Here is a 54,663-nt window from a genome sequence, read left to right on the forward strand (position 1 = left end):
GCGGTCGGTGAGCTGTCCCCGCGACAGGTTCTCGCCCTTACCTTCGAACTTCGCCGGCACGATGATGTCGGCACCGTACGGCTTGCCGCCGACCTGCTCATCGATCCAGGACAGCTCCTGGTCCAGCTGCTCGGGCGTGTAGGCGGTGGCGCCCAGCACGCCGAAACCGCCGGCGTTGGTCACCGCGGCCACCACGTCACGGCAGTGGCTGAAGGCGAAGAGCGGAAAGTCGATACCGAACTGCTCACAGATCGCGGGTTTCACCCCGTCAGTATTGGCACCTCGACTTGACGGGTGTCAAGAGGGGGCTCGATCGCGGGCCGTCACGGCAGTTCGAACGGCAACTTCACCCCATCGTGGGCCAGGCAGTGCGTGCAGGCGCGCTCGGTGGCCACAGCCGCCAGGGCCTCGTGCACGAGCTTCTTGAACGGCACCAGGTTGCGCTCGAACTCGACCATCACGTCCACCGTCGTCACCCCGGATCCGGTCTCAATGCCGGCGTCCAGGTCTGTCACCATAGCGATTGCGGCATAACACATCTCAAGCTCACGTGCCAGCACCGCCTCGGGGTAGCCAGTCATGTTGACCAGGGTGAAACCCTGATCGGCGAACCACCGGCTCTCCGCGCGCGTGGAAAACCGCGGACCCTGGATCACCACCATGGTGGCGCCGTCGACCACGCCGGGCAGCCCGGCGGCGACGGATCGCAGCGCCGGGCAGTACGGATCGGCGAAGCTGACATGGATGCCACCGGAATCGAAGTACGTGTCCGCGCGGCCCCGGGTGCGGTCAACCAGCTGATCGGGCACCACGATGGAACCCGGCCCCAGGTCGGTGGTCAGGCTGCCCACCGCACACGGCGCGAAGATCCGTCGCACCCCGAGCGAACGCAGTGCCCACATGTTGGCCCGGTACGGGACCGTGTGCGGGGAGTACTCGTGGCTCACCCCGTGCCGGGGCAGGAAGGCCACCTCGTGCCCGCCCACCGCGCCCACGGTGACGGGCGCGCTCGGTGACCCGTAGGGGGTGTCCACAGTGACGGTGCGGGCCTCGGGCCCGAAGAACGAATAGAAGCCGCTACCGCCGATGACGCCGAGCATGCAGCGCTATTCGGCCTCGTCGTGGGGCTTGACGGGATCCCCCGGGGCCTCGGCGACGTCTGTGTCGAGGTCATCGACGAAGTCGTCGTCGAAATCCTCGTTCGCCTTACGGGCGCCGTCGGCGATCTCGAAGACATCGGTGGCCAGGCCACCGATGGCGGTCGCGACATCCTTGACGGCCGTGGTGATGATCGAGGTGACCTGCCCGACCGTGGAGGCCACGGCCTCGACGGATTCCTGCAGCACGTCCTTGCCGATCTCGGTCTTGCTGAGCTGCTCCTTCATGAGGCTCAGTGTAAGAGTCCGCGCGGTGATGCACCCGGCCAGCTCATACGATGACCGTCGTGGCCAGTTTCGCGCAATGGATCGAAGGTGCCCGTCCGCGCACCCTGCCCAACGCCGTCGCCCCGGTGCTCGCCGGTACCGGCGCCGCCGCCTGGGTGGGGTCGGCGGTGTGGTGGAAAGCGTTGCTGGCATTGGCCGTATCGCTCGCTCTGATCATCGGGGTGAACTACGCCAACGACTACTCCGACGGCATCCGCGGCACCGATGACGTGCGGTCCGGCCCGTTGCGTCTGGTGGGCTCGAAGCTGGCCTCGCCGCGGGCCGTGCTGACCGCGGCGGTGGCCAGCTGATCCCGGTGCTGCGCGATACCGGGCTGACCATGCTGGTGTGGGCGATCGCGGTGTCGGTGGCGCTGTTCCTGGCCTAGCGTTCTCCCGCGAGCAGCCTCTCGCGCGAGCCCGGCTTATGCGGCCTCGTCCAGCAGTCCCACGATGCCGGTGCGCAGTTCGCCGGTTCCCACGTGCTCGGTGATCAGTCTGACGGCGCGGTCGTCTCCCGCGCGCAGGATTCCCAGCAGGATGTGCTCGCAACCGATGAAGCCGTCCTTGTGCGCCAACGACTCCCGCAGCGCCAGCTCGAGGACTTTCTTCGCAGCCTTGGTGAAGGGCAGGTGCCCACGGCGCCTGCGCCGCCGGCCGGTGCTGCGCAGCGCGTTGTCGAAGGCACCGTCGCCGAAGGTGCGGTCGACGTTGGCCCGCACCGCCCGCAGGTCGATTCCGATCGATTGCAGCGCCTCGGCGTCGTCGTCGAACGACTCGTCCCCGGGCGCATCGGCCGCCACCAACTCGGCACGGACCGCATCTGAGGTCAGGCCGAAACTCGCCAGCAGAGCGGACAATTCGCGTCCGGAACTCTGCAGCACGCCGACCAGGATGTGTTCGGGCCGAATGTCGTTGGCCTCCAGTTCGCGGGCCTCCTCCTGGGCCAGAACCACCGCGACGCGCGCGTGACGGCTGAACCGTTCGAACATGTCATCCCTTCCGATTGTGTTTCTGATGCACAGCCTGGCGACTGACCTCAAGTGCCTCGGCAATCGCCTGCCAACTCCAGCCCTGCTCCCTGGCATTGGCTACATGGATGGCCTCGAGCCGCTCCTGCAGCCGCTGCAAGGCCCGCACGGCACGCAGCCCCACCGCCGGGTCCGGGCTGCTGACACCTTCTGCGATCAGCTCATCGACTTCACTCACTCTGTCAAGATAACTTGACAAAGTGGAGGCGTCAAGAAAAGTTGACACGACGACGGCACGGTCGCGGCAACCCGCATCAGCCCACAGCACCAGCGGTATTGCACTAACGTGGCCTCGGCCTGCAACGCCGACCACCCGGGGGATGCGCATGACCACTTCGACCGAGGCGCATCAGCCCGCACCGTCGGGCCGCGCCGAAACCCGCCGCGCCATCTGGAACACCATCCGAGGCTCGTCGGGCAACCTCGTCGAGTGGTACGACGTCTACGTCTACACCGTGTTCGCCACATATTTCGAAGCGCAGTTCTTCGACAAGGCCGACAAGAACGCCACGGTCTACGTCTATGCGATCTTCGCCATCACCTTCCTCACCCGCCCGATCGGCTCGTGGTTCTTCGGCCGCTTCGCCGACCGCCGCGGCCGCCGCGCCGCACTGACCGTCAGCGTGTCCCTGATGGCGGCGTGTTCCTTGGTCATCGCGCTGGTCCCCTCGCGCGAAACCATCGGTGTCGCAGCGCCGATCATCCTCATCCTGTGCCGGCTGGTGCAGGGATTCGCCACCGGCGGCGAGTACGGCACGTCGGCCACCTACATGTCCGAAGCCGCCACCCGGGAACGGCGCGGCTTCTTCTCGTCCTTCCAGTACGTGACGCTGGTGGGCGGCCACGTGCTGGCGCAATTCACCCTGCTGCTCATCCTGACCGCATTCAGCACCGAGCAGGTGCACGAATTCGGTTGGCGCATCGGCTTCGCCATCGGTGGTGTGGCCGCGATCGTGGTGTTCTGGCTGCGCCGCACCATGGACGAATCGCTGTCCGAGGAACAACTCGCGGCGATCAAGGCCGGCAAGGACAAGAGCTCCGGCTCATTGAGCGAATTGCTGACCCGCTACGCCAAGCCCCTGCTGCTGTGCTTCCTGATCACCATGGGCGGCACCCTGGCCTTCTACGCCTACAGCGTCAACGCCCCGGCCATCGTCAAGACCACTTACAAGGACCAGGCGATGACGGCCACCTGGATCAACCTGATCGGGCTGATCTTCCTGATGGCGATCCAGCCGATCGGCGGGATGATCAGCGACAAGGTGGGCCGCAAACCGCTGCTGGTGTGGTTCGGCATCGGCGGGGTGCTCTACACCTATGTCCTGTTCACCTATCTGCCCCAGACACATTCGCCGATCCTGTCGTTCCTCCTGGTCGCCGTGGCGTACGTGATCCTGACCGGATACACCTCGATCAACGCACTGGTGAAATCCGAACTGTTCCCCTCACACGTACGCGCCCTCGGCGTGGGAATCGGCTACGCCCTGGCCAATTCGATGTTCGGCGGGACCGCGCCGGTGATCTACCAGGCGCTCAAGGAGCGCGACCTCGTGCCGTGGTTCATTGCCTACGTGACGGTGTGCATCGCGCTGTCGCTCTTCGTCTACGTGGTCTTCCTCAAGAACAAGGCCGAAACCTATCTGGACCAGGAGAAGGGTTCGGCTTTCATCCGGTAGCGACGTGAAAGTCGCTACGTCCGAAGGTGTTCCCGCCGACCGTCACTGCTCGGCCGGAGGCTCCTCGCCACGCAACCGTGCCTGCAGTTGCTCGCGGTCCTTACGCCGCCGCTCATCGACAAGCGCGATCGATGCCGTGGCCCGCTCCCGCAGCGGGCGGAACAGCCAGATGCCCAGCGGCAGCGCGATCACGATGGCGAACAACAGCGCCACGACAACCGGGAAATTCGCGACGACCAGACTCCCCACGCCGTAGATCGCCGCGGCCAGCACAGCGACCAGCACCAGCCGGGCGATGAGGTAAACCACGACGTCGGTGACCATGCGGGAGGTCGAACCACTTCCTGACACGCTCCGAGCCTACCGACGGCGCGTATATTCGGATCAAGGAGGTTTCGAGTGGCGTATCTACTCCTGCTCATTGCCGCAGCAAGCCTGGTGTACATCGGCTGGCGGCTGGCGCGGGTTTCCGGCAGTCAACAAAAGACCCGTGTGATCGGCCCCGATGACGACCCAGAATTCCTGCGTCGACTGGGGCACGGCGACAATCCCCGCAACTAGCCCGGGTCAGGTGCGCGGGTCCAGCGACCGGCGTGCCCCGGCGAAGTCGGATGCCACCACGGCGGCCAGCTCGATCAGTGCCTCGCGGGTGCCGGGCTTGAGCCGATCCAGGCTGATCTCCGCGCCCTCCTCCAGATGCGGATCGAACGGCACCAGCCGCACCGCACGGCAACGCCGCGAGAAGTGGTCCACCACCTTCGACAGATCGACCTTGCCCGAGCGTGGCCGCACCGCGTTGATCACCGCGATCGAATTGCGCACCAGATCCTGATGCCCGTGGGCGTCTAGCCAGTCCAGCGTCGCCGACGCGCTCCGCGCCCCATCGACCGAGCCCGAACTGATCACCACCAGCACATCGGCTTTGGACAACACCGCCGACATCGCCGAGTGCATCAACCCCGTACCGCAGTCGGTGAGCACCAGGCTGTAGAACCGCTCCAGCACCTCGAGGGCACGCAGGTAGTCGTCCGAGCTGAAGGCCTCCGACACCGCCGGGTCACTCTCGGAGGCCAGCACCTCCAGCCGGCTCGGGCCCTGTGAGGTGTAGGCCCGCACGTCGCTGTAGCGCTCGATACCCTCGGCGTCGCGCAGCAGGTGACGCACTGTCGCCGCGGTCTCCAGCGGCACCTTCTGGCTCAGCGTGCCGCGGTCGGGGTTGGCGTCCACGGCGACCACCCGGTCACCGCGGATCGAGGCGAACGTGGCACCCAACGTCGCGGTGATCGTGGTCTTGCCGACGCCGCCCTTCAGGGACATCAGCGCGATCCGGTAGCAGCCCTGCAGCGGCTGGCTGACCTCGGCGACCAGGTTGTTGCGGTGCGTGATCTTGGGGCTCTCGCCGACGTTGACCTGCTTGAACGACGCGACATAGAGGGCCTTGCGCCAGCCCGAGGTGGGCGGGTTCTTCCGTTGGCCCAGCAGAGCGGCGGTGGACAGGTCGCGGTAGGGCGTGGCGAAGTCGCCGGCCACCGGGGCGCCGGGCACAGGACGCTCGAAGGGCCCTGCGACGGGCCGCTCGAAGGCCCCTGGAACCGGTCCCGGAAAGTTCCCGGGCACCGGCGGAGCGGTGATCACCGGGGCACCATGCGGTGGTGTCGGGGCCGTCCACTCCGCGGGCAGCGGGGTGGAGACGCCAGGCTCGGCGGGATTGCTGAACCGCTGCTGACCGCGGAATCCGGGCACCGGGGCGAACACCGACGGGACGAGCGGCGGCTCGGCGACCGCGGGCGGCGCGACGGCCGCAGTTGGCGGTGGATCAGCGGCGGGCGGTGCCGCCTGGTGAACCAGCGGCGGCTCGGCGAGCGGGGCGTCCTTTACCGGTTCAATGCTGTCCTGCGCGGCAGGCTCCCGGGCCTCGGATGGCTCCGATTCCGGCTCAGGCAAGGCTTCGGACGTTGGCTCGGACACTGGCTCGGACACGAAATCCCCTCTTTCCCAAACACTCCCGACCAGACCGCAGCCGCGCCACCATCTCGGGGCGCGCGGTCAACTCACCAACCTGACGATGCCTAGCCGACTCCCGCGTACGAATGCAGGCCCACGGTCACCAGGTTGATGAAGAACAGGTTGAACACCATCGCGACGAATCCGACCACGTTGATCCAGGCCGCCTTGCGGTCCCGCCAACCCGCGGTCGAACGCGCATGCAGATATGCCGCGTACACCACCCACGCGATGAACGACACCGTCTCCTTGGGGTCCCAGCCCCAGTACCGGCCCCAGGCCTCCTCGGCCCAGATGGCGCCGAAGATCACGCCGAAACCGAAGATCGGGAACGCGAAGATCGTGGTGCGGTAGGCGATCCGGTCCAGGGTCTGCCCGTCGGGCAACCGCTGGATGATCCGCCCGAACGCGTTGTCCCGATCGGCCAGCGGCGACATCTTGAGCAGAAACAGGATGCTGGCCACACCGGCCACCAGGAACACCCCGGAACCGAGGCTGACCACCGACACGTGGATGGGCAGCCAGTAAGACTGCAGCGCGGGCATCACCGGGGCGGCGTTGGAGTACAGCCAGCGCCCCGACACCGTCAGCAGGATCAGCACCGGAACCAGTACGAACACCCACAGCGCGCGGTACTGCGGCTTACGCAGCACGACGGCGGCCGCGACCAGCCCGCAGAAGCTGGTCAGGTTGATGAACTCGTACATGTTGCCCCACGGCACCCGTGAGGTGGCCAGGCCGCGCAGCACGATGCAGATGAAGAGCATGCCGATGCCGACGTAGGTCAGCGCCAGGCCGGACTTGCCGACGCGCTCATCGAACGACCGCCGGGGCTCCTCGGCGACGACGCCGGGGGTGGCGCTGTCGGCGCCGACGGTGGCGCCGACCAATTGACGCGACGCTCCAGCCATTTGTTCTTCGCGCGAGCGCTCGTCGGCGCGGCGGCCGCGGCTCGACGCCAGCTCGACGGCGAGCAGGATCAGCGCGCCGACCAGAACCACCACCGACGACGTGAACGCCCAGTCGGAGTACCTGGCCAGCCCGATGTCGATGTGCTCGGTATTCACTGCTCCGCCTTCTCTTCTACCGCCGGCGCCTGGTCGTAGCCCTCCAACAGCCGCGCGGTCAGCTTCTCGAACTCATCGCCCCAACCGGAGTTGTCGGTACGGGCCAGCCCGCCCAGCTCGACGTTCACCGTACCCGCAGTCGCGGGTTGGATCCGAACCCAGATGCGGCGCCGACGCACCACCAACGACACCAGCAACCCGGCCATCATCGACATGGCGAACACCAGCACCCAGACCTGGGCCGGGTCGTGCGAGACCTGCAGGTTGACGAACGGCACCGCGCCGTCGAACCGGACCTTGGTGCCGTCGTCGAGCCTCGTCTCTTCACCTTGCACCAGGTTGACGCGGGCCGCCTTGGTCAGCTGCTTGCGATCGATCAGCCGGGGATCGAGCGAGAACAACGACTGCGGCCGGCCGGTGTCCAGCCCGGTGTCGCCGCGGTAGATGTCGATGGCCACGGCCGGGTCGTTGAGCGCGGGGAAGCTCGACGACAGCAGGGTGCCCTCGAGTTCCTTGGTCGGTGCGAACAGGCCCTGGATCGCGATCTGGTGCTTGCGGCGCTCGTCGGCGTCGGGGTAGGTGCCCGCGGGCGGGTCGATCCGGACGACGCCCGAGGACAGCAGCGTCGTCGCTTCGTCGGGCCGCCACTGGATGGTCTGGCTGCGCTGCTGACCGTCGGGGAAGGTCACCGTGAACGACGGCGCGTAGCCGTGCCCCTGCAGGTACACCCGGTCGCCGCCGATGCGCAGCGGGTGGTTGACCTCCAGACGGTAGGACCGCCAGGTCTCGGCGGCCAGATCCTCACCGGACTGGTAATCGATGTCGGCGGCGAACGACAGCGCCTGACCCGTGGGCAGATAATGCGCATCGAAGTTGTTGACGCGCAGGCAGATCGGGGTCAGCGAGGTGCCGTCGACGGTATTGCCGGCCCGGAACGAGTCGAAGGCCGCCGGGGAGGCGGTGCAGAATCCGGGGCCGCCGTCGGCGATGACGATGACGTTGCCCTCGTAGCCGAACAGCTTGCCCGCAGCCACCGCCGCCAGCAGACCGAGCAACGAGAAGTGGAAGACGATGTTGCCGAACTCGCGCAGATAGCCCTTCTCCGCCGAAATCTCGGTTACCTCGGCGCCTTGCTTGCGGGTGACCTTGCGCCAGCCCTTCAGCCGCTGCGTCACCTTCTCGGCGACCTCGTCGGCGTCGCCGGCCACCTGCTCGGCATGGTGTTTGGGCAGCCGGCCCAGATTGCGCGGCGCCGGTACCGGTACCGCCCGCAGGCTGCGGAAATGCTCGATCATCCGCGGCGTCAGGCAGCCCACCAGGGAGATGAACAGCAGCACGTAGATGGCGGTGAACCAGAAGCTGGAGAACACATCGAAGGCCTGCAGGCGGTCCAGCCACGGTCCCAAGGTGGGATGGGCGGCCAGGTACTCGTCGACCTTGGACTCGTTGAGGCTGCGTTGCGGCAACAAGGCACCCGGGATCGCCGCCAGCGCCAGCAGGAACAGCAGCACCAGCGCGGTGCCCATCGAGGTCAGGGTCCGCCAGGTGTTCCGCACCAGTGCGACCACACGAGAGAACACTCCAGGGCGCCGGGTTTCGGCGTCGGTCATATCGGCAGCCTCACATCACTGACGAACGCGTCGCGTACCCACGACACGAAGTCGTTCCACAGACCCGTCACGAGTGCGGCGCCGACCAGGATCAGCAGCACCCCGCCGAAGATCTGGATGGTCCGGGTGTGCCGACGCAACCAGCCCAGGCCGGTCACCGCCCGCGCCGAACCCAGGGCCAGCAGGACAAACGGGATGCCCAGCCCCAGGCAGTACGCCAGCACCAGCACCACCCCCCGGGCCACAGTGGCGCCGTCGGTCGCCGAGGCCACAGCGATCACCCCGGTCAGCGTCGGCCCCAGGCACGGGGTCCAGCCCAGCGCGAACACCGCGCCCAGCAGCGGGGCCCCCGCCATCGTCGACCACTGCCGCGGCGCGAACCGGGCCTGACGTTGCAGAGCCGGGATGAACCCGACGAACACCAGCCCCATCACGATCGTGACGACCCCGCCGATGCGTTGCAGCAGAAGCTGATTGGCGATCAGCGTCGTCGTCATCCCGAGAACCGCCACCGCACCGAGCAAAAACACCACGGTGAATCCGGCGACGAACAACGCGGCCGCGCCGGCCACCCGCCACCGCGCGGTCTTGACGCCGATCGCGCCCGACACGGCGTCGGACTCGTCGACCCCGACCACCGCGGCCAGGTAGGACAGATAGCCGGGCACCAGCGGCACCACGCACGGCGACGCGAACGACACCAGCCCGGCCAGCACACTGATCCCCAGCGCCAGCAGCACCGGCCCGGCCGCGGCGATCTCGGCGAATCCGGTCATGGTGTGCGCGCCCCCGGTACCGCGGTCGGCTCCGACGCCAAACGCTCCACGACCGGCTGCAGGTCCTCGGCGAGCAGCTCACGCAGGAACACCGCGGCCACCCGGTGCTGACGGTCCAGCACCACGGTCGACGGGATCACCGTGGTCGGATACTTGCCGCCGAACGCGATCATGGTGCGCATCGCCGGGTCGTAGATGGAGGGGAAGGTGACTTTGCGGTCAGTGACGAAATCGACTGCGGCGTCACGATTGTTGTCACGCACGTCGATGCCCAGGAACGCCACGCCCTTGTCACGGGTGGCGTCGTACACCTTCTGCAGCTGGCCGATCTCGGCCCGGCACGGCCCACACCACTGGCCCCACACGTTGATCACCACGACCTTGCCGGCGAAATCCTCCAGCGAGATGGTCGTGTTCGGATCGGTGAGCTCCGGCCCGCTCAGTTTTCCTGGGGTGCCACGTTTTTCGGGCGGGTCGTAAAAGATGTCCGTCTTGCCGCCCGGGGCGACGAACTCGAAGGTGCCGCCCTGGGCGACCGCGTCGTCACCGGTTGAGCATCCGGTGAGCAGCACCAGCCCTGCCAGCACCGCCGCACTCACCCGGGCGACCAACAACTTCATTCAGATTCCCCAGGGCTCCGTGTAACCCCATCGGACCAGCATGGCGTCATCGAAGGTGAACGACGTGATCGACGACAGGTCGCACAACCGGCTGTTCGGCAACGGCAGATGAGCCAGCTTGCGCCCGGTCATCGCCCGGCGCAGTGTCTCCACCGGCAGCTGGTGACTGACGCAGACCGCCTCGTGCCCGGCCGCCTTCTCCCGGGCGCGATGCATGGCGGCCATCATGCGCGGGGCGATCTCCGTGTACGGCTCGCCCCACGACGGCTTGGCGGGGTTGCGCAGCAACGGCCAGTTCCTCGGGTCGCGCAATGCGCCGTCGCCCGGGGCCACCCGCTTACCTTCGAACACGTTCCACGACTCGATGAGATCGTCGTCGGTGTCGATCGACAGGTTGTGAATGTCCGCGATCGGCTTGGCGGTCTCCTGAGCACGCTCCAGCGGCGAGGCCACCACGTAGACGATGTCCTTCCCGGCCAGCCAATCCGCGGCGGCCCGGGCCTGAGCCTGTCCCCGATCGGACAGGTGGTAGCCGGGCAGCCGGCCGTAGAGCACCTTTTCCGGATTGAACACCTCGCCGTGACGCATCACGTGCACGGTCGTTCTGACGCTCATGCCGTTGCCTCCGCCGCGGCGCGGGCCGCCCCCGGCAACGCCTCGGCGATCCGCTCGAACGCCTCGTCATCCAATGCCGCTGAGACGAACCAGGTTTCGAACGCGCTACACGGCGGGTAGACCCCGGCCTCCAGCAGTGCGTGGAAGAACGGCGGGAAACGCCAGGTCTCGGTGGCCTTGGCCGCGGCGAAGTCGTTGACCTGCTCGTCGGTGAAGAACACGCTCAGCATGTTGCCCGCACGCTGTACCCGGTGGGCCACCCCGGCCTCGGTCAGCGCACCGGTGAGCAGGCCGGCCAGCCGGTCGGCGTTGGCATCGAGCCGCGCGTAGGCGGCGTCGTCGGCGTGACGCAAGGTGGCCAGGCCGGCGGCCATCGCAACCGGGTTACCGGACAAGGTCCCGGCCTGATAGACCGGCCCCAGCGGCGCGAGCCGCCCCATCACCTCGGCACTGCCGCCGAACGCCGCGGCGGGCAGTCCGCCGCTCATCACCTTTCCGAAGGTGAACAGGTCGGCGTCGACGGGATCCAGCCCGTACCAACCGGCCCGGCTCACCCGGAAACCCGTCATCACCTCATCGAGGATCAGCAGTGCCCCATGGGCCGCGGTGATCCGGCGCAACGCCGCGTTGAAACCGGGCAGCGGGGCCACCGTGCCCATGTTGCCCGGACTGGCTTCGCTGATGACACAAGCGATCTCGTCGCCGAACCGGCCGAAGATCTCCTCCACCGCGACGACATTGTTGTACGGCAGCACGATTGTGTCGGCCGCCGCCGCGCCGGTGACGCCGGGTGAGGACGGCAGGCCGAGAGTGGCGACGCCCGAGCCGGCATCGGCCAGCAGCGCGTCGCTGTGCCCGTGGTAGCAGCCGGAGAACTTGATGATCTTGGCGCGGCCGGTGTAGCCGCGGGCCAACCGGATCGCGCTCATCGTGGCCTCGGTGCCCGAGTTCACCAGACGCAACCGCTCGACGGGAGCCACCCGATCGATGATCTCGGCGGCCAGTTCGGTCTCCGAGGGCGTCGGGGCGCCGAAGCTCAGCCCGCCTGCCGCCACCTTCTGCACGGCCTCCACCACCGCCGGGTGGGCATGACCGAGCAGCATCGGGCCCCACGAGCAGACCAGGTCGACATAGCGGTTGTCATCGGCATCGGTCAGCCAGTAGCCCTTGGCCGAGGTGATGAACCGGGGGGTGCCGCCAACCGAATTGAAGGCACGCACCGGTGAGTTCACTCCACCGGGGATAACTGCGCAGGCGTCGGCGAACAGCTGGGCCGATCGCTGAGTGTGCGGTTCGTCAACACGCATGGCCACCAGTGTCCCAGTCGGGGCAACCGCGTCAACTACAGGGTGTAGTGGTCGCGGTCACCCGGCCGGCGTCAGCGCGAATACCGGATGATCGGCGTCGTCGGGCAGGTCACGGAAGTAGCCCTCCACCACCTTGCCGGCCAGCGGGCGGTAGGCCGCGATGATCGGCCCCCGCTGATCCACCGGAACCTCCGCGGCGAGGTAGCTGGTACCACCCAGTGTCACCTGCGGGTTGACCCGGATATTGCGCACCCATTGAGACTCACCACGGGTCGAGACGAGATATTTGACGCCGTCGACCTCGGGAACCACGACGGGAATCTGTTGCTGATGTTTGCTGACGCGGGTGGTGACGGTGAGGGTCTCGCTATGGCCGACACCGGTGGCCATCGCGATCCGGTTGAACACTGCGCGAACGAACCACGGGGGCTTGAGGTAGGCCATAACTCACGAGTTTGATGGTGGACATGCAGTTACCGCAATCGCTGGCCCGGTTCAACCGTCATGTGACCAACCCCATCCAGCGCCTGTGGGCGGGCTGGGCACCGACATTCGGAATCTTGGAGCATGTCGGCAGGAAATCCGGCACGACCTACCGGACTCCGTTGAGCGTCTTCTCCACCGATGATGGCGTGGCCATCATGCTGACCTACGGCCCCGACCGGGACTGGTTGAAGAACATCACCGCAGCGGGTCACGCGCGCATCCGCCGCCACGGCAAGACCATCGAGGTCAACGCGCCGCGGGTGGTGACCAAGGCCGAAGCAGCCGAGCATGTGACCGGCGCGATGCGCCGCCCGTTCGCGCGGTTGCCGTTCGAGCAGGCCGTGCTGCTCAAACGGGTCTAGTCGTCACCAGCTGGACCTGACCGGCCTGCGCATCGAGCCGGCGGTTCTGACGGATCACCACGCGTCGCAGACCCAGCAGTACCGCGACGGGTATCGCCATCAGCGTGATGACCTCAAGCATCTCGCTCATCGCGGGTTCCGCCTATGGCGCCCGGGTGGAATCAGTGCGGCCATCGGTGTCTCGTCTCGCATAACTGCCGGTCTACTCCGGGCCCGGGCGCCCGTCGTCGATCTCAACGCTTTCTTGACGGCCCACGGCCGGATCCTTACGGGCCGGCCGACTGCGCACGTCAAAAGATCGTTCGGGAACTCGCTGCACCCGTATGGAAGTCGTGAATGTGCGGCCCGGCCGGCACCGGGGCCGCTGGGATGGAATCCATGGCACATGACGACGCTCACGGCACGGTTCTCTGGCCGCACTGGCAACTGCACGCGAGGTGCCGGGGCATGGACGCGTCGGTGTTCTTCTCCCCGGAGGGAGAACGCGGGCGCGCCCGGCTGAATCGCGAACAACGGGCCAAAGCGCTGTGCCGGGACTGCCCGGTACTGACGCAATGCCGCGCCCATGCGCTGACCATCGCCGAACCCTTCGGCGTGTGGGGCGGGTTGTCCGAGGCCGACCGCAACAGCCTGCTGGATCCGAAACAGTCCGGAACCTGCTGATTCAGCAAACTAGCAAAGCCCTGTTCACCTGCGGATTCAAGGTCTACGGTAGATAAGCCACTACTGCGGTCGGCAGCAGGGCGCGGCATCTGTCCAATCGGTGGCAGGAGGTCACCATGAAGCGCCTACTCATCATCGGTTATGGGGTCGCGAGCTATCTGACGTTCGTCGCGGCCTTCCTCTACGCGATCGCCTTCGTCGGCAATTTCGTGGTGCCGCGCACGGTCGACGCCGGTATCGCCGCACCGACCTCCGAGGCGGTGCTGGTCAACCTGCTGCTGCTGTCGGTGTTCGCCATCCAGCACAGCGTGATGGCCCGGCCCGCGTTCAAACGGATGTGGACCAAGGTGGTGCCGCAAGTCGTCGAACGCAGCACCTACGTGCTGCTGTCCAGCCTGGCGCTGTTCCTGTTGTACTGGCAGTGGCGCACCATGCCCGCGGTGGTGTGGAACGTGGAATCGACTGCGGGACGGGTGATCCTGTGGGCGTTGTTCTGGGTCGGCTGGGCGACCGTGTTCAGCTCGACATTCATGATCAACCACTTCGACCTGTTCGGGCTGCGGCAGGTGTGGCTGAACTGGCGCGGCCGGCCGTACCGCGAACTGGGTTTCCAGACGGTGCTGCTGTACCGGGTGATCCGCCACCCGATCATGGCCGGATTCATCGTGGCGTTCTGGGCCACCCCGACGATGACGGCGGGCCATCTGCTGTTCGCGGCCGTCAGCACCGCCTACATCTTGGTGGCGATCCAGCTCGAAGAGCACGACCTGGTGGCCAACATGGGTGAACAGTATCGGGACTACCAGCACCGGGTCGCGATGCTGGCTCCGGGACTCCACCTCGGGCACGACACCCCCACCCCGAAGGTCAGACATCGGCCGGCGTAGCAGTCTGCCCAAAAAGCGGTCGGCCGCCGAAAAGCGGCCGACTGGCTTTTATTTTTTTCTGATGTATGGTCGGGCTCAGTGATTGTTTGCGAATGAAAAAGGAGCAACGATGGCTGATAAATCCCAGGGGCGCATGCCCAAAAAACCCGCGATGACCATCAAGGAGCGACGGGCGGCGAAACGCACCAAGGCCGCCGAGGTCGGAGAGACGATTCCCAAGCGCAAGCGCCCGGACCGCGTCTAGCCTGAGCTGCGGGGTTCTTCGCCCGCCGCCTGCACGACGCCGCACCCGCAGCACCGCATTCACCAACCAATTCGCAGCATTATTTTTTGGCGCGCCCAAACGCGGGAAATTGCCAAATTCAGCTTTCTCGATCATCGCGACAATGGTGCGAGTGACAATTGCCGGAAATAAACCCCGAACTGGCGGGAATTACGCCCGCCAGTTCAACACTTCACCGGATCCGGCTGTCATGACCGTCCCCGGCATGACCCGCAGCCGATAGGGCGTCAGACGTAACGCCGCGAACTGATCAGACGTCGGCCCGCCACTCCACTGCGGGATGATGTGGGGGTCATAACCCACCGGCGCCGGACCGTTGGCGAAGCGGTCCCAGACCTGCCTGCGGGTCTCGTCGTCGGTGTACCACTCCACCAGACAGTCCGCGGCGCAGGTGTCGTGGTTGGTGGTCCAGTAACTCACCGAGACGTGCGGGTGCACCGCCAGATGTGCCCGCTTGACGGGACTCGGCACGGTGGCAACCCAGCCGAACAGATCGGTCCCGTCCCACTCCCAGATCGGGTGCAGGATGCGGCTGCGGGGTTGACCGTCGGCGTCGACGGTGGCCACCGACGCCCACACGATCTGGTGGGCCATCGTCACGAAGGCAGGGGCGATCTGTTCGAGCGGGGTCACAGTCACAACAGCCACAGTAGGCAACAAGTGACCTGCGACGGCGCCACTTGCCGGTTACTTCTCCTGGCCCTCGCGGCCGTAGATCGGGTTCCCGTCGTCGTCCACCCAGTCGTTGACGGCTGTGCCGGACACCGTGCCATGGCTACCCGGCAGGGTGACGGTGGGGCGGGAGTCGTCGTACGACTCCATGATGCGCTCGGCTTCTTTGCGGTTCTCTTCGCTCACAGGTGGCGGTTGCTCAGTGGTCATACCTGTCGGCTGCCCGAAAGTGTGACCTGCCAAACACTTCGAGCGGGGCGCCGGACCGAGTTCAGGCCGAGACCGTGCGAAGCGAGGCCGGCAAGCTCGGCAGGAAATGCCTGGTGGCGAAGGCCCGGATGTCCTCGGCGGTGTCGAGGGGTTCGACGCTGGGCAGCAGGAGCACCATCCCGGCATAGCGCAGGATGGTGTCAGCCAGGTCGTTGACCGCCGGCTCGCCGATCCGCTCGGCGAACCCGGGCGGGAAGATCACTTTGAGGGCCGCAGCCATCCGCTCGATCGCCGCGCCGTAGTGGGTCTGCAGCATCTCCATGACCAGGGCCGGTTCATCGGCGATCAGCTGGTTGAGCACATGGTGCCGGCGGAACCGCAGGATCGACAGCGTGAACGCCTCGACGTAGTAATTCGATTGCGGCCCTGCGTTTTTCAATTCGTTGGCGATATCGGAGAACAACGCGACGTTCTCCCGCTCGATCACCGCCGCGACCAGCTCGTCACGGTTGGCGAACCGCCGGTAGATCGTGGTGCGGCTGACCCCGGCGCGACGCGCGACGTCGTCGAGCGCGACGCGGCGCAGGCCGTGTCGTTCGAATTCGACGAGGGCCGCGTCCAGGATCGCCACCGTCGCGGGCGACGAATCGGACCGCGTCGAATCAACCGCGGGCATAACCCTTTTGCGCAAACTTGTTGTAGCGCAAGCTCATCGGTAGATGATCCCACACCCAGTTCACCGGGCGGGACCGCCAGAAGGCCGCGAACCGCTGGTAGTTGCGTTCCTGACGATCACTCCACGGCAGGTCGAGCAGGTCACGGGCACGCGGCGGCAGGCCGCCCGCGGTAAGGAAGGCCGCGGCCGGGTCGAACACCGTGGCGACCACGCGCCAGATAGCCGGGTGCACTGCCTTGGGGCACGGGAATCCCTTGGTGACATAGCCGACGCCGTACCGGGCCGACTTGTGCGGCACCGCCACCTCGTTCATCATCCGGTCCCAGTACTGCTCGAACTCGGCATAGGTGGCCGGCATCGGCCGGTCACTGACCCCGTAACGGCGGTACCAGGTCTTGGACTCCAGGTAGATCTGTTCCTTCTCCGCGTCGCTGAGCCTTTTGACGAAGGTGTCGGCGAAATAGAGGACCTGCTCGACAAACGTCGCGTGGGCCCAGAAGTAGGTGTCCGGATCCAGCGCGTGGTAGCGCGAGCCGTCGGGCATATCACCCTTGACGTGATGGTGGAAGTCGCGCACCTGGGTGCCGGCGTTCTCGTCCTCGGTCCCGTAAACGGTGCGGAAGATCGGCGGGATGGTGCGCTTGAGCCGCTCGGCGGTGTCGGAGAAGAACGTCGAGTGGTCCAGTACGCCCTGGCCGAGCTCGGCCAGCATGTTCTGCAGGACGGCGGGACGCGGCCCGATCAGATACATCCGGTTGTCGCCGAAGTACTTCCAGACCAGCGATTGCGGCCCCAGGGGCAGGGCGTCGGTCTGCTGCGGCTGCTCGGCCAGTTCGGTCATGGACACAGTGTTACAGATTTCGCACTTTGTACCAAGAGCTCTGTGACGTCGCTCACGACCACCGGCGGGCGGCGTTATCGCGCTGTGGCCGGACCGTGTCCGGTGCTGAGACCCGCCGTTGGAATGATGCGCAGGTGACCTCGCTGACCCGCCGCGACGCGCTGCGTCTAGGTGCCACCGGTGCGGGTGCCGCGGGGCTGATGGCGCTGGGCAGCCTGCTCGGTGCGCCCGCGCCCCGCGCCTCTCCGAGCCCCAACCAAACGGCGTCGGCGGGCGCCGCGTTGCCGACCCGCGATTCGGGGTCGTTCACCTCTGCGGCCCGCGGCGGCGTCGAAACCAACTGGATCATCGCCCGCCCGCCAGGCCAGCACGGCACATTGCGACCGGTGATCGCGCTGCACGGGATGGACAACGATGCCGCCGGCGTGATGAGCCTGGGCATCCCGGAAGCGCTGGCCCAACTGACCGCAGCCGGCCGGCCGCCGTTCGCGGTGGTCAGCGTGGACGGCGGCAACTCGTTCTGGCGCCGTCGAGCCTCCGGGGAGGACTCCGGGTCGATGGTGCTCCACGAGCTGATCCCGATGCTGGCCACCAAGGGCATCGACACCTCACGAGTGGCCTTCATGGGCTGGTCGATGGGTGGCTACGGCGCCATGCTGCTGGGTGCCAGACTGGGCGCCGCGCGCACCGCGGCGGTCTGCGCCATCAGCCCGGCGCTGTACATGACGTACTGGGGTGCGCCGCCCGACGCCTTCGACAGCCTCGCGGACTGGCAGCAGAACTCAGCGCTGAGACTGCTGCCTGCGCTGGGGTCGATCCCGCTCCGCATCGACTGTGGCACCGGGGACCGGTTCTACGCCGCGACCCGAATGTTCGTCAACCAACTGCCCAGGACCCCGGCCGTGGGCTTCTACCCCGGCGGCCATGACGAGGACTTCTGGCGCGCGCACTTGTCCGATGAGCTCGGCTGGCTCGATTCCTGAACCGCACCTTGGGGTCTCACCCCCACGTGAGCGGATCGAGCGCGAGATAGAACCGCAGACGCTCCGGATCCACAGCTGCCGGATAACCCGCTGCCAAACCCGCCGCGGCATCGTCGGCGAAGCCGGGAAAGGTGTCGGCGGTATTGGCCACCAGCAGTGCCAGATCTGCATGCCGGTCGGCAAGCCCGAGCCGGCCCAGGTCGATGAATCCCTCGACCGTGAGCCGCTCGGGGTCGATCAGGATGTTGGGCAGGCACAGGTCGCCATGGCACACCACCTGATCGGCGGACTCCTGGCGGCGCCTCAGGTCGGCCTCGACTTCGACGCGCGCCAGCAGCGCAGCGGGTGCAACACCCCGGTCCGCGTCGCTCAGAAACTCGGGGTTGACCGCGCCGGCTGCCACCACCGAACCGGCCCGGGCCAGCATGTCGTCCAGGTCGCGCCGGTAGGGGCAGTCGCCGACCGCGATGCCGTGCAGGTCGCGGACCGCCGCCACGATCGAGGGCCAGGCCTGCCGCAGTGCGGATTCGGGCAGCCGATCGGCCCCGACGCCTGTGACCGCACTGGTGATCAGGAAGGCGCCGCCGTCGGCGGTACTCCCCCAGTCGACCACGGCAGGCACCGGGAGGGCATGATCGTGGGCCCAGGACACCCGGTCACGTTCGGCAGCCAGATCGGCCACCGCCGCCGGACCGACCACCTTCGCGTACCGGGAACCGTCCGCACTACGGAACACCCCGGCGCCGGATTCACCGTGGACAACGGGCTGCCAATCGGTCACGGCGTCAGCGACGCAACCGGGCGATGCCCAGCACGGTCAGCACACCCGCCAGACCGGCCAGTGCCAGGGCCAGCACCAGCAGCGGCGCCGAATAGATGACCGCGGTGGTGGCCGGCTCACCATCGAGCACGGGCGCGACCTCGACCGTGGTTCTCGCCGCGATCCAGCTCAGCACGCAGCCCACCGCCGCGACGGCAGCCACCACGAACTCCAGGACGGCCCGCCGTTTCACGGGGTGCGCTCCTCGACCAGAGGCGTCAGCGCTTCCCGCAGCTTGCGATGCTTGCGCGCCCAGGCCTGAGCGGTGCGGGCACCGGTGAGTTTCAGCCCGATGCCGGTGCGGCCCCGCGGAACCCCGGACAGCTCCCCGAGGGCGCGGGCCGACTGCCACTTTGGTGCCTCCGAGCCCGATGCCTCGGGGTAGATCTGCACGATCTCGTCGACCTTGAGAATCTCGGCGCCCTGCCGCAACGTGGCGGCGGTCAACTCGACCGAGGTGTGGATGCGCGCCGCCTTGATCTGGATGGCCACGAACCCCGAGACCAGCACCAGGAACAGGATCGGAATCCACAGGTCCTGACCGTATCCGCCGGTCATCTGCAGGATCGCCATGCCGATCCCGGCGAACGGCCCCAGCAGGAGCCATGCCCAGCTGGCGCCCTGCTCGTAGAACAGCACCTCGGAGCCGACCTTGTTCACGGGTTCACTCTCCATCGTCAGCCCTCCGCACCGGCATCGCGCTCAGGCCGGTGCCCGCGATGAGCGGGAGCAGCGCCAGCAGCGTCAGGATATGGACCGGAGCCAGGCTGAACGCCGCCATCAACCCGACCACTACCACTATCGCCATGGACAGCGCGATCGCGGCCCGGCGGTACCGTGCGTCACCGGAACGGGCGCGGCCGGCCAGATAGGCCATGCCTGCGCCGGCCAGCGCCGTGAGTGCCCCCACGCCGCGGAACAAGGTGCTCTCGGCGCTGGGCCAGGACACCGAGGCGGCGATCAGGCCGCCGACGATCAACAACACGGCGCCGACCAGCCAGAAACTGAACGAGATGGTCGCGCGGCGCGACGCTGATGATGAAGGCATTGCCCGGAAGCGTAGCGAATCAGCGGGTGAAGAAACCGTCGGCGTCCTTACGGTGCAACAGGTACAGCCCGCCCGCGATCAGGACCGATCCGACGATCGCGGTGATCGCGTAGCCCACCGCGGCGGCGTCTTGTCGCTGGCCGGTCAGCAGACTGCTGATCGCGTGCAGGACCGAGACGATTCCCCCGCTGGTCAGCACGGTGCGGGCCCAGCGGTATCCCTGGCGCATCAGCGCCAGGAACGTCACCACGATCGAGGACACCACGACCAGGAACATGATCGAGAAGACGACCGTCATCGACCGTTGCACACCGCCGGCGGATCCGGTGAGCGCGTCGATCAGATAGCCCACCACCATGAGCACCAACGCGGCGGTCCACAACCAGAACCCGGTGTCGACATCCTCGGGACGGCCGGTCGGGCTCCGCTTCGGTTCGGTCACCTGGTCGGTCACGCGAGCCAGCCGGCCACGTCGGCGGCCCAGTAGGTCAGCACCAGGTCGGCGCCGGCCCGCCGGATTCCGGTCAACGACTCCAGTGCTGCCGCCTGCAGCTCGATCCAGCCATTGGCCGCCGCGGCGCAGATCATCGAGTACTCACCCGAAATCTGGTATGCCGCAACGGGTACCGGCGAAATATCGGCCGCGGCACGCACCACGTCCAGGTAGCTCATCGCGGGCTTGACCATCACGATGTCGGCGCCCTCGTCGATGTCGAGTTCGACCTCGTGCACGGCCTCGCGGATGTTCCCCGGATCCTGTTGATAGGTGCGCCGGTCCCCCACCAGGCTGGACGACACCGCTTCGCGGAACGGGCCGTAGAAGGCCGAGGCGAACTTGGCCGCGTAGGCCAGGATGGCGACTTCCGTGTGCCCGGCCGCATCCAGCCCGTCACGGATGGCCGCCACCTGGCCGTCCATCATGCCGCTGGGACCGACCACATGGGCGCCCGATTCCGCTTGTGCCACAGCAAGTTCCACGTAACGCACGTTGGTTGCGTCGTTGTCGACCCGGCCCGCGTCGTCGAGCACGCCACAGTGTCCGTGATCGGTGAACTCGTCGAGGCAGGTGTCGGCCATCAGGACGGTGGCGTCACCGAGATCCTTGGCCAGGTCACGCAATGCCACGTTGAGGATGCCGTCCGGATCGATGCCGACGGCACCGGTCGGATCCTTGTCCTCGTCACAGGGCACGCCGAACAGCATCAGTCCGCCCACGCCGGCTTCCACCGCATCGGCGGCCGCCTGGCGCAACGAATCCCGGGTGTGCTGAACCACTCCGGGCATCGAGGAGATCGGCCGCGGTTCACCGATGCCGTCGGCCACGAACATCGGAAGCACCAGATGCCGTGGCTCCAAAGAGGTTTGGGCCACCAGGCGACGCATCGCCGGCGTGGACCGCAAGCGACGAGGACGGTGCCTTGGAAACGCCACAGCTTGCCTCCTTCTGCGCTCTACCCCCGAAACGGTATTCCAGCAGGAAAAGTCCGAGTAGCAGCCTGCCGGAATGCGGTTTCGGCGAAAAACTAGCGCCTACGGCTCTTCTTACGCGGCGGGGGCAGCGCACCTTCGGCCCGCAGCCGGGCGGCGTGCTCGGCGAGCGCGTCGACCAGCGGACCCACCGCGGCCGACTCGGGCTGAACATCCACCCGCAGGCCGAATTCCGCCGCGGTTTCCGCGGTCTTGGGTCCGATGCAGGCCACGATGGTCCGGGCGTGCGGCTTGCCTGCGATACCGACCAGGTTGCGCACCGTCGAACTGGAGGTGAAGCAGACCGCGTCGAAGCCGCCGGTCTTGATCATCTCGCGGGTCTGCGCCGGCGGCGGAGCGGCACGCACGGTGCGGTAGGCGGTGACGTCCTCGATCTCCCAGCCACGCTCACGCAAGCCCTCGGCCAGCGTCTCGGTGGCGATGTCGGCACGCGGCAACAGCACCCGGTTCACCGGGTCGAAAACCTCGTCGAACGGCGGGAACTCGTCGAGCAGGCCCAGGGAGGACTGCTCGCCCGAAGGAACCAGCTCGGGGTTGATGCCGAATGCTCGCACCTTGTCGGCGGTGGCCTGCCCGACACACGCGATCTTCACACCCGAGAACGCCCGGGCGTCCAGGCCGAACTCGTTGAACTTCTCCCACACCGCACGCACGGCGTTGGTCGAGGTGAACACCACCCACTGGAACCGGCCGTCGACCAGACCCTTGACCGCACGCTCCATCTGCGCGGGGCTGCGCGGCGGCTCGACGGCGATGGTCGGCACCTCGATCGGCAGGGCACCGTGGCCCACCAGCCGATCGCTCATCTCGCCGGCCTGATCCTTGGTGCGCGGCACCAGCACGGTCCAGCCGTACAGGGCGCGGCTCTCCCACCAGTTCAGCTTGGCCCGGTTGGCCACGGTCTTGCCGATGGTCACCACCAGCGGACCGGTGAGCGGCCCGGCCAGCTCGCTGCCGGCCGGCTTCTCCAGCACGGCCTTGTCGGTCAGGCCACCCAGGGTGGTCTCGACCGAACGCTGCTGGCAGGTGGTACCGCTCGCGGTCACCACCGCCGGGGTGCTGTCGACCAGCCCCTGCTCGATCAGGGTGCGGGCGGCATCCGGCAGGTGCGACGCGGTCGCATGCAGGATCAGCGGCCCGGGTGCGGCGGCCAGCGCCGCCCAGTCCACGTCACCGCGGACATCGGCCACGGTGTGCGACGAACCCAGCGGCAGGCCCGCATAGGTGGGCACCGCGCTGGTGGCGGGCAGCCCGGGGACGATCTCGAAGTTCACATGGGCCTTGGCCAGCGCACCGATCTCGGTGATGACGGCATCCACCGACAGCGGGTCACCGGCGACCAGGCGCACCACGTCGTAGCCGTGGCGGGCCTCGGCGACCAGCGTCTTGGCCACCTCGGCAGGATCCCCCAGGGCGGGACGGATCTCGGGCCCGCCGGCGATGACGGCGGCTTGTGCGGCGTCGGCGGCACCGGCATCGGCGTCGGCCGTGTCACCCGCGGCGGCCTTGGCCGGCTCAGCAGGTGCCGGGCCGGACGCCGGCGGCAGTTCGGTGCCGATCAGGGCCAGCACGGCCTCGGGGACGTCGGGATCGGTGAACACCAACTCGGCGTGCGCCAGCACGGCTTGCGCACGCGCCGTCAGCAGTCCCGGATCTCCCGGGCCCGAGCCCACAAATGTGATGCGGCCGGGCTTCGCCTTGCGACCTCGCATGGTCATTCTTCACTCCCGCGCTCTACCAACAGCTCGCGCGCACCCAGCTCGAAAAGCTCCGCGGCCACCGAGACACCCAAGTCAGCGGCCCGATCGGGAGTTCCGATGCCGGACGCACGAATCACGTCGGATCCGTCCAGCGTCGCTACGCAGCCGCGCAACGACAGCTCCTCGAAGACATTGCCGTCCTCATCGATAGACTCGACCACTTCCGCGATCGCGCCCACCGGTGCAGAACAGCCCGCCTCCAGTTCGGCGAGCAGGATCCGTTCGGCGGTGACCGCGGCGCGCGTGTCGGTGTCATCCAACTCCGCCAGCACCGAGATCAGCTCGGTGTCGCCGGACCGGCATTCCACTGCGAGCGCACCCTGAGCCGGCGCTGGCAACATCTGCACCGGCTCGAGCGACTCGGTGACTGCATCGAGCCGTCCGATACGGGCCAGACCCGCGCGGGCGACCACGATGGCGTCGAGATCACCGCTCGTAACCCTGTTCAACCTGGTATCTAGGTTGCCTCGTAGGGGGCGGATTTCCAAACCGAGACCCAGTGCTCTAAGCTGCGCGGCCCGTCGCGCACTCGAAGTGCCGATCACGGACCCGGCCGGCAACTCACCGAGCACCAATCCGTCGCGCGCCACCAGGGCGTCGCGGGGGTCCTCACGGCGGGGTACGGCGGCGATGACGAACCGGTCGTCACGCGCGGTGGGCAAATCTTTGTAGGAGTGCACGGCCATGTCCACGCGGCCGTCGTGGATCGCCTCACGGAGCGCCGCGGTGAAGACCCCGACGCCGATCTCGGCGATGGGGCCCTGGTTACGGTCGCCCTCGGTCGAGATGATCACCAGCTCGCAGGGGTGCCCCGCAGCCAGCAAAGCGTCCCTGATGGTGCCGGCCTGCGTGGTCGCCAGCAGGCTACCCCGGGTGCCGATCCGGATTACCGTATCGCGCGTTTCTACCAAGCTCTACTCAGACTTATCGAGATCTGTTGTCATGAAGGGCAATTCGCTGGCCGCAACAGCTTCTACGGCCTGCGGATCGAGTTCGAACAGCTCACGCAGGGCCTCCGCGTAGCTGTCCCCGCCAGGAGCGCTGGCGAGCTGTTTCACCCGCACCGTGGGTGCGTGCAAAAGCTTGTCGACGACGCGACGGACCGTTTTGGCCACCTCGTCGCGGTGTATCGCGTCCAGTCCGGGCAGCCGGTTGTCCAGGCGCAGCAGCTCGGCCTCGACCACGTCGGCGGCACGTTGCCGCAGGGCGGTGACGGTCGGGGTGACCTCGGCCATCCGCTGCCCGGCCAGGTAGTTGGCAACCTCGGTGGCGACGATCGTGCGGGCCGCATCGGCGTCGGTGGCCGCGGCCCGTGCCGATGGCTCGCGCTGGATCCGGTCCATGTCGACCACCCAGACACCGGGCAGCCCGGCCACCGCCGGATCGACGTCGCGCGGCATGCCGAGATCGCAGATCACCAGCTGCCGATCGCCACCGGCGGCGGCGTTGCGCTGTGCCAGGGCATGGTGCACGTCGGCCAGGGAGACCACCGGGCGCACCGCGCCCGTGCTGCTGACGACGACGTCGGCGTCGGCCAGAGCCTCCTCCAGGTGGTCCAGGGAGAAGGCCTGCGCCTGCACACCCTGTTCGGTGAGGTTCTCGGCGAGGCGCTCGGCCCGCGGCAGTGAGCGGTTCACCACATGAACCCGCTCGATACCGGCCCGCACCAGGTGCGCGCCGGCCAACGCGCCCATCGAGCCCGCGCCGATCACGGCCGCGGTGCGCCCGGCGAGCCCGCCGTTGAGTTTGGTCTCGGCCATGCCGAGCGCGACCGACACCACAGACGCGCCCGCGGCGTCGATCCCGGTCTCGGAGTGCACCCGCTTGCCGACGTTGAGGGCACGCTGGGCCAGCTCGTGCAGGGTGCGCCCGACGGTCTGGTGTTCCTCGGCCGAGGCGTAGGCGCGACGCACCTGCCCCAGCACCTGGGCTTCTCCGATGACAGCCGAATCCAGGCCGCTGGTCACGGCGAACAGATGCTCGACGGCGGCCTCGGCGTAGCGCACATAGGCGTATTTGGTGAGGTCGTTGAGCGACATGCCGGAATGCTCGGAGAGCACCTGCCCGATGATCGACAGGCCTCCGTGGAAGGCCTCGACCACGGCGTAGATCTCTACGCGGTTGCAGGTGGACAGGACCATCGCCTCGGTGACCAACGAGGATCGCAGCACCTCGTCGATGATCTTGGCCTGATCCGACTCGTCAGTGCTCAACTGCTCGAGAACTGACACCGGCGCGCTGCGGTGCGAAACCCCGAATAGCAGCACACTCACGGCTTCATCACCACGTCACCAAGGTAATCGTTTCCCGCCCGCCCACCAAATTTCATCTGGCGGGGAGGTCGGCCCGAAGCGCCTGCTCGTCGACATCCCAGTAGCTGTGCTCGGTCCCGTTCAGCAAAATCACCGGCAGCAGGTCGCCGTACCGGGCCCGAAGTGAGGTGTCCCCGGCGGCGGCCGCGGCATCGACGTCGGTGTTCACCAGCTCGAAATCCAGTTCCTCGCGCAATGCGGCCAGCTGCTGAGCCGCCCGTTCGCACATGCTGCAGCCGGCGCGGGTCAGCAACGTCACAGTGGCCACACCGCCGGTCCCTGTCTGCTCGCGCTCCACACCGCCAGTATCCCGGCGCGGTGACTTAGGGTGAATTCGTGCCCGAATCCGGTAGTGCCGATGCGCTCGAACAGGAACTTGGCGGCGAGGCCAGCGCCGAAGTCGCTGTCACCGAGCTCGAGTCCGACACCGACCCCGTCGGGACACCGGCGCCCCCGCCCGACCTGACCGCCGCGGCGTTCTTCGACGTCGACAACACCCTCGTGCACGGATCGTCACTGGTGCACTTCGCAAGGGGCCTGGCCGCGCGCAAGTACTTCACCTACCGCGACATCCTGGGCATCGTCTACGCGCAGGCCAAGTTCCAGTTCACCGGCAAGGAGAACAGCGACGACGTCGCCGAGGGCAAGCAGAAGGCCCTGGCGTTCATCGAGGGCCGCTCCACCGCCGAGCTCGTCGAACTCGGTGAGGAGATCTACGACGAGATCATCGCCGACAAGATCTGGCCGGGCACCCGGGCGCTGGCCCAGATGCACCTGGACGCCGGCCAGCAGGTGTGGCTGGTCACCGCAACCCCGTACGAGCTGGCCGCCACGATCGCCCGGCGCCTGGGCCTGACGGGCGCGCTGGGCACGGTCGCCGAGTCGGTCGACGGGGTGTTCACCGGCCGCCTGGTCGGCGACATCCTGCACGGCACGGGCAAGGCCCACGCGGTGCGGTCGCTGGCCATCCGGGAGGGGCTCAACCTGCGCCGGTGCACCGCCTATTCGGACAGCTTCAACGATGTCCCGATGCTGTCGCTGGTGGGTACCGCGGTGGCGATCAACCCCGATGCCGCGCTGCGCGATGTGGCCAGGGAGCGGGGCTGGGAGATCCGCGATTTCCGCACCGCACGCAAGGCCGCGCGCATCGGTGTGCCGTCGGCGTTGGCCCTCGGCGCCCTGGGCGGCGCGCTGGCGGCTGTCGCGTCCCGTCGCCACGACATTCGCTGAGCAAGCGGCTCACGCTGATAAGCTGCCGCGGCGGGCCGCCTCGAGCGGGCCCCACCGCCATGCACGTTTGTGCGCACCGCGCACCGCATACCGAACAGCGCAGGGAACATGAGCATCGCCGCAAACATCATCGGGACTCACTACCGGTACCCCGACTACTTCGAGGTCGGCCGGGAGAAGGTCCGCGAGTTCGCCCGCGCGGTCAAAGACGAGCACCCCGCGCTCTATGACGCCGAGGCGGCCAAGGAATACGGCCATGACTCGGTGGTGGCATCGGTGACCTTCCTGGCCGTGGCCGGCCGACGCGTGCAGCTGGAGCTGTTCGACAAGTTCGACATCCCGATCAACCTGGAGCGCGTGCTGCACCGCGACCAGAAGCTGATCTTCCACCGGCCGATCCTGGTCGGCGACAAGCTGTGGTTCGACTCGTACCTGGATTCGGTGATCGAATCGCACGGCACCGTCATCGCCGAGGTTCGCGCCGAGGTCACCGACGACGACGGCAACCCGGTTGCCACGAGCATCGTCACCATGCTGGGCGAGGCGGCCATCGACGAGGCCGACGAGATCAGTTCACAGATCGCCGCGGCGCGCGATGCCGCGATCGCCAAGATGGTTGCCGGGCAAAAGTCCGGCGCCTGATTTTTCCTTGCGCCAGCAGACAAAAACTGCCCATTTCCACGTGGAAATGGGCAGTTTTGCTGTTGGCGGTGAAAAACTCAGCCGAAGAACATGTTTCGACGACCCGCCAGCAGCTGATAGAGCGTGTGCTGGATGGTCTCGCGGACCTGGTCGGTGAGTTCGAACGTGATCATCGGATCGTCGGCGGCGCTCTCGTCGTACTCGACCGTCTCGATCGGCTCGCCGAACTGGATGTGCCACTTCGAGGGCAACGGCACCAGGCCGAGCGGGCCGGCCAACGGGAACAGCGGGGTCACCGGGAAGTACGGCAGACCGAGCAGGCGGGCCAGCAGCTTGACGTCGGCCATCATCGGGTAGATCTCCTCCGACCCGACGATCGAGCACGGCACGATCGGCGCCTGTGCCCGCAGAGCTGCGGAAACGAAGCCGCCGCGGCCGAACCGCTGCAGCTTGTAGCGGTCCTTGAAGTTCTTGCCCAGCCCCTTGAAGCCCTCGGGGAACACCGCGGTGAGTTCACCGTTGGCCAGCAGCCGGTGCGCGTCGGTGGTGCAGGCCACGGTGTGCCCGGCCTTGCGGGCGGCCTGGCCCACCATCGGTAGATCGAAGACCAGATCGGCGGCCAGCAGGCGCAGATCCCGGTGCAGGGGGTGGTGATCGTGCACGGCCACCTGAGTCATCAGCCCGTCGAAGGGCAGCACCCCGGCGTGGTTGGCCACCACGAGTGCCGCGCCGCTCTCGGGCAGGTTCTCGATACCGGACACCTCGACCCGGAACCAGGACCGGAAAAACGTTCGCAGCAAAGGCAAAAAGATTGCGTTGGTGATGTGTGGATCGAACCCGAACTCGTCCACCGAGTACTCGCCGGCCATGCGGGTGCGGATGAACTCCGAGACCGCAGCGATGCCCTTGGCAAGTTCGCTGGGACCCTCGTCGGCGGCTGACTGACCCGAGGCGTTGCTGCGCCGCTGATCGATCTCCCGGACTACCGCGGCGATCTGCTCGGCCGAGGCCCGGCTCCCCGGATCGGCCAGGACCGACGGATGTCGGCGGGCACTGTCGGTGCGGGCCGCAGCCCGCCGCGCAGCAGAGGAACGGCTCGAGTTCCCATGTAGCGGAATAACTTTCGCTTTGGACTCACCCGCCACGTCGATACCTTCTCCCACCCCGGTAGAGCCAGTTCTAATATCCCAAACGCTGCGCCATCCCCACGGCGCGACTCTCCATTGAGCGTACCCATCGCGGATCGAGTATCGGAGTCAATCCGCGACCACGGACGTAGTCGTCGAATGCTTCGGCGGTCGTCCACTTTGGACTGTAGCCCAGATCCCTGTGCATTCGCGTAGTGTCCATGACCCGGCCGAAGCTCAGATAATTCATCTGGTCGCGGTCCAGTTCGGTGTAACGCGTTGCGCGACTGAGCGAATTGATCGCCGACAGTGCCCCGCGCGGAACCGGCACCCGGAGACGCCCCGAACGCCGGATCGCCTGGCTCATCATGATGATGCCCGAGGCACCGATGTTGAACGTGCCCGCCCTGCCGGCCATGGTCGCGCGCTCCAACGCGCCGAGCGCGTCCTGTTCGTGCAAAAGCTGCAGCCGCGCATCCTGTCCGAACACCGACGGCACCACCGGCCCGGCCAGATACCGCGACAGGGCGGTATCCATCGCCGGCCCGATCATGTTGGCCAGCCGCAGGATCGTCAGGTCGATGTCCGGACGACGCCGGGCCAGCCCGCGCGCATAGCCCTCGATATCCATGCTGTCGCGGGCGAAGCCGTCACCCGGTGGACGCCGGGCGCTGCTCTCCTCGCTGAACATCACCGGATCCCGCGAGCTCGACCCGTACACCTCGGAGGTGGACTTGAGCACGACCCGACGGACCGACGGTGTCTTCTGGCAGGCCGCGAACAATTGGATCGCGCCCATCACGTTGAGTTCCTTCAACGTGGCCCGGCCCCCGGACCTCGGCGCGTAGGACGCCGCCGCGGCATGCACGACGGTGTCCACGTTGCCGTTTCGGATCACCTTGGCGATGAACGGGTTGCGGATGTCGGCGCGGACGAATTCAGCCCGCCCCATCCGGCGCATCAGGTCCTTGCTCGGCACCACCGCATCGACGGCGATGACATGCTCGATCGCCGGGTTCTGCGCCAGCCTGGCGGTCAGATAACCGCCGAGGAACCGGCACGCACCCGTGACCAGAACCACCTTCGGAGCGGGCGCCGCACCTACCGGCTGCCCAGATTGCGTTCCACCGGAAGAGTCCGCGCCAGGCGGCCCGGGGACTCCCGTCGGGCGTCCCCCCGAACGACCATCAGAATCCATCGGCTCAGCCTAGCGGCCGCGGCGAAAAGCTACTTACCGAGTTTTCTACGCTGCACCCGGGTACGGCGAAGCAGCTTGCGGTGCTTCTTCTTCGACATACGCTTACGCCGCTTCTTGATGACTGAGCCCATAAACCCCGGAGTCTCCGCTACTTAGCTGATGGTTGACCCGGTCACTTTACCCGGGCCGACCACCGAAACGGAAAACGCCAGCCTGCTCGGGCGACTCAGCCCGTCGCGGCATGCGCCTAGCCGGCGTCGAAGTACGAAGACTCCAGCAGATCGTGGACTGCCTTGGCGTGGACCCGGAACGATCGGCCCACACGAACAGCAGGCAGTTCACCGTTGTGCACCAACCGGTACACCGTCATCTTCGAGACCCTCATCAAGCTCGCCACTTCGGCGACCGTCAGAAATTGAGCTCGAGGCTGACCGTCGCCAGCATCCCGCGCCGATGGCCCGTTCATAGACGTCATCGCAACCCAATCAATCAGGCACAGGCAGTTCCAGCGGCTTCCCCACCGCTGGCACCGACCCGCGCATACAAAGGGAGAATAGCGTGGCGGGTGGGGTTACTGCGACGGGTGTGGGCTAATCAGTTGGAATTAATCTAATTACTCAGATGTAATTCCCAGCTGCTCAGAGCGCGTTTTCGCGGCCTGAACGGCGTTGGAGACCGCGGCCCGCAGTCCCCCACGCTCAAGTTCCCGCAGCCCAGCGGCGGTGGTCCCGGCCGGCGAGGTCACCATCGCGCGCAACTGGGCCGGGGTGGTGTCCAGCGCGGCGCCTCCGGCCGCGTTCACCTCGTCGAGGCGTTCCAGCAGCATCGCCGCCGAGCCGGCCATCGTCTGCACCGCCAGATCGGTGGCCACCGCACGCGACAGGCCCGACTCAACGGCCGCATCCACCAGAGCCTCGACCATCAGGAAGAAGTACGCCGGACCCGAACCGGAAACCGCGGTCACCGCGTCCAGCTGCGACTCGGCCACGGTGATCACACCGCCGACCGCGTCGAAGATCGACGAGACCTGCTTGAGCTGATCGGGGGTGGCGAACCGGCCCGGTGCCAGGGCGCTCACGCCGCCGCCGACCACGATCGGGGAGTTGGGCATGACGCGGACCACCGGCGATCCGGCCGGCAGCTTGTTCTCGTAGTACGACGTGGCCACACCCGCGGCAATGGAGACGAACACCTGCTCGGCGGTGTCGCTGTCGGCGCGCACCGCCGCGTCGGCGATTTCGTCGATCACCTTCTCGACATCGGCCGGCTTGACCGCGATGACCACGTAGGTGGCGTTCTCGGCGGCGGCGGCCACTGAGGTCACCTGCACCGAATACTTCTCCGCCAGGTACTTGGCCCGGTCAGCGAATTTCTCCGCGACCACCATGTCCTTGACCTGACGACCAGCCCGTAACAGCCCCGACAGCAGCGCCTCGCCCATGCTTCCGCCGCCGATTATCGCGATTCTCGACATGGCCGACAGCATTCCATGCCCTGGTCTCAGGGCCACATGGACGCCGCAGCCGCCGGCGTCAGCCCGCCGCGGGGACCATCGCCAGCTGCCGCGTCTGCACGATGATCCGGCCCTCGCAGTCGACCACGATGTGGTCCTCGTCGAACCAGTCCTGGCCGATCTGGACCGACGTGCACATCACCCGCAGCCACCCATCGGCCGGCAATGCCCGCAGATAGGCCGTCAGCTGGACCGTGGGCGCCCAACCGGTGCGCTCCACGGCGAAGGTCACCGGAGCCGACACATCGCCGCACAGGAGCGCGAACAGAACGTCGGGAGCGACCCCCTTCGGACGCACCCAGTACTCGAACACGGGCGGGCCGCCGTCGGTGCGCGGACCCATCGTGTGCAACGCCGGGCGGATGTCGCAGCCGTGCGCCAGGTGTACGACGTGCTCCATCGGATGCCCGGGACCGATCGGCTCCAGTCCCGGCGGCGGCTCCGGCGTCATCAACGGCACCACGGGGTTGAACGACAGCAGCGGCGGCACGTGATGCTCCGGTTCGCCCAGCGTCACCGACACCGTGACCGCGGTGCGCTCGGCCTGCCGCAGCTCCACGTCGACCAAGCCGATGCGGCGGCCCCGCTTGTGCACCGTGGTGACCACCTCCATCGGACCGGGATCCGGCGCCCACAGGAAGTTTCCGGACACCGCCAGCGGCTGCGCGGCGGTGCCGTACTCGGTGCGCGCCGCGTTGGCGCACAGCGCGAGCATCGCGCCGCCGTGCACCTTGGGCCCGATCGTCCAGTGCTCGTTGAGGTGGCCGTGATAGACGCCGTCGCCGACGGGTGTCAGTGCCATGGCATCGGTGAACAGGGTGGAGCCAGTCATGTGCGGTCCTCTACAGGGGTGGCCGGATCGGGTTCAGCGCAGCAGGTGGGTGCGGGCGAATTGCAGCGACTCGGTCAGCAGCGCCTCACGCTCGGTGGCCGTCTTGGCCGCCGAGGTGGTGACCTCCAGGACGACGTGGCCGGAGAAGTTGCCGGCCGCCAGCATCTGGCACACCTCGGCGGCGGGCTGGGTGCCGCGGCCGGGCACCAGATGCTCGTCGGTCGAAGCGCCCTTGCCGTCGCACAGATGCAGGTGCACGAGGCCGTCCCCCATGCGCCGCGCCATGTCCATGGCATCGGTGCCCGCCGTCGCGGTGTGGCTCAGGTCGAGCGTGTAATGCGCGTGGTTGCCGTCCAACGGGTCGTAGGACGGCGCGAACGCCGTGATCCCAGGCCCGGGCCCGCCGCCGCGCTTGCGCATCCGCTCGATGGAGGTACCGCCCGCCCCGAAGAACCGGTCGGCACGGAACGGGAACATGTTCTCCACCGCCACCAGCACCTCGCTGTCGGCTTCCAACTGGGCGACCTGGTCGGTGAATCCCTCGGCGTAGCGGCGCTGCCAGCGGAACGGCGGATGCACCACGACGGTCTGCGCACCCAACTGTTCGGCGGCCCGCACGCTGCGTTCCAACTTCGGGATCGGGTTGGCGCCCCACACTCGCTGCGAGATCAACAGGCACGGCGCATGCACCGACAGCACCGGCACGCCGTAGTGCGCGGACATCTTGGCGATCACGTCGATGTCCTGGCTCACCGACTCCGCCCACACCATCAGCTCGACGCCGTCGTAGCCGAGGCGCGCGGCGTACTCGAACGCCGCCTCCGTCCTCAGCGGATAGACCGAGGCGGTGGACAGGCCGATCTTGATGGCTGGGCGCACGAGACTAATTGTGTACCGCCGTACTAACTCTGGCGCGCGGCCGCCGCACTAACTCGCCTGCAGCAACGCCAAGGGTCCGAAGGTGACCAATGCTCCGACCGCCACCGCGGTCAGCGTGCTGCCGATGTCCTCGGTCTTGCGAACGACCCGCACACCACCGGCCAGGCCGAGGATCACCAGCACGCCGAGCACCAGCGCGACGATGGTGTTCCACTTCCACAGCTGATCGAAGGCGACGAACAGGCCGGCACCGAAGGCCACCGCGATCACGCACTGACCGACGATCCACAATCCGCGGACCAGCGGGGAGCTGGGCGCCTGGTCCTCGTCGAACTCGTCGTGCTCGTCGAAACCGTCGGTTTCGGCGGTGTCCTCGCGCAGGCCGTCGTGCTCGACGTCGATGTCGTCGACGCCGCCGCGGCGGCGGGCCACGTCGTCGGAGACGGACTCTCCGCCGAACAGCGGTCCGAGCGACGAATACGAACCATCGCCGTAGTCGTCGTCGTAGTCGTCGTACCCGGCGCCGGCCGCGTCCACGTCATGAGCGTCGGCATCCGGTTCCACGAACGCGTCGGCCGACGCCGCCTCATCGTCCTCGTCGAGGTCGTAGAGGGGGTCAGGGCTCATCCGCTCGGCACCGGTGCCCGAGGGTCGGTAATCACGGGCCGGCGTCTTGGGCTGCGCGCGCCGCGGACGTGGCCGGAATTCGACGGGTTCGGGATCGGCATCGCGTGCGGCGAGGTGCGCTTCGTAATCGTCCTCGGCCTCGGTGCGCACCTCTTCGGGCTCCACCGGCCTTGGCGGCTTGACCCGTGCGGCCCGAGGGGGCCGTGGGCCACCGTTGCGGACCCGCGGCTCGCGAGGTTCGCGGGCCTCACGCGGCTCGCGGGGCTCGCGGGGCTCTCGGGGCTCGTCGAGGATGGGTGGCACGACGGCGGTGTCGACCAGTGGGTCAGGCGCGGGAACCGGCTCGTCTCGGGGTTCGAGCTCCATGTCATCGGTGATGACGGGGATCTCGCCGGTGAGTTCGGCGACCGTCACCGCGTCGCTGTTACCGCGACGGCGCCGACGGCGGCCGCCGACCGGGGGTGCCCCGATCGTCCCGTTCTTTGCCAGCAACTCCGCGACCGAGATCGGTCGGGTGCCGGATGGGCTGTTCTCTGGTCCTGTCATACCTATGTTGCCTTTGGGGCTAGCTTTTCCTTAACGTCCGGCGTCCCGCGCCGACGTCTCTACCAAGGCTGTGCCGTCGGCCTCGCTGTCGAGTTTCCGCAGAATCAACCCCTCCCGCAACGCCCAGGGGCAAATGTCGACGGAATCGATCTCCAGTGCTCGCATACTAGCTTCAGCTACCAAAGCACCGGCCACGATCTGTGGTGCCCGCTCGGCACTCACCCCTTCCAGTTCGGCACGGTCAGCCGCTGTCATCCTAGAGATGAAAGCTATGAGCTGTCTTAATCCGGCGGCGGTGAGGGTCCGCTTGACCCGCGGGCCTGCGCCCGAAGGGGCCGCCCCGGTCAGTCGGGCCAGCGAGCGGAAGGTCTTCGACGTCGCCACCGCCAGGTCCGGGTTCCCGGATCGGCGCATGGTGGCACCGGCGTCGGCCAGTTCGGTGGCCAGCCAGTCGCGCAGCATCGCGACCCGGCGCCGCCCAGGTGGGTCTTCGGACAACCACTCCCTGGTGAGCCGGCCCGCTCCCAGCGGCAGCGAGAGCGCCACCTCGGGCTCTTCGTCGACCCCGCTGGACAACTCCAGCGAGCCGCCGCCGATGTCGATGTTGATGATCCGACCTGCGCTCCAGCCGTACCAGCGGCGCACCGCCAGGAAGGTCAGCCGGGATTCGTCGACGCCGCTGAGCACGCCGAGCGACACCCCGGTCTCGGCCCGGACCCTGGCCAGCACCTCCTCGGAGTTGGTGGCGTCGCGCACCGCCGAGGTGGCAAACGCCATCAATTCGGCGCAACCCGAACTGGTGGCGATCTTGGCGAACTCGTCGACGGTGGCCACCAGGCTGTCGGCACCCTTGCGGGTCAACTTGCCCGAGCTGTCGATGGCCTCGGCGAGCCGCAGGGCCGCCTTCGTGGAGCTCATCGGAGTCGGATGGCCGCCACGGCGCGCATCCACCACGAGGAGATGAACCGTGTTACTACCGACATCGAGCACGCCTAACCGCACCGCACCAACCTAACCGCAGCCGACCAGCGCTTCGTGGCCGGACCTCCCGCGACCTTTCGTGGCGACGGCCCCGGGTTCCGGCGCATCCCACCGCGCGCCGCGGCGCGGTTGGGAAATGCGTTCAGGCATATGCGAGTACCGTTTGCGCCGTGACAGATGTGCATCCCGGCGAAGTCGAACTCGACTTTGCCCGCGAATGGGTGGAGTTCTATGACCCGGAGGACGCGACCCATCTGATCGCGGCCGATATGACGTGGTTGTTGTCGCGCTGGACCTGTGTGTTCGGCACCCCGGCCTGCAAGGGCACCGTCGAGGGTCGCCCCGACGACGGCTGCTGCTCCCATGGAGCGTTCCTTTCTGACGACGACGATCGTGCACGGCTCGACGATGCGGTCAAACAGCTGACCGACGAGGACTGGCAGTTCCGCGAAAAGGGACTGGGCCGCAAGGGCTATCTGGAAGACGACGAGTACGACGGCAAGCCCAACCTGCGCACCCGTAAGTACAAGGGCGCCTGCATCTTCCTGAACCGGCCGGGTTTCCCCGGCGGCATCGGATGCGCACTGCACAGCAAGGCCCTCAAGCTGGGCGTCGAGCCGCTGACGATGAAGCCCGACGTGTGCTGGCAGCTGCCGATCCGGCGCAGCCAGGAGTGGATCACCCGGCCCGACGAGACCCAGATCCTGCGGACCGTCATCACCGAGTACGACCGGCGCGGCTGGGGCGAGGGTGGTGCCGACCTGCACTGGTACTGCACCGGTGATCCCGCCGCCCATGTCGGCGCCCGCCCGGTGTTCGAGTCCTACGCCCCCGAGCTCACCGCGGTACTCGGCGAGAAGGCCTACGCCGAGCTGGCCGCGATGTGCCGGCGGCGCAGCGCGCTCGGGCTGGTCGCCGTGCATCCGGCCACCCGCGCCGCCGAATAGCCCGGTGGTTCAGCCCTCCAGCTTGTAACCGAGGCCGCGCACGGTGACCAGGTGCACCGGGTTGGCCGGGTCCGCCTCGATCTTGGAGCGCAGCCGTTTGACATGTACGTCAAGGGTTTTGGTGTCGCCGACATAGTCGGCGCCCCACACCCGGTCGATGAGCTGGCCGCGGGTCAGCACCCGGCCGCTGTTGCGCATCAGGTACTCCAGGAGGTCGAACTCCTTGAGCGGCAAGGTGATCTGCTCTCCGTTGACGCTGACGACGTGCCGTTCGACGTCCATCCGCACCGGCCCGGCTTCGAGCACGCCGTCGCCCACGGCGCTGTCGTCGGTGTCGGCGCCGCGGCGCAGCACCGCCCGGATCCGCGCGATCAGCTCGCGGGCCGAATACGGCTTGGTGACATAGTCGTCGGCGCCCAGCTCGAGGCCGACGACCTTGTCGATCTCACTGTCGCGGGCGGTGACCATGATCACCGGCACGCTGGAACGGGCACGCAATTGCTTACAGACGTCGGTACCGCTCATCCCCGGCAGCATCAGGTCCAGCAGGACGATATCGGCGCCGGAGCGCTCGAACTCGGCCAGAGCGGAGGGACCGTCGGCGACCACGGTGGCCTCAAAGCCTTCCTTGCGCAGCAGGAATGCCAGGGGATCGGCCAGCGACTCCTCGTCCTCAACGATCAACACGCTGGTCATCGTTCTCGCTAATCCTCTCGGTCGTCCGAGCCACTGGTTGGCTCATCGGTTTCGGGATAGGCCGGGATCGACAAGGTGAATGTCGACCCGGTGCCCGGCTGACTCCACAGCCGGATGGTTCCGTTGTGGTTGGCGGCCACGTGTTTGACGATCGCCAGGCCCAGCCCGGTGCCGCCGGTGGCGCGCGACCGGGCCTTGTCGACCCGGAAGAACCGCTCGAAGACCCGTTCCTGATCGGCCTTGGCGATTCCGATACCGCGGTCGGTGACCGCGATCTCGACACTGCCACCCCGCCGGCGCCGGCTCACGGATATGCCGGATCCGTTGGGTGAGTATGCAATTGCGTTCGACACCAGGTTGGCGATGGCGGTGACGAGCAAGTTCTGATCGCCCAGCACCCGGTAGCCCGTCGCGGCGTCGGTGGTGATCGAGATGTCGGCCTTGTCGGCGGCCACCTTGTGCCGTGACAGCGCCTCGGACACCACGGTGTCGACGTCGACGGCGTCCAGGTCGGGCAGCCGCTCGGCGCCCTGCAGCCGGGACAGTTCGATCAGCTCGCCGACCATGTCGGCCAGCCGCAGCGATTCGGCCACCATCTTGTCGGAGAACCGGCGCACCATGTCCGGGTCGTCGGCGGAGGCCTGCAACGCTTCGGCCAGCACGCGCATCGCCCCCACCGGGGTCTTGAGTTCGTGGCTGACGTTGGCCACGAAATCCCGGCGAGTCGCTTCCATCCTCGCGTGCTCGGACTGGTCGTCGGCGTAGACGACGGCGAAGCGACGGTCCTGGTCGGCCAGCAGCCGCACCCAGCCGCGCACCGAGATGCCGGACCGCCCGGGGTGCGGCAGCTTGCGCGGGGACAGGTCGACGTCGATGGCCTGGCCGGTGGCGAACACCTGCTCGGCGGCCCGCCAGGCCCGGTCGTCGAGGAGCCGGTCGCGCACCACGCCGAGTTCGGTGGCCCGGTCGTTGGCGTAGACCACGTCGTTGAACGTGTCGACGACCACGATGCCGTTGGGCGATGCGGACACGATGTGCTGCAGCATCTGCGACACCGTCAGGCCGGCCTCATCGGCCTGACGACGTTGCCGCCCGGCGACGATGCGGGGCGCGACTACGGCGGCCACACCCGCACCGATGATCAGCGCGAGCAACGACACGACCGCCGTCAGCAGTAACGCCGACACCAAGCTCACGCGAAAATCGTACGCACCCGGTGAACGTCATCCCAGCAGCGTGCGGCCAAAACGGGACAAGTCACACCGACAAATACAGGAGTTCGGCTGCCGTTAACCCCCGGTAACCTGCTGTTTGCCCGCAAGCCCGGGTGTCCAGCGAACTACTTCTTGGCTCCCTGCGCGGCCACCGCGGCGGCCCCGGCGGCGGCTGCCTCCGGGTCGAGGTATTCACCACCGGCGACCAGCGGCTTGAGATTGTCGTCCAGCTCGTAGCGCAGCGGGATGCCGGTCGGGATGTTCAGGCCGACGACCTCTTCGTCGGACATACCGTCGAGGTACTTGACCAGGGCACGCAGCGAGTTTCCGTGGGCGGCGATCAGCACGGTCTTGCCGGCCTTGAGGTCGGGGACGATCGTTTCCTCGTAATAGGGCACGAACCGGGTCACCACGTCCTTGAGGCATTCGGTCAGCGGGCCGCCACCGATCTCCGCGTAGCGCGGGTCGGCGTCCTGACTGAACTCGCTGCCCTTCTCGATCGGCGGCGGCGGGGTGTCGTAGCTGCGGCGCCACGCCATGAACTGCTCTTCGCCGAACTTCTCCTTGGTGGCGGCCTTGTCCAGGCCCTGCAGCGCACCGTAGTGACGCTCGTTGAGCCGCCAGTCCCGGTGCACCGGGATCCAATGCCGGTCGGCGGCGTCGAGCGCGAGATTCGCGGTGGTGATCGCGCGGCGCAGCAGCGACGTGTAGACCACGTCCGGCAGTACGTCCTCCTCGACGAGCAGCTTGCCGCCGCGGATGGCTTCGGCACGGCCCTTGTCGGTGAGGTCGACGTCGACCCATCCGGTGAACAGGTTCTTCTGGTTCCAGTCGCTCTCACCGTGGCGGAGCAGGATCAGCGTCGGCATGCGTGTGATCTTCTCACGGGCGCTCAGTCGTCGATGAGGTGCTCGAACGCTTCGAGGTTATTCAGCGACTCACCGCGCGAAACCCGCCATTCCCACTCTTTCTGGATCGATGAGCGGAAACCCAGTTCCAGCAGTGTGTTGAAGTCGGAGTCGACGGCCTCGAGCACCTGCCCGAGCACCCGGTCGATCTCCTCGGCGGTGACCGAGTGCAGGGCCATCCGCCCGACCAGGTAGATGTCGCCGACGTTGTCGAGGGTGTAGGCCACCCCGTAGAGCCTGCGGTTGCGCTTGAGCAGGAACCGGTAGACGCCTTCGAAGTTCTCGTCGGGCTTGCGACACACGAACGCCTCGACGCGGACCGAGTGCTCGCCGATGCTCAGGATGGTGTTCGTCTTGAGCTTGCGCTCACCGGGCAGCTCTACGACGATGCCGGGCAGTCCGCCGTGGGCGCCCTCGTGCCGGTGGTAGGCGAGTTCGTGCTCGTCGAGGGTGTCGGTGATGACCTTTGCGACGTCGCTCATGTCCGCACCCCCCGACGCAGCGCGAAGCGCCGCCCGGGACGGCGACCGGCGGGCCTGCGGTGGCGGGACCGGTAGTCGCTCATCGCGTGGGCGTAACTGGTCAGCAGGGCGTCGACGGTGTGCCCCCAGGAGAACTGCGCGGCATGGGCCGCGGCGGCCAGCCGCAACGGGCCCGGGTCGCGCTGCAGCACGTCGTCGATGGCGGCCGCCCAGTCGTCGACGTCGTGCCCGTCGACCAGGGCTCCGCTGACGCCGTCGGCCACCGCGACCGGCAGCCCGCCCACCGCGGCCGCCACCACCGGGGTGCCGCAGGCCTGGGCCTCGATGGCGACCAGGCCGAACGATTCGGAGTAGCTGGGCACGGCCACCAGATCCGCGGCGCGGTACACGTTGACCAGCTGTTCTCGGGACTGGGGCGGCAGGAACGTCACGCGGTCGGTGATACCCAGTTCGTCGGCCAGCCGAACCAGGGTGTCGGGCTCGGCCAGGCCGCTGCCGGACGGTCCGCCGGCGACCAGCACCCGGACCCCGGGCAGCTTGGCCGCGGCGCGCAGCAGCACGTCGGGCGCCTTGAGCGGCTGGATCCGGCCCACGAAAGCGACCACCTGCTCGTCGGGAGCGATTCCCAGCACGGCCCGGGCCGCGTCGCGATCCCCCGGAGTGAAGGCGTCCAGGTCCACTCCCGGATGCACCACATCGATCCGGCCCGGGTCGGCGTGATGCAATGAAACCAGTTGCTGGGCTTCGTGTTCGGTGTTGACGATGAGACGGTCGGCCTCGTCGACCACCTGCTGCTCCCCCACCGCACGCAACGGCGGCTCGGGTGAGTCACCGGCGGCCAGGGAGGCGTTCTTCACCGCGGCCAGGGTGTGCGCGGTGTGCACCAGCGGCACCGCCCAGCGGTCGCGGGCCAGCCAGCCGACCTGACCGGACAGCCAATAGTGCGAGTGCACGACGTCGTAGTAGCCGGGCTCGTGCGTCGCCTCGGCGCGCAACACACCCGCGGTGAACGCGCACAGCTGGGTGGGCAGGTCGTATTTGTCCAGCCCCTCGAACGGCCCGGCCACCACGTTGCGCACCAGCACACCCGGCGCCACCGAGACCACCGGGGCGTCCGACGACGAGGTGGCCCTGGTGAAAACCTCCACCTCGACCCCGCGACGGGCCAGCTGCAATGCGGTCTGCAGCACGTAGACGTTCATTCCGCCGGCGTCACCGGTACCCGGCTGCGCCAGCGGCGACGTATGTACGGATAACACCGCAACGCGGCGGGGAACCTCGAGGTCCGTGGCTAGACGCACACAGACATGTCTACACCGCTGCGGATCGGCGGGTTTGAGCGCGCCGCATGGCACCGATCGGATCGGCGTAAAGACCGCCCAGCGAAACGATGCCGGCGCTGGCCTCCTGGACCCGGTTGCCGAAGGCGGTCAGCCGGATATCGCGGGGCCCCAGCACCGAACGCCGTGCGACGGCGTCCTCCACGACGGGCATGCCCTCGGGGTATTCGGTGAAGGCCTGGCCGCCGAGCACGAGATCGTCGGGGTTGAGCAGGTCGCGCAGCAGTGCGACGGCCTCGCCGAGCACCCGGGCCCGGTCGGCCAGCAGCTCGGCCGCCTTCTCGTTGCCCTGCCGGGCCGCGCGCAGCACCGCCGACAGGGTCGATGACGGACCCTCGGCCGGGATGATCCGCAACTTGCGGGCCGCGTTGAGCACCGCTTCGTCACTCACGGTGGACTCCAATTGTCCTGAACCGCCGAGCAATTCGGACTGCGCGGGCAGGCCCGCGATGGTGCCCGGACCGCTGGCCGGGGAGTGCACGCGACCGTCGATGGACAGCGCGTAGCCGACCGTCTCACGGGCATACACGTAGAGGCTGGTTCGGGCCGGGGCGCCGGCGGCATCCGGGAGGCCACCGACACCGGCAGCGCCAGGGCCTCGGCGAGCACCGGGCCCACCGGGGCGTCGGCCCAACCGAGCCGGGGGTGGTCGAGATAGCCGGTGGCGCTGTCGACGACGCCACCTGCGGCGACCCCGACCCACAGCGGGCGGCGACGGTGCCAGCGGCTCAGGTAGCGACGGGCGCTTGAGGCCAGCGTGGCCAGCGCCGCGGACTGCGATCCCGACGGAGTCGGCGTCTCGACCACATCCAGGGTACGGCCGAACAGGTCGGTGGCCACGATGCTGGTGGTGCGCGCACCGATGTGGATGCCGAGGGTCAGGTACGGCTCGTGGTTGACCTCGACGGGCACGCGAGGCCGGCCGATGGCCCCCGAGACCGCGAGATCCGCACGTTCACGCAGGATTCCGGCTTCTAGCAGCGCGGTGACCTGACGGTTGACGGTCGCGATGCTCAGCTGGGTCAGTTGGGCGATGGCGTCCCGGGCGATGGGGCCGCGGGTGCGCACCGCGCTGAACACCGAGGCCGCGGCGGCGTCGGGCACCTTCAGCGACGGGGCGACGATGTGCAGGAGCCGCGACTGCGGATAGCGCGCGGCGGAGGCCAGCGACCGGGCCGACCGCGAGGCGTTGCCGGCCGAAGAGGCCGAGGAAGCACGGGGGGCGGAGCGGCGGGGAGCGGCAATGGCGGTGGTCACGTGAATGGTCCTTACTGGTTGTCGGCTGGTGGGTAGAGACCACACCTGGCGACTCAGCAGGACGGGAAAACGGTGTCCGGGGTCTCCTCAGGCGCGGCGGGGTGCGCAACAACAACACGCACGCCGCGCGAAGCGGGACTGGAGATTTCCGGACACACGAAGAACTTAGCACGCCATCTAATGTTGGTCAGGTGACGACATCGCAGCCAGACAAAAGGGTGGCAGTGGTTACCGGCGCCAGCGCCGGGATCGGCGCTGCTACCGCCAAATCCCTTGCAGCCCTGGGCTTTCACGTAGTCTGCGCGGCCCGCCGGGCCGACCGGGTCCAGGGCCTGGCCGAGGAGATCGGCGGCACCGCAATTGTGGCGGACGTCACTGACCAGGCCTCGGTCGACGCCATGGCCGCCCAGCTGGACCAGGTGGATGTGCTGGTGAACAACGCCGGCGGAGCCCGGGGACTGGAGCCCGTACTGGACGCTGACCTTGAGCATTGGCGGTGGATGTGGGAAACCAACGTACTGGGCACCCTGCGCGTCTCCCGGGCCCTGCTGCCCAAGCTCATCGCCTCCGGCGACGGCCTGATCGTCACGGTCACCTCGATCGCGGCGTTCGAGACATATGACGGTGGCTCGGGCTACACCGCGGCCAAACACGGCCAGGGTGCGCTGCACCGCACGCTGCGCGGCGAGCTTCTCGGAAAACCGGTGCGGCTCACCGAGATTGCGCCCGGCGCGGTGGAGACGGAGTTCTCCCTGGTGCGCTTCGACGGCGATCAGGAACGCGCCGACAACGTGTACCGGGGCATCACACCGCTGGTCGCCGAGGATGTCGCCGAGGTGATCGGGTTCGTCGCTTCGCGGCCCTCACACGTCAACCTCGACCAGATCGTGATCCGCCCGCGCGACCAGGCCCCGCACGGGCGTTTCAACCGGAAATAGCCGCCAGATCAGCGCAGACGCTCAGCCACCGGGCGCGGGCCTCGGCGGCGGGGTCGTGGTGGGTGTGCCCGACAGCGTCGGTGCGTCCGTCGGTGTCGCCGGCGCGGTGGCAGGCAGGCTCGCCGGTGAGTCCTGCGAGGACAGCGCCGACATGGACTTCCACTCGCTCCAGTCCACCGCCCAGTCCCAGATGTCGCCGTCGGCGTAGGACAGGTCGATGCGGGTGCCGGTCACCTCGACCGGGTCGCCGTACATCGCGCTGTTGAAGTACTGCTGCGAGTTCTCCAGGTTCAGGTTGATGCAGCCGTTGGTGACGTTCGTATTGCCCTGCGAACCGATGCTGTTGGGGTTGCAGTGGATGAACTCGCCGTTGTTGGAGATCCGCACCGCGAACCGTTCGTGCACGTTGGAGTACCCGGCGGCCGGGTTGGTCATCCAGAAGTCCTCGTACTTCTCGGTCACCACATGGATGCCGCTGCGCGTGACGTTGCGGTCCAGGTCGCCTTCGCCGTAGCTGCACGGGAAGTCCATGATCACCGCGCCGGACCCGTCGAGCACCTGGATGCGGTGACTGGACGCCTCGGCCTTGACCACCTGGCGCCGGCCGATCTCGAAGTCGAGCGTGGAGTCGGCCGCGCCGTAGGCTCCGTCACCGAAGCTGACGCCGTACAGCGGCGCCTTGACGCTGACCTTGGTCCCGGCCGGGTAGTACTCCCGGCTGCGCCAGTGCACACGTGAGCCGCCCGCTTCGTCGGGCAGCCAGGCCCAGCTGCCTTCGACGGCGGGCGTGGTGGTGACCTGGAGGGCCTTTTCGATGGCCGCGCGGTACTTGTCGTCGATCGCGGCGTCGAACTGCAGGATGATCGGCGCGGCCACCCCGACGACCTGGCCGTCGGCGAGCTGGAACTGGCCGTTGACCTGTTTCTGCGGGGCGACGGTGGTGAACTTGCCCTGCACGGGTTCGGCCTTGCCGTCCTTGCCCACCACCGAACCGGCCCAGGTGTAAGTGGATTCGTAGCCGAGAGGTTCGGTGACAGTGAACGCGGTGCGGTCGCTGTTGAATTTGCCCGCGACCACCTTGCCGTTGGCGTTGGTCAGGCTGACCCGCTGGAACGAGCCGTTCTCCACCTTGACTCCGACCGGCGCGGTCGGCAGCACGTCCTCGGCGTCCGCGGCGGGCTCGTACGTCACCGACGGCGCCGACGGCTCCTCGGCCTGCGGCGCTGAGATCGGTGATTCTCCCGAGCAGGCGGCCAGCAGTCCGGCTCCCACTCCGACGGTCAACACCGTCAGGGCACGCCGCCGACTGAACAACGGCGCATCGGCCTCTATATCACCGGCAGGGCTCACGTGGATCTAGGGTACTGATAGATCGCACCCAAGCAGAATCGGTTCGGGCTGCAGAGTGATCCCGAAGCGCTCCTTCACGCCCGCCTGCACCGCTCTGGCCAGCGCAATCACGTCGGCACTGTTCGCCTCGCCACGATTCGTCACAGCCAGCGCATGTTTGGTGGAAAGCCGTGCGGGAGCACCGTCACCGGGATAGCCCTTGCCGAAGCCGGCGTGCTCGACGAGCCAGCCGGCGGCCAGCTTGACCCCGTCCGGTGCGGGGTAGTGCGGAACCGGTCCGTCCCCCGCCGACGGGTCGGCCCGGTAGATCGCCTGCACCCGCTCGAACTCGGCCTGCGACACCACCGGATTGGTGAAGAACGACCCGACGCTCCAGGTGTCGTGGTCGTCCGCGTCGAGCACCATGCCTTTGCCCGCGCGCAACTGCAGCACGGTCTGGCGAACCCGCATCGGGTCGGCGCGCTCCCCCGGTTCGACACCCAGCGCGGTGGCCAGTTCGCGGTAGCGCAGCGGTGCGCTGCGACCCGCCGGATCGAGCGCGAACTCGACTTCCAGCACGATGACGGCATCGGAGTGTTTGAGGATGCTGGTTCGGTACCCGAACTTGAGTTCTTCCGGTGCGGCCCAACGGACTTCGCCTGTGCGCCGGTCCAGTAGCCGCACCCGGCTGATGGTGTCGGCGACCTCGGCCCCGTACGCGCCGACGTTCTGCACCGGGGTGGCCCCGGCCGATCCCGGTATCCCGGACAGGCATTCGAGCCCGCCCAGGCCGTGCTGCAGGGAGGTGACGACGACGTCGTCGAACACGGCGCCGGCCTCGGCACGCAGCAGGTTGCCCTCGACGGTGATGGCGGTATTGGCCACGCGCACCACGGTGAGGTCGGGCATCGTGTCGCCCAGGTCGTCGGCCAGCACCACGTTGGACCCGCCGGCCAGCACCAGGATCGGGTCGGACACCGCGCGCAGCACATCGATCAGCTGATCGGTGCTGGTGCAGGTGAGCACCCGGTCGGCCACCGGGCCGACCCGCAACGTGGTCAGCGGCGCCAGCGCAACCGCCTCGGCGACCGCGACACCGGCAACATACGAACTGACCACGGGCCGTAACGGTAGCCTGACCAGCTATGCCGCGATCATTCGACATGGCAACCGACTACGAAGGCAGCGTCGAACAGGTCCACCGGGCATTCGGTGACGAACGGTATTGGCTGGCCCGGCTGGCCGATTCGGGGGCCGACGAAACCTCGCTGGACACCCTGACGGTGACCGGCGACGGCGGGATCGAGGCGGCCACCACTCAGATCTTGCACGCGGACCGTCTGCCCGGGCTGGTGTCGCAGTTTCACCGCGGCGATCTGAGGATCCGGCGCGAAGAGCAGTGGCAGCCGATCCGAGACGGCGCGTCCCGCGGCACGGTCAACGGGGCGATCCCCGGGGCGCCGGTGTCCCTGTCCGGAATCGCCACGCTCGCCAAGACCGATGGTGGGTCCCGGCTGTCGGTGCACATCTCGGTAGAGGTGAGGGTGCCGCTCGTCGGCGGCAAGATCGAGAGCTTCATCGGCACACAGCTGGTCGAACTGCTGAAAGCCGAGCAGCGATTCACTTCGGTGTGGATCACCGATCGGGGCTGACCCGGCGGTACCGTCGGTAGCCATGAGCCGAAGCCGGCAGACGACGATGGCGTTCGACGCACCCGCCGAGACGATCTATGCCGCGTATGCGAACGACGAGTACTGGCAGGCCCTGATGGACCGATACGACGACCTCACGCCCGGTAAATCCGACCTCACCGAATTCCGCTCCGACGAGCGCGGGATCGAGGTCGAGTTCCGGCAGGTGCTGCCGCGCGCGGAGCTGCCCCCGATCCTGCGCGGGGTGATACCGCTCGACATGGCCATCACCCGCAGGCAGATGTTCGAACCGTTCGGCCGGCACAGCGCGAACGGCCACTACACAGCCTCGGTTTCGCACGTCCCGGGCCGGCTCGACGGACGCTACGTGCTTGCCGGGGTTGCCGCGGGGAGCCGGCTGAAGGTCGACAGCAAGTGCAAGGTGCCGATGCCCCTGATCGGCGGCAAGCTCGAAGACATGGTCCTGCAGTCGGTCAACGACGTGTTCACCATCGAGGGGGCGTTCACCGCTGAGTGGATCTCCGAGCACGTCTAGACCCGTCGGCGCGGTCACCCGTGGCACCACCGGGTACAACCGGCTGCGCCGCAGCGACCGCTGGCTGGTGCACTCGCCGCGGGTGCGCACGGTGTTGCGGGCAGCCGCAGATCCGCTGGTGGTCGATCTCGGGTACGGCGCCCTGCCGGTGACGACGCTCGAGCTGGCGGCCCGGCTGCAGTCGGTACGGCCGGACGTCCGGGTGGTCGGGCTGGAGATCCACCCCGAGCGGGTGGCCACCGCGCGGGCGGTAGCCGGCGCGACCGACGTGCAGTTCGCGCTCGGCGGGTTCGAGCTGGCCGGGCTGCGCCCGGTGTTGGTGCGCGCGTTCAACGTGTTACGGCAGTACCCGGTCGAGGCGGTACCGGATGCCTGGGCCACGATGTCGCGCCGGCTCGGGCCCGGCGGGCTGATCGTCGATGGAACCTGCGACGAGCTGGGCCGCAGGTGTTGCTGGGTGCTGCTGGACGAGGCCGGGCCGGTGAGCCTGACCCTGGCCTGCGACCCGTTCAGCATCGAACGCCCCTCGGACCTGGCCGAACGCCTGCCCAAGGTGCTCATTCACCACAACGTCGAGGGGCAGCCGATCCACGCGCTGCTCAGCGCGGCCGACCGGGCGTGGGCCAGCGCTGCCGGGCACGGCGTGTTCGGTCCGCGGGTGCGGTGGCGGGCCATGGTCGAGCTGTTGCGCGCCGAGGGTTACCCGGTCGACGCGGCACGCCGCCGGATGCGTGACGGGGTGCTGACGGTGCCCTGGGCTGCGGTGGCGCCAGCCACAAAGTAGCCCGTGGCGAGCCACGCATAGGGCCCTGTCGCGCCACTAAGCTGAACCGCATGCGAATTGCCCTGGCGCAGATCGCCACCGGCACGGACCCGTCGTCGAACCTGGAGATGGTCGGTGAGTTCACCCGGCGCGCCGCCGCGGCCGGGGCCCGGTTGGTGTTGTTCCCCGAGGCGACGATGTGCCGGTTCGGCGTGCCACTGGCCCCGGTTGCCGAGAGCCTCGACGGCCCGTGGGCGACGGGGGTGCGGGAGATCGCGGCCCGGGCCGGAGTGGTCGTGGTGGCCGGGATGTTCGTTCCCAGCGAGGACGGGCGGGTCACCAACACCCTGATCGCGACGGGACCCGGGGTCGACGCGCACTACCACAAGATCCATCTCTACGACGCCTTCGGATTCACCGAATCTCGCACTGTCGCATCGGGTTTCGAACCGTCCACGATCACCGTCGACGGCGCGACGGTCGGCCTGACCACCTGTTACGACGTCCGCTTCCCGGAGCTCTACGTGGAACTGGCCCGGCGCGGTGCCCAACTGATCACCGTGCATGCCTCGTGGGGGTCCGGCCCCGGCAAGCTCGAGCAGTGGACCCTGCTGGCCCGGGCCCGCGCACTGGACACCACCGGCTTCGTCGCCGCGGTGGACCAGGCCTATCCGGGGGACGAGATCGCCAAGGTCGGCCCGACGGGAGTCGGCGGCAGTCTGGTGTCCTCCCCCACCGGCGAGGTGCTGGCTTCGGCCGGCGCCGAGGAACAGTTGCTGGTCGTCGACGTCGACCTGGATGCCGCCAACCAGGTCCGGGACACCATCGCGGTGCTGCAGAACCGCTCACAATTCGCTCAGTTGGGTAAGGCACAATCGCTGGGGTGACCGATCCCTGGGCTCGCCCAACCGACCAGTCCCCGCCAGCACCTACCCAGGAGCTGCCCCCGCAGCCCCCGGCGCCGGATCAGCCGGGGCAGCCGGTTCAGGTCGAGCAGCCGGCACCCGAGGCGCCCCAGCCGCAGGACTCGTCGGCGCTGGCCAAGGTCAAGAAGCTGTTCTCGGACCCGCTGTCGGTGGTGCTGGTCTTCGTGATCGTGGTGGCCCTGGTCGCCGCCGGGGTGCTCGGCTCTGAGCTCTACGCCCGCAACCGCGCCGACCAGATCGTGGCCTCCACGGTGGAATGCGTCGTCGGGGACGGCGCGAAGGCGTCGTTCGATCCGCTACCGCCGTTCCTGATGCAGCACATCTCGGGGCACTACACCAACATCAACGTCGAGACCGCGGGCAACCAGATCCGCGAGGCCAAGGGCATGCAGGTCAAGCTGGGCATCAAGGATGTCCGGATCAAGGAGACCGCCGACTCCAGCGGCACCGTCGGCTCGCTGGTCGCCGACATCAACTGGAGCACCGACGGTATCCGTCAGACCGTGGCCGACATGGTCACGCTGCCGTTCATCGGCTCGGCCATCTCCGACGTTCGGACCAACCCGTCCAACGGGACCATCGAACTCAAGAGTCTGCTCGGCACCATCACCGCCAAGCCCTCGGTGGTCAACAAGGGCATCTCGCTGCAGATCGTCGACCTGAGCGCGATCGGCCTGTCCTGGCCGCGGGAGACCCTGCAGCCGATCCTGGACAAGTTCACCGCCCAGATCACCGAGGACTACCCGATGGGCATCCACGCCGACAGCGTGCAGGTCACCGACAGCGGCGTGGTGGCCAAGTTCTCCACCACGAACGCCAAGATGCCCAAGCCCGCCGACGACCCCTGCTTCGGCAAGCTCTGACCGTTACCCGCTGAGGCCGTCGAGCACCGCCCGGGTGCCCGACAGGCCGAGCCGGGTGGCACCGGCGTCGAGCATGGCCACGGCGGCCTCGGCGGTGCGGATGCCGCCGCTGGCCTTGACCCTGACCCCGTCGGGCACCGCACGCGCCATCAGTTCGACGGCGCGGGTCGAGGCGCCGCCGCTGGGGTGAAAGCCGGTGGAGGTCTTGACGAAGTCGGCCCCGGCAGCGACGGCAGCGCGGCATACCTCCTGCAACAACGCCTCGCCGGAGAACTCCAACAGGGCCGCGGATTCGACGATGACCTTCAGCGTGGCACCGGGCACGGCGGCACGCACCGCGGCCACCTCGGCCGCCGTCGCGTCCAGATCACCCATGAGGGCAAGCCCGACGTCGATCACCATGTCGATCTCGCCCGCTCCGGCGGCGACGGCCAGTTCGGATTCACGGGCCTTGATCTCGGCCAGGTGCTTGCCCGACGGGAAGCCGGACACGGCGGCCACCGCCAGGCCGGACGGGGCGACTGCGGCGGCGGCCGTCACCAGCGATGGCGACACGCACACCGAGAACACCCCGAGGTCGACGGCCTCGGCCACCAGCTTCTCGACGTCAGCGACCGTGGCCTCGGGTTTGAGCAGGGTGTGGTCGACCAGGGCCGCCACCTGGGCCCGCGGATAACCACCCATCAGAACGGCTCCTCGCTGCCGCCGGGATTGCATCCGCTGGCCACCATCACCTCGGGAGTGACCTCGGGCCGCCACGGCTCCAGGTTCCAGCTGGTCTTGCCGGGTTCGGCGAGTTCGGCGAACGTCCAGTGACACAGGAACTGCTCACGCATCCCGGGCAGGTCGGCGTCCGGGGACAGGCTCAGCACCTCGGCCCAGCCCTGATCAGCCTGTGGCGTGGTACCCGGCTGACGGGCCAATGCGCGGGCGGCGTCGGTGGGATAGACGCGCAGGCTCGACATGTCGCCCCATTTGGCCCATGCGACGTGGTCGACGTACATGTGGCCGGCCCCGGGGTCGGCGGCGACGCCGGGGGCCGAGGTCAGTGCCGCGCCCAGCGCGAAGCATGCCGCGCCGAGCGCGGCCGATGGTGAGCGCATCGGGTCAGCGGGACTTTCCCTGGATCTCCAGCAGCTTCGGCCGCACGTCGACGAGGTAGACCCCGCTGGCGCAGGCCGCGATGGCGGCTCCGAAGGCGTCGCGCAGCAGCAGGGCCAGCAGCAGGCTCACCCCGAGGATGGCCAGCCATACCGGCTTGGTCAGCTTGCCGGTCGCCGTATAGGCGTCGGGACGCTGCATGGCGGCGTGCACGAGCGCGTAGACGCCCACGAAGAAGACGGCGACGACCAGTACAAAGACAATGACGCCCGCAAGGTTGGCAAGTTGCACCTCACCAGCCTATGCGGGCGTCATCTCCAGCGTCGACCGACGGGGCTATGTCCCCGTTGACATCACGGTCAACACCGGAATTACTTCTGGGTGACCTTCTTGGCCGGGGCGGCCGTGGTCTTCTTGGCGGCCGGGGCGGCCTTCTTGGCGGCAGTCGCCGGCGCAGCCTTCTTGGCCGGGGCCTTCTTGGCGGGGGCGGGAGCCGGCGCGGCCTTCTCGGCCTTCTTCGGCAGTTCGACACCGACCAGCTTGGCGGCACGCTCGCCGACCGCGCGGGTCTGGGTCGCCACGGTGCCCAGCGCCTCCTGGGTCAGCTCGCTGACCTGGTCGGTGTAGCCCTCGACCCGGCTGGCGGCTTCCTCGATCGCCGGCTGGTTGCGCAGGCGCTCCAGCGCCGCCTCGCCGCGCTCGACCAGCTTGTTGTAGGTCGCGGTGGCCTGATCGGCGTAGCCCTCGGCGGCCTTGCGCAGTTCCTCGGAGGTGAACTTGTCGCGCAGCTCGTCGAACTGCGCCGGCAGGTCTTCCTGCAGCTTGGTCAGGCGGGCGCGGCCTTCTTCGACGCGGGCCTCGGCGTCGGTGCGGGCACCCTCGGCACGCTCACGCAGGCTGGCGACGATCTCGTTGACCGTGGCCAGGGCCAGGTCGGCGGCACCGACGGCAGCCAGCAGCGGGGCCTTGAGGTCTTCGATGGTGGGCTGAGTCTTCTCGGTCATGCGAATTCCTTTCTCACAGATGGTCTTTTTCGTTCGAGTGGTTATCGGGCAGTTGATGAGGTGTCAGTCAGTTGTCGGCTCCTCACCTGCTTCGGCTTCGTTCTGCTGACGAAACGATGTGTAGATGTCGAGCAGCACCTGCTTCTGCCGTTCGGTGATCCCCACGTCGTTCACGATGGCGTCGCGGACCTCGCTGGGCTCGCTGGGTTCGAGGATCCCGGCGCGCACATAGAGGACTTCCGCAGACACCCGAAGTGCCTTCGCGATCTGGTTGAGCACGTCGGCGGAGGGTTTCCGCAATCCCCGTTCGATCTGGCTCAGGTAGGGATTGCTGACGCCGGCCTTCTCGGCCAACTGCCGAACCGATACCTGTGCCGCCTCACGCTGGGCCCGGATGAAGCTTCCGATGTCCTGCGCGGCGTTGGAGACGACAGCCGCGAGATTCTCTTCTTGCGTCATGTCATTCCCCCTCGTAGCCCGGGTATCCGTTAACGACAAAAATCACGCTACGACGGGGTGCTAACTTTTGCAAGCAGTAGTTAGCGCAGGTCAGAAGAGTAGTTGGGCTATCGAATAGATGATCAGACCCGCCAGCGAACCCACCACGGTGCCGTTGATCCGGATGAACTGCAGGTCACGGCCCACATGAAGCTCAATCCGGCGGCTCGCCTCGTCGGCATCCCAACGTTCGATGGTCTCGGTGATGATTGCTGTGATCTCGGTCCCATACTCGGCAACCAGGTGTTTTGCGCCCCGGATGATCCAGTTGTCGACCTTGTCGCGTAGCTCGGCGTCGTCGCGCAACGACTCCCCGACCCGCATCACCGAGTCGGCGATCCGGGTCCGCAGCGCCGAGGACGGGTCGTCCACCGACTCCAGGATGATCCGCTTGGCCGCCGCCCACGCCGTCTCGGCCGCCCGGGCCACCTCGTCGCGGCCCATGATCTGTTCCTTGACGTTCTCCGCCCGCTGAATCGTCGCCTCGTCGTGCTGCAGATCGTCGGCGAACTCGAACAGGAACCGGGTGGCCGAACGCCGCAGCTCGTGGTCGGGATTGCGACGGACCTTGTCGGTGAAGTCCATCAGCTCCCGATGGATCCGGTCCCCGACCAGGTGGTCCACCCAGCGCGGCGACCAGGTCGGCGAATCCCGCTCGATGACGCGCTCGATGACCTCGCCGGAGTTCAGCGACCACTGGAACGCCCGGTCGCACAGCAACTGGATCAGCGCTTCCTGACGACCTTCCTGCAACAGCGTCGACAGCACCCGGCCGATCGGCGGCCCCCACTTCGGTTCGGCGATCCGCTTGACGATCATCCGGTCCAGCACATGCTGGACATCCTCGTCGCGCAGCATCTCCACCCCGACGCGCAGCACGGTCGACGCCTCGGCGGCGACCCGCTCGGCATGCGGACGGTCGCACAGCCACTTCCCCAGCCGGCCCGCCACCTGGGCGTCACGCAACTTGGTCGCGATGACCTCGGGAGACATGAAGTTCTCCCGGACGAACGTGCCCAGACCCTCTCCGAGCTGGTCTTTCTTGCGTTTGATGATCGCCGTGTGCGGGATGGGAATCCCCAGCGGGTGCTTGAACAGCGCCGTCACCGCAAACCAGTCGGCAAGCGCGCCGACCATGCCCGCCTCGGCCGCGGCCCGCACGTAACCGACCCACCCGGCCGCGCCCCGCGACTGCGCCCACGTGCACAACAGGAAGATCACCGTGGCGCCGACCAGGAAGCCCAGCGCGACAAGCTTCATCCTCCGCAAACCACGCAGACGCTCGGCGTCGGCGACGCTGTCCGCGCCGGCCAGCGTCTCGGCAAAACTCGGCCGCGGGGCCGCAGGCGCGCGGACTCCCTCGTCGGATCGATGTGCCACGTTTCCATCTTGCGCTATCAGCGCGACTGACGGTCTGACCCACAGACCGGTATCCGCAGATTCGCCGTACTATCGAGTGGAACTAGGGAATGGGACTACTGCGACTGTGGCACAGCAGACTCCGCCGGTGGCGGTGAAGACCGATGGACGCAAGCGGCGCTGGCACCAGCACAAGGTGGAGCGGCGCAATGAGCTGGTAGACGGCACCCTCGAAGCGATCCGGCGCCAGGGCAGCAACGTCAGCATGGACGAGATCGCCGCCGAGATCGGTGTGTCCAAGACCGTGCTGTACCGCTACTTCGTCGACAAGAACGACCTCACCACCGCGGTGATGATGCGCTTCGCCCAGACCACCCTGATCCCGAACATGGCTGCCGCCCTGTCGTCCAACCTCGACGGTTTCGCCCTCACCCGCGAGATCATCAAGGTGTACGTGGAAACCGTTGCGGCCGAACCGGAGATCTATCCGTTCGTGATGGCGAACAACTCGGCCAGCAAGAGCAAGGCCGTCGCCGATTCCGAGCAGATCATCGCCCGCATGCTGGCCGTCATGCTGCGTCGCCGGATGGCCCAGGTCGGGATGGACACCCGCGGCGCCGAGGCGTGGGCGTTCCACACCGTCGGCGGCGTGCAGCTGGCCACCCACTCCTGGATGTCCAATCCGCGGATGACACCCGACGAACTGATCGACTACCTGACCATGCTGTCCTGGAACGCACTCTGCGGCATCGTCGAAGTCGGCGGCTCGCTGGAAAAGTTCAACTCACTGCCGCACCCGTCACCGGTTTTGCCGCCACAACTGCTTGACTGAGCGGGTGAGCGACAGAGATCTGCCTGCCCTGTGGACCCACGAACCCCATGAGCATCTGGAATTCCGCCCCGGCGACGAAGTCGCGCGAATCGACACCGACAGCACGCCGGGATTCCGCGGGAACAAGAGCGATGCACCCACCCTGCAGACCGAACGGAATCTCCGGCTTGCCTCACTGCAGGAGATGCTCTACGCCCGCTGCAAGAGTGGTGACGACAACCGGTCGGTGCTGCTGATCCTGCAGGGCATGGACACCGCAGGCAAGGGCGGGATCGTCAAACATGTTGTGGGGGCCGCGAACCCGCAGGGTGTCCGCTACACCAGCTTCGGCAAGCCCACCGAGGAGGAGCGGGCCCACCACTACCTGTGGCGGATCCGCAACGCCCTCCCGCCGGCCGGGCACATCGGCGTGTTCGACCGCTCGCACTACGAGGACGTGCTGATCGTGCGCGTGCACAACCTGGTGCCGCCGGACGTCTGGGGTGCGCGCTACGACGAGATCAACGCGTTCGAACGCGAATTGGTCGATGCCGGCACCACGCTGGTGAAGGTCGCCATGTTCGTCTCGCTGGCCGAGCAGAAGGCACGGCTGGCCGAGCGGCTGGAGCGCCCTGACAAGTACTGGAAGTACAACCCGGCCGACATCGACGAACGGCTGCTGTGGCCGAAATACGAAGAGGCCTATCAGGCCATGCTGGAGAAGACGTCCACCGATTACGCACCGTGGCACATCGTGCCGTGCGACAAGAAGTGGTACAGCCGGCTGGCCATCACCGAACTGCTCATCGAGGCTCTCAAAGGCCTCAACATGTCCTGGCCGCCGC

General features: G+C 67.7%; 69 protein-coding genes and 2 pseudogenes (1 of these 71 only partly in view). 18 read left to right on the forward strand and 53 right to left on the reverse strand.

The annotated features are described in order from the left end of the window. From BN2156_RS15605 to BN2156_RS15615, 3 genes are all read right to left on the reverse strand, one after another. Positions 1-264, reverse strand: a 264-nt coding sequence (locus BN2156_RS15605; RefSeq protein ID WP_210436653.1) for a nitronate monooxygenase, incomplete at its 3' end; no start/stop codon positions are given. Between the two features lie 59 nt (positions 265-323). After that, entirely contained in the window at positions 324-1,100 is a 777-nt protein-coding gene (locus tag BN2156_RS15610; protein WP_090515980.1) for an S-methyl-5'-thioadenosine phosphorylase, read from the reverse strand. A 6-nt stretch (positions 1,101-1,106) separates the two neighbouring features. Beyond that, positions 1,107-1,385 (reverse strand): hypothetical protein, encoded by a 279-nt coding sequence (locus BN2156_RS15615; RefSeq protein ID WP_090515981.1) that lies wholly within the window; start codon positions 1,383-1,385, stop codon positions 1,107-1,109. Positions 1,386-1,444: 59 nt separating this feature from the next. Between BN2156_RS15615 and menA the strand changes: the two are divergent. Further along, positions 1,445-1,732: pseudogene (gene menA, locus BN2156_RS15620) on the forward strand (1,4-dihydroxy-2-naphthoate octaprenyltransferase); the annotation flags it as partial. Positions 1,733-1,848: 116 nt separating this feature from the next. Here menA and BN2156_RS15625 read toward each other — a convergent pair. Further along, entirely contained in the window at positions 1,849-2,415 is a 567-nt protein-coding gene (locus BN2156_RS15625; protein WP_090515982.1) for a Clp protease N-terminal domain-containing protein, read from the reverse strand. Position 2,416: 1 nt separating this feature from the next. Next, positions 2,417-2,632, reverse strand: coding sequence for a helix-turn-helix domain-containing protein (locus tag BN2156_RS15630; protein ID WP_065462120.1), 216 nt, complete (start codon positions 2,630-2,632; stop codon positions 2,417-2,419). A 148-nt stretch (positions 2,633-2,780) separates the two neighbouring features. On the opposite strand from BN2156_RS15630, the gene BN2156_RS15635 reads away from it, so the two are divergent. Then, a complete protein-coding gene (locus tag BN2156_RS15635; RefSeq protein ID WP_090517400.1) occupies positions 2,781-4,130 on the forward strand; it encodes an MFS transporter in 1,350 nt (449 codons plus the stop codon). Positions 4,131-4,172: 42 nt separating this feature from the next. Here BN2156_RS15635 and BN2156_RS15640 read toward each other — a convergent pair whose 3' ends face one another. Next, the gene (locus tag BN2156_RS15640; protein ID WP_090515983.1) at positions 4,173-4,454 is read right to left on the reverse strand and encodes a DUF4229 domain-containing protein; all 282 of its coding nucleotides are present in this window, start codon (positions 4,452-4,454) and stop codon (positions 4,173-4,175) included. 75 nt (positions 4,455-4,529) lie between these two features. On the opposite strand from BN2156_RS15640, the gene BN2156_RS30895 reads away from it, so the two are divergent. Beyond that, positions 4,530-4,691 carry a hypothetical protein gene (locus BN2156_RS30895; protein ID WP_090515984.1) on the forward strand — a complete coding sequence of 54 codons (162 nt, stop codon included), beginning with the start codon at positions 4,530-4,532 and terminating at the stop codon, positions 4,689-4,691. A 6-nt stretch (positions 4,692-4,697) separates the two neighbouring features. On the opposite strand, the gene BN2156_RS15650 is transcribed toward BN2156_RS30895, so the two are convergent. The 8 genes from BN2156_RS15650 to BN2156_RS15685 form a co-directional block, all read right to left on the reverse strand. Next, positions 4,698-5,885: a MinD/ParA family ATP-binding protein gene (locus BN2156_RS15650; protein WP_235625464.1), complete on the reverse strand. Its 1,188-nt coding sequence runs from the start codon at positions 5,883-5,885 to the stop codon at positions 4,698-4,700. Between the two features lie 314 nt (positions 5,886-6,199). Next, on the reverse strand, positions 6,200-7,201 hold the full coding sequence (ccsB, locus tag BN2156_RS15655) for a c-type cytochrome biogenesis protein CcsB (RefSeq protein WP_090515985.1): 1,002 nt from the start codon (positions 7,199-7,201) through the stop codon (positions 6,200-6,202). Next, the gene (gene resB / locus BN2156_RS15660; protein ID WP_090515986.1) at positions 7,198-8,811 is read right to left on the reverse strand and encodes a cytochrome c biogenesis protein ResB; all 1,614 of its coding nucleotides are present in this window, start codon (positions 8,809-8,811) and stop codon (positions 7,198-7,200) included. Before resB ends, ccsB begins: the two co-directional genes overlap by 4 nt. Continuing rightward, on the reverse strand, positions 8,808-9,587 hold the full coding sequence (locus BN2156_RS15665; RefSeq protein WP_090515987.1) for a cytochrome c biogenesis CcdA family protein: 780 nt from the start codon (positions 9,585-9,587) through the stop codon (positions 8,808-8,810). Before BN2156_RS15665 ends, resB begins: the two co-directional genes overlap by 4 nt. Further along, complete coding sequence (locus BN2156_RS15670; protein ID WP_090515988.1) at positions 9,584-10,207, reverse strand: TlpA disulfide reductase family protein; 624 nt, start codon at positions 10,205-10,207, stop codon at positions 9,584-9,586. The genes BN2156_RS15665 and BN2156_RS15670 overlap by 4 nt, the downstream gene beginning before the upstream one ends. Continuing rightward, complete coding sequence (locus tag BN2156_RS15675; RefSeq protein WP_090515989.1) at positions 10,208-10,822, reverse strand: histidine phosphatase family protein; 615 nt, start codon at positions 10,820-10,822, stop codon at positions 10,208-10,210. Next, complete coding sequence (gene hemL / locus BN2156_RS15680) at positions 10,819-12,129, reverse strand: glutamate-1-semialdehyde 2,1-aminomutase (protein WP_090515990.1); 1,311 nt, start codon at positions 12,127-12,129, stop codon at positions 10,819-10,821. The genes BN2156_RS15675 and hemL overlap by 4 nt, the downstream gene beginning before the upstream one ends. A gap of 57 nt (positions 12,130-12,186) precedes the next feature. Further along, entirely contained in the window at positions 12,187-12,573 is a 387-nt protein-coding gene (locus BN2156_RS15685; RefSeq protein ID WP_090515991.1) for a nitroreductase/quinone reductase family protein, read from the reverse strand. Between the two features lie 23 nt (positions 12,574-12,596). Here BN2156_RS15685 and BN2156_RS15690 point away from each other — a divergent pair, with 23 nt between their 5' ends. Further along, on the forward strand, positions 12,597-12,977 hold the full coding sequence (locus tag BN2156_RS15690; RefSeq protein WP_090515992.1) for a nitroreductase family deazaflavin-dependent oxidoreductase: 381 nt from the start codon (positions 12,597-12,599) through the stop codon (positions 12,975-12,977). On the opposite strand, the gene BN2156_RS30700 is transcribed toward BN2156_RS15690, so the two are convergent. Beyond that, complete coding sequence (locus BN2156_RS30700; RefSeq protein ID WP_159402841.1) at positions 12,964-13,107, reverse strand: hypothetical protein; 144 nt, start codon at positions 13,105-13,107, stop codon at positions 12,964-12,966. The two genes, BN2156_RS15690 and BN2156_RS30700, sit on opposite strands and share 14 nt — an antisense overlap. Before the next feature lie 248 nt (positions 13,108-13,355). Between BN2156_RS30700 and BN2156_RS15695 the strand changes: the two genes are divergently transcribed. Then, positions 13,356-13,640 (forward strand): WhiB family transcriptional regulator, encoded by a 285-nt coding sequence (locus tag BN2156_RS15695; protein ID WP_090517402.1) that lies wholly within the window; start codon positions 13,356-13,358, stop codon positions 13,638-13,640. Between the two features lie 116 nt (positions 13,641-13,756). Continuing rightward, positions 13,757-14,527, forward strand: coding sequence for a methanethiol S-methyltransferase (gene mddA / locus BN2156_RS15700; protein WP_090515993.1), 771 nt, complete (start codon positions 13,757-13,759; stop codon positions 14,525-14,527). Here mddA and BN2156_RS30705 read toward each other — a convergent pair. The 5 genes from BN2156_RS30705 to BN2156_RS15725 all read right to left on the reverse strand — a co-directional run bounded on the left by BN2156_RS30705 (position 14,508) and on the right by BN2156_RS15725 (position 17,209). Further along, on the reverse strand, positions 14,508-14,906 hold the full coding sequence (locus BN2156_RS30705) for a hypothetical protein (protein WP_159402842.1): 399 nt from the start codon (positions 14,904-14,906) through the stop codon (positions 14,508-14,510). The genes mddA and BN2156_RS30705 overlap by 20 nt on opposite strands. Before the next feature lie 54 nt (positions 14,907-14,960). Continuing rightward, entirely contained in the window at positions 14,961-15,404 is a 444-nt protein-coding gene (locus BN2156_RS15710; RefSeq protein WP_276021767.1) for a pyridoxamine 5'-phosphate oxidase family protein, read from the reverse strand. Between the two features lie 93 nt (positions 15,405-15,497). Beyond that, positions 15,498-15,692, reverse strand: a complete 195-nt coding sequence (locus BN2156_RS15715; RefSeq protein ID WP_090515996.1) for a hypothetical protein — start codon at positions 15,690-15,692, stop codon at positions 15,498-15,500. Between the two features lie 61 nt (positions 15,693-15,753). Further along, entirely contained in the window at positions 15,754-16,368 is a 615-nt protein-coding gene (locus BN2156_RS15720) for a TetR/AcrR family transcriptional regulator (protein WP_090515997.1), read from the reverse strand. Beyond that, entirely contained in the window at positions 16,355-17,209 is an 855-nt protein-coding gene (locus BN2156_RS15725; protein WP_090515998.1) for an oxygenase MpaB family protein, read from the reverse strand. The genes BN2156_RS15720 and BN2156_RS15725 overlap by 14 nt, the downstream gene beginning before the upstream one ends. A 134-nt stretch (positions 17,210-17,343) precedes the next feature. Between BN2156_RS15725 and BN2156_RS15730 the strand changes: the two genes are divergently transcribed. Next, a complete protein-coding gene (locus tag BN2156_RS15730; protein WP_090517403.1) occupies positions 17,344-18,192 on the forward strand; it encodes an alpha/beta hydrolase in 849 nt (282 codons plus the stop codon). A gap of 16 nt (positions 18,193-18,208) precedes the next feature. On the opposite strand, the gene BN2156_RS15735 is transcribed toward BN2156_RS15730, so the two are convergent. The 10 genes from BN2156_RS15735 to BN2156_RS15780 form a co-directional block, all read right to left on the reverse strand. Then, positions 18,209-18,973, reverse strand: coding sequence for an APH(3'') family aminoglycoside O-phosphotransferase (locus BN2156_RS15735; protein WP_090515999.1), 765 nt, complete (start codon positions 18,971-18,973; stop codon positions 18,209-18,211). A 4-nt stretch (positions 18,974-18,977) separates the two neighbouring features. After that, entirely contained in the window at positions 18,978-19,205 is a 228-nt protein-coding gene (locus BN2156_RS15740) for a hypothetical protein (protein WP_090516000.1), read from the reverse strand. Beyond that, positions 19,202-19,687, reverse strand: a complete 486-nt coding sequence (locus BN2156_RS15745) for a transport-regulating membrane protein Mce1N (RefSeq protein ID WP_090516001.1) — start codon at positions 19,685-19,687, stop codon at positions 19,202-19,204. Before BN2156_RS15745 ends, BN2156_RS15740 begins: the two co-directional genes overlap by 4 nt. Continuing rightward, complete coding sequence (locus BN2156_RS15750) at positions 19,677-20,060, reverse strand: hypothetical protein (protein WP_090516002.1); 384 nt, start codon at positions 20,058-20,060, stop codon at positions 19,677-19,679. Before BN2156_RS15750 ends, BN2156_RS15745 begins: the two co-directional genes overlap by 11 nt. A 19-nt stretch (positions 20,061-20,079) precedes the next feature. Next, positions 20,080-20,514, reverse strand: coding sequence for a hypothetical protein (locus BN2156_RS15755; RefSeq protein WP_090516003.1), 435 nt, complete (start codon positions 20,512-20,514; stop codon positions 20,080-20,082). Beyond that, complete coding sequence (gene hemB, locus BN2156_RS15760) at positions 20,511-21,491, reverse strand: porphobilinogen synthase (RefSeq protein WP_090516004.1); 981 nt, start codon at positions 21,489-21,491, stop codon at positions 20,511-20,513. The genes BN2156_RS15755 and hemB overlap by 4 nt, the downstream gene beginning before the upstream one ends. 92 nt (positions 21,492-21,583) lie before the next feature. Next, a complete protein-coding gene (locus tag BN2156_RS15765; protein ID WP_090516005.1) occupies positions 21,584-23,266 on the reverse strand; it encodes a bifunctional uroporphyrinogen-III C-methyltransferase/uroporphyrinogen-III synthase in 1,683 nt (560 codons plus the stop codon). After that, complete coding sequence (gene hemC / locus BN2156_RS15770) at positions 23,263-24,219, reverse strand: hydroxymethylbilane synthase (RefSeq protein ID WP_090516006.1); 957 nt, start codon at positions 24,217-24,219, stop codon at positions 23,263-23,265. The genes BN2156_RS15765 and hemC overlap by 4 nt, the downstream gene beginning before the upstream one ends. A gap of 3 nt (positions 24,220-24,222) precedes the next feature. Then, a complete protein-coding gene (locus BN2156_RS15775) occupies positions 24,223-25,581 on the reverse strand; it encodes a glutamyl-tRNA reductase (RefSeq protein ID WP_090516007.1) in 1,359 nt (452 codons plus the stop codon). Between the two features lie 52 nt (positions 25,582-25,633). Then, entirely contained in the window at positions 25,634-25,918 is a 285-nt protein-coding gene (locus BN2156_RS15780) for a glutaredoxin family protein (protein WP_264035485.1), read from the reverse strand. Between the two features lie 38 nt (positions 25,919-25,956). Here BN2156_RS15780 and BN2156_RS15785 point away from each other — a divergent pair, with 38 nt between their 5' ends. Continuing rightward, entirely contained in the window at positions 25,957-26,850 is an 894-nt protein-coding gene (locus BN2156_RS15785) for an HAD family hydrolase (protein WP_090516008.1), read from the forward strand. A 108-nt stretch (positions 26,851-26,958) separates the two neighbouring features. After that, positions 26,959-27,492: an FAS1-like dehydratase domain-containing protein gene (locus BN2156_RS15790; protein ID WP_090516009.1), complete on the forward strand. Its 534-nt coding sequence runs from the start codon at positions 26,959-26,961 to the stop codon at positions 27,490-27,492. Between the two features lie 77 nt (positions 27,493-27,569). Here the strand turns inward: BN2156_RS15790 and BN2156_RS15795 are convergent, their stop codons facing one another. The 9 genes from BN2156_RS15795 to BN2156_RS15835 all read right to left on the reverse strand — a co-directional run bounded on the left by BN2156_RS15795 (position 27,570) and on the right by BN2156_RS15835 (position 35,216). After that, entirely contained in the window at positions 27,570-28,637 is a 1,068-nt protein-coding gene (locus BN2156_RS15795) for a lysophospholipid acyltransferase family protein (RefSeq protein WP_090516010.1), read from the reverse strand. A gap of 34 nt (positions 28,638-28,671) precedes the next feature. Continuing rightward, a complete protein-coding gene (locus BN2156_RS15800) occupies positions 28,672-29,817 on the reverse strand; it encodes an SDR family oxidoreductase (protein WP_210436654.1) in 1,146 nt (381 codons plus the stop codon). Positions 29,818-29,846: 29 nt separating this feature from the next. Next, positions 29,847-29,948: a 30S ribosomal protein bS22 gene (locus BN2156_RS15805; protein ID WP_003402602.1), complete on the reverse strand. Its 102-nt coding sequence runs from the start codon at positions 29,946-29,948 to the stop codon at positions 29,847-29,849. A gap of 116 nt (positions 29,949-30,064) precedes the next feature. After that, positions 30,065-30,292: a cell division/environmental response transcriptional regulator gene (locus BN2156_RS15810; protein ID WP_003882954.1), complete on the reverse strand. Its 228-nt coding sequence runs from the start codon at positions 30,290-30,292 to the stop codon at positions 30,065-30,067. 138 nt (positions 30,293-30,430) lie between these two features. Then, a complete protein-coding gene (proC, locus tag BN2156_RS15815) occupies positions 30,431-31,291 on the reverse strand; it encodes a pyrroline-5-carboxylate reductase (RefSeq protein ID WP_090517405.1) in 861 nt (286 codons plus the stop codon). A 58-nt stretch (positions 31,292-31,349) separates the two neighbouring features. Further along, positions 31,350-32,162, reverse strand: coding sequence for a thioesterase family protein (locus tag BN2156_RS15820; RefSeq protein WP_090516012.1), 813 nt, complete (start codon positions 32,160-32,162; stop codon positions 31,350-31,352). A gap of 33 nt (positions 32,163-32,195) precedes the next feature. Next, the gene (locus tag BN2156_RS15825; RefSeq protein WP_090516013.1) at positions 32,196-33,041 is read right to left on the reverse strand and encodes a sugar phosphate isomerase/epimerase family protein; all 846 of its coding nucleotides are present in this window, start codon (positions 33,039-33,041) and stop codon (positions 32,196-32,198) included. Positions 33,042-33,089: 48 nt separating this feature from the next. After that, positions 33,090-34,214, reverse strand: coding sequence for an Rv0497 family membrane protein (locus tag BN2156_RS15830; protein ID WP_090516014.1), 1,125 nt, complete (start codon positions 34,212-34,214; stop codon positions 33,090-33,092). A 30-nt stretch (positions 34,215-34,244) separates the two neighbouring features. Further along, the gene (locus BN2156_RS15835; protein ID WP_162490869.1) at positions 34,245-35,216 is read right to left on the reverse strand and encodes a Ppx/GppA family phosphatase; all 972 of its coding nucleotides are present in this window, start codon (positions 35,214-35,216) and stop codon (positions 34,245-34,247) included. Positions 35,217-35,365: 149 nt separating this feature from the next. Here BN2156_RS15835 and BN2156_RS15840 point away from each other — a divergent pair, with 149 nt between their 5' ends. Beyond that, on the forward strand, positions 35,366-36,142 hold the full coding sequence (locus BN2156_RS15840; RefSeq protein WP_090516016.1) for a DUF3109 family protein: 777 nt from the start codon (positions 35,366-35,368) through the stop codon (positions 36,140-36,142). Between the two features lie 9 nt (positions 36,143-36,151). Here the strand turns inward: BN2156_RS15840 and regX are convergent, their stop codons facing one another. The 6 genes and pseudogenes from regX to BN2156_RS15870 form a co-directional block, all read right to left on the reverse strand. After that, positions 36,152-36,838 (reverse strand): two-component sensory transduction protein RegX, encoded by a 687-nt coding sequence (regX, locus tag BN2156_RS15845; protein WP_090516017.1) that lies wholly within the window; start codon positions 36,836-36,838, stop codon positions 36,152-36,154. A gap of 8 nt (positions 36,839-36,846) precedes the next feature. Continuing rightward, positions 36,847-38,034 (reverse strand): sensor histidine kinase, encoded by a 1,188-nt coding sequence (locus tag BN2156_RS15850; protein ID WP_162490870.1) that lies wholly within the window; start codon positions 38,032-38,034, stop codon positions 36,847-36,849. A gap of 143 nt (positions 38,035-38,177) precedes the next feature. Next, entirely contained in the window at positions 38,178-38,921 is a 744-nt protein-coding gene (locus BN2156_RS15855; protein ID WP_090516018.1) for a phosphoglyceromutase, read from the reverse strand. Positions 38,922-38,944: 23 nt separating this feature from the next. Beyond that, positions 38,945-39,442: a type III secretion system chaperone family protein gene (locus BN2156_RS15860; RefSeq protein WP_090516019.1), complete on the reverse strand. Its 498-nt coding sequence runs from the start codon at positions 39,440-39,442 to the stop codon at positions 38,945-38,947. Next, positions 39,439-40,743 carry a D-inositol-3-phosphate glycosyltransferase gene (mshA, locus tag BN2156_RS15865; RefSeq protein ID WP_090516020.1) on the reverse strand — a complete coding sequence of 435 codons (1,305 nt, stop codon included), beginning with the start codon at positions 40,741-40,743 and terminating at the stop codon, positions 39,439-39,441. The genes BN2156_RS15860 and mshA overlap by 4 nt, the downstream gene beginning before the upstream one ends. 10 nt (positions 40,744-40,753) lie before the next feature. Next, positions 40,754-41,949, reverse strand: a pseudogene (locus tag BN2156_RS15870) (ROK family protein). A gap of 281 nt (positions 41,950-42,230) precedes the next feature. Between BN2156_RS15870 and BN2156_RS15875 the strand changes: the two are divergent. Beyond that, a complete protein-coding gene (locus BN2156_RS15875) occupies positions 42,231-42,977 on the forward strand; it encodes an SDR family oxidoreductase (RefSeq protein WP_090516021.1) in 747 nt (248 codons plus the stop codon). A 21-nt stretch (positions 42,978-42,998) separates the two neighbouring features. Here the strand turns inward: BN2156_RS15875 and BN2156_RS15880 are convergent, their stop codons facing one another. Both BN2156_RS15880 and BN2156_RS15885 read right to left on the reverse strand, forming a co-directional pair. Beyond that, positions 42,999-44,327, reverse strand: a complete 1,329-nt coding sequence (locus BN2156_RS15880; protein ID WP_090516022.1) for a L,D-transpeptidase — start codon at positions 44,325-44,327, stop codon at positions 42,999-43,001. Between the two features lie 6 nt (positions 44,328-44,333). Next, a complete protein-coding gene (locus BN2156_RS15885; RefSeq protein WP_090516023.1) occupies positions 44,334-45,425 on the reverse strand; it encodes a UDP-N-acetylmuramate dehydrogenase in 1,092 nt (363 codons plus the stop codon). 26 nt (positions 45,426-45,451) lie between these two features. Between BN2156_RS15885 and BN2156_RS15890 the strand changes: the two genes are divergently transcribed. Genes BN2156_RS15890 through BN2156_RS15910 form a run of 5 tightly spaced genes read left to right on the forward strand, consistent with a single transcriptional unit; the run spans position 45,452 to position 49,045 of the window. Next, the gene (locus BN2156_RS15890) at positions 45,452-45,958 is read left to right on the forward strand and encodes a DUF2505 domain-containing protein (RefSeq protein ID WP_090516024.1); all 507 of its coding nucleotides are present in this window, start codon (positions 45,452-45,454) and stop codon (positions 45,956-45,958) included. Between the two features lie 22 nt (positions 45,959-45,980). Next, a complete protein-coding gene (locus BN2156_RS15895; RefSeq protein WP_090516025.1) occupies positions 45,981-46,493 on the forward strand; it encodes a DUF2505 domain-containing protein in 513 nt (170 codons plus the stop codon). Next, positions 46,468-47,277 (forward strand): class I SAM-dependent methyltransferase, encoded by an 810-nt coding sequence (locus BN2156_RS15900; protein ID WP_090516026.1) that lies wholly within the window; start codon positions 46,468-46,470, stop codon positions 47,275-47,277. Before BN2156_RS15895 ends, BN2156_RS15900 begins: the two co-directional genes overlap by 26 nt. A gap of 50 nt (positions 47,278-47,327) precedes the next feature. Further along, positions 47,328-48,143 (forward strand): carbon-nitrogen hydrolase family protein, encoded by an 816-nt coding sequence (locus BN2156_RS15905; protein WP_090516027.1) that lies wholly within the window; start codon positions 47,328-47,330, stop codon positions 48,141-48,143. Next, positions 48,140-49,045, forward strand: a complete 906-nt coding sequence (locus BN2156_RS15910) for an LmeA family phospholipid-binding protein (RefSeq protein ID WP_090516028.1) — start codon at positions 48,140-48,142, stop codon at positions 49,043-49,045. The genes BN2156_RS15905 and BN2156_RS15910 overlap by 4 nt, the downstream gene beginning before the upstream one ends. 3 nt (positions 49,046-49,048) lie before the next feature. Here the strand turns inward: BN2156_RS15910 and deoC are convergent, their stop codons facing one another. The 6 genes from deoC to BN2156_RS15940 all read right to left on the reverse strand — a co-directional run bounded on the left by deoC (position 49,049) and on the right by BN2156_RS15940 (position 53,028). Further along, positions 49,049-49,729, reverse strand: a complete 681-nt coding sequence (gene deoC / locus BN2156_RS15915; protein WP_090516029.1) for a deoxyribose-phosphate aldolase — start codon at positions 49,727-49,729, stop codon at positions 49,049-49,051. Further along, complete coding sequence (locus BN2156_RS15920; protein WP_090516030.1) at positions 49,729-50,148, reverse strand: DUF2599 domain-containing protein; 420 nt, start codon at positions 50,146-50,148, stop codon at positions 49,729-49,731. The genes deoC and BN2156_RS15920 overlap by 1 nt, the downstream gene beginning before the upstream one ends. 4 nt (positions 50,149-50,152) lie before the next feature. Next, positions 50,153-50,437 (reverse strand): DUF2516 family protein, encoded by a 285-nt coding sequence (locus BN2156_RS15925; RefSeq protein WP_090516031.1) that lies wholly within the window; start codon positions 50,435-50,437, stop codon positions 50,153-50,155. 80 nt (positions 50,438-50,517) lie between these two features. Next, entirely contained in the window at positions 50,518-51,150 is a 633-nt protein-coding gene (locus tag BN2156_RS15930) for a heparin-binding hemagglutinin (protein ID WP_090516032.1), read from the reverse strand. Positions 51,151-51,213: 63 nt separating this feature from the next. Next, positions 51,214-51,609, reverse strand: coding sequence for a helix-turn-helix domain-containing protein (locus BN2156_RS15935; RefSeq protein WP_090516033.1), 396 nt, complete (start codon positions 51,607-51,609; stop codon positions 51,214-51,216). A 90-nt stretch (positions 51,610-51,699) separates the two neighbouring features. Continuing rightward, a complete protein-coding gene (locus BN2156_RS15940; RefSeq protein WP_090516034.1) occupies positions 51,700-53,028 on the reverse strand; it encodes a DUF445 domain-containing protein in 1,329 nt (442 codons plus the stop codon). A gap of 106 nt (positions 53,029-53,134) precedes the next feature. Between BN2156_RS15940 and BN2156_RS15945 the strand changes: the two genes are divergently transcribed. Both BN2156_RS15945 and BN2156_RS15950 read left to right on the forward strand, forming a co-directional pair. Further along, complete coding sequence (locus BN2156_RS15945; protein WP_090516035.1) at positions 53,135-53,839, forward strand: TetR/AcrR family transcriptional regulator; 705 nt, start codon at positions 53,135-53,137, stop codon at positions 53,837-53,839. A gap of 4 nt (positions 53,840-53,843) precedes the next feature. Beyond that, positions 53,844-54,663, forward strand: the 5' portion of a protein-coding gene (locus tag BN2156_RS15950) for a polyphosphate kinase 2 family protein (protein ID WP_162490871.1). 47 nt of this gene lie beyond the right edge of the window; the window shows 820 of its 867 coding nt (coding positions 1-820); it begins with the start codon at positions 53,844-53,846; the stop codon falls past the right edge of the window.

This window comes from Mycolicibacterium neworleansense (genome assembly GCF_001245615.1).
Taxonomy (GTDB): domain Bacteria; phylum Actinomycetota; class Actinomycetes; order Mycobacteriales; family Mycobacteriaceae; genus Mycobacterium; species Mycobacterium neworleansense.

Coding starts and splice junctions, on each gene's coding strand:
- BN2156_RS15610 (WP_090515980.1), bottom strand. CDS start 1,100: ATGCTCGGCGTCATCGGCGGTAGCGGCTTCTATTCGTTCTTCGGGCCC.
- BN2156_RS15615 (WP_090515981.1), bottom strand. CDS start 1,385: ATGAAGGAGCAGCTCAGCAAGACCGAGATCGGCAAGGACGTGCTGCAG.
- BN2156_RS15625 (WP_090515982.1), bottom strand. CDS start 2,415: ATGTTCGAACGGTTCAGCCGTCACGCGCGCGTCGCGGTGGTTCTGGCC.
- BN2156_RS15635 (WP_090517400.1), top strand. CDS start 2,781: ATGACCACTTCGACCGAGGCGCATCAGCCCGCACCGTCGGGCCGCGCC.
- BN2156_RS15640 (WP_090515983.1), bottom strand. CDS start 4,454: ATGGTCACCGACGTCGTGGTTTACCTCATCGCCCGGCTGGTGCTGGTC.
- resB (WP_090515986.1), bottom strand. CDS start 8,811: ATGACCGACGCCGAAACCCGGCGCCCTGGAGTGTTCTCTCGTGTGGTC.
- BN2156_RS15665 (WP_090515987.1), bottom strand. CDS start 9,587: ATGACCGGATTCGCCGAGATCGCCGCGGCCGGGCCGGTGCTGCTGGCG.
- BN2156_RS15670 (WP_090515988.1), bottom strand. CDS start 10,207: ATGAAGTTGTTGGTCGCCCGGGTGAGTGCGGCGGTGCTGGCAGGGCTG.
- BN2156_RS15675 (WP_090515989.1), bottom strand. CDS start 10,822: ATGAGCGTCAGAACGACCGTGCACGTGATGCGTCACGGCGAGGTGTTC.
- hemL (WP_090515990.1), bottom strand. CDS start 12,129: ATGCGTGTTGACGAACCGCACACTCAGCGATCGGCCCAGCTGTTCGCC.
- BN2156_RS15685 (WP_090515991.1), bottom strand. CDS start 12,573: ATGGCCTACCTCAAGCCCCCGTGGTTCGTTCGCGCAGTGTTCAACCGG.
- BN2156_RS15690 (WP_090515992.1), top strand. CDS start 12,597: ATGCAGTTACCGCAATCGCTGGCCCGGTTCAACCGTCATGTGACCAAC.
- BN2156_RS30700 (WP_159402841.1), bottom strand. CDS start 13,107: ATGAGCGAGATGCTTGAGGTCATCACGCTGATGGCGATACCCGTCGCG.
- BN2156_RS15695 (WP_090517402.1), top strand. CDS start 13,356: ATGGCACATGACGACGCTCACGGCACGGTTCTCTGGCCGCACTGGCAA.
- mddA (WP_090515993.1), top strand. CDS start 13,757: ATGAAGCGCCTACTCATCATCGGTTATGGGGTCGCGAGCTATCTGACG.
- BN2156_RS30705 (WP_159402842.1), bottom strand. CDS start 14,906: ATGATCGAGAAAGCTGAATTTGGCAATTTCCCGCGTTTGGGCGCGCCA.
- BN2156_RS15710 (WP_276021767.1), bottom strand. CDS start 15,404: ATGGCCCACCAGATCGTGTGGGCGTCGGTGGCCACCGTCGACGCCGAC.
- BN2156_RS15715 (WP_090515996.1), bottom strand. CDS start 15,692: ATGACCACTGAGCAACCGCCACCTGTGAGCGAAGAGAACCGCAAAGAA.
- BN2156_RS15720 (WP_090515997.1), bottom strand. CDS start 16,368: ATGCCCGCGGTTGATTCGACGCGGTCCGATTCGTCGCCCGCGACGGTG.
- BN2156_RS15725 (WP_090515998.1), bottom strand. CDS start 17,209: ATGACCGAACTGGCCGAGCAGCCGCAGCAGACCGACGCCCTGCCCCTG.
- BN2156_RS15745 (WP_090516001.1), bottom strand. CDS start 19,687: ATGGAGAGTGAACCCGTGAACAAGGTCGGCTCCGAGGTGCTGTTCTAC.
- BN2156_RS15750 (WP_090516002.1), bottom strand. CDS start 20,060: ATGCCTTCATCATCAGCGTCGCGCCGCGCGACCATCTCGTTCAGTTTC.
- BN2156_RS15765 (WP_090516005.1), bottom strand. CDS start 23,266: ATGACCATGCGAGGTCGCAAGGCGAAGCCCGGCCGCATCACATTTGTG.
- BN2156_RS15790 (WP_090516009.1), top strand. CDS start 26,959: ATGAGCATCGCCGCAAACATCATCGGGACTCACTACCGGTACCCCGAC.
- BN2156_RS15800 (WP_210436654.1), bottom strand. CDS start 29,817: ATGGATTCTGATGGTCGTTCGGGGGGACGCCCGACGGGAGTCCCCGGG.
- BN2156_RS15805 (WP_003402602.1), bottom strand. CDS start 29,948: ATGGGCTCAGTCATCAAGAAGCGGCGTAAGCGTATGTCGAAGAAGAAG.
- BN2156_RS15810 (WP_003882954.1), bottom strand. CDS start 30,292: ATGACGTCTATGAACGGGCCATCGGCGCGGGATGCTGGCGACGGTCAG.
- proC (WP_090517405.1), bottom strand. CDS start 31,291: ATGTCGAGAATCGCGATAATCGGCGGCGGAAGCATGGGCGAGGCGCTG.
- BN2156_RS15820 (WP_090516012.1), bottom strand. CDS start 32,162: ATGACTGGCTCCACCCTGTTCACCGATGCCATGGCACTGACACCCGTC.
- BN2156_RS15830 (WP_090516014.1), bottom strand. CDS start 34,214: ATGACAGGACCAGAGAACAGCCCATCCGGCACCCGACCGATCTCGGTC.
- regX (WP_090516017.1), bottom strand. CDS start 36,838: ATGACCAGCGTGTTGATCGTTGAGGACGAGGAGTCGCTGGCCGATCCC.
- BN2156_RS15855 (WP_090516018.1), bottom strand. CDS start 38,921: ATGCCGACGCTGATCCTGCTCCGCCACGGTGAGAGCGACTGGAACCAG.
- BN2156_RS15860 (WP_090516019.1), bottom strand. CDS start 39,442: ATGAGCGACGTCGCAAAGGTCATCACCGACACCCTCGACGAGCACGAA.
- BN2156_RS15890 (WP_090516024.1), top strand. CDS start 45,452: ATGCCGCGATCATTCGACATGGCAACCGACTACGAAGGCAGCGTCGAA.
- BN2156_RS15895 (WP_090516025.1), top strand. CDS start 45,981: ATGAGCCGAAGCCGGCAGACGACGATGGCGTTCGACGCACCCGCCGAG.
- BN2156_RS15905 (WP_090516027.1), top strand. CDS start 47,328: ATGCGAATTGCCCTGGCGCAGATCGCCACCGGCACGGACCCGTCGTCG.
- deoC (WP_090516029.1), bottom strand. CDS start 49,729: ATGGGTGGTTATCCGCGGGCCCAGGTGGCGGCCCTGGTCGACCACACC.
- BN2156_RS15920 (WP_090516030.1), bottom strand. CDS start 50,148: ATGCGCTCACCATCGGCCGCGCTCGGCGCGGCATGCTTCGCGCTGGGC.
- BN2156_RS15930 (WP_090516032.1), bottom strand. CDS start 51,150: ATGACCGAGAAGACTCAGCCCACCATCGAAGACCTCAAGGCCCCGCTG.
- BN2156_RS15935 (WP_090516033.1), bottom strand. CDS start 51,609: ATGACGCAAGAAGAGAATCTCGCGGCTGTCGTCTCCAACGCCGCGCAG.